Here is a 57218-nt window from a genome sequence, read left to right as displayed (position 1 = left end):
GTCAGTATAGATCTGTGGAAAGGATACAAAAGCTTAGTCTTAGAAATCATGCCAAATGCTCAAGTGGTAGCGGATAGATTTCATGTAATGGTACAAATCAATCAGGAGTTAGATGGGCAAAGAAAACAAGAAAGGCTGAAGGAAGAAAATTTACTAAAAACAGCAAAGTCCGAATCAGAAAAAGCCAATTCCGAAAAAATTTTAGCAGGATTGAAGAAGAGTAAATACGCTCTCTTGAAGAATGAAAAAGATTTGAATGAACAACAAAGCCAGAAACTAGCCGAAGTGAAAGAGGTTTCTCCTACCCTAAAAAGTATGCACGAATTCAAAGAAAAAATCCGTCAAATTTTTGAGGAAAAAAATGATTGGTTAGGGGGATTATGGCAATTGGGGATGTGGTTAGATGAAGCTAGAAAGTATTTCCCGAAAAGTCAAAAGACAATGATTCGATGGCTAGATGAAATTATTGCCTACTTTGATCATAGAACAACCAGTGGGGTAGTTGAGGGAATTAATAACAAGCTGAAACTGATTAAACGTTCGGCTTATGGATTCAGAAATTTTAAAAACTTTCAATCAAGATGTTTACTGAATTGGCATTTTAACTAAATCTTTAGCATACTAGATACTGAAGAACCAAACATTATGGGAATTAAACGGTTTGAGGATATACAAGCTTGGCAGAAAGCTAGAGAATTAGTTCGAGAAATTTACAAGATTTGTAATTTTGGGGAGTTGAGTAAAGATTATGGATTGAAAAACCAGATTTGCCGTGCCTCTGTTTCTTGTATGAGTAATATTGCAGAAGGATTTACCCGAAAAAGTCATAAAGACTTTGCTCATTTTTTAGATATAGCTAGAGGTTCGGCAACAGAAGTTCAGTCTTTACTTTATGTAGCCTTAGATGTCAATTATATCAATCAACATGAATTTGATAAACTGTACAAAAAAGCTGAAGAAACTATCTCCCTCATCGCAGGTTTAACCACTTACCTTCGCAAAGATTCTTCCTAAAAGAGTGGTTTAAGAGTGCGGAGTGCAAAAGAAAGTGCGGAGTGCGTTAAGAGTGCGGAGTGCAAAAGAAAGTGCGGAGTGCGTTAAGAGTGCGAGGTGCGGTGTGAATTCTTTGTTCATCTAATCAATGACCTTTTAACCAGAGTCTCTACTCCTTCCCTATAGTCCACACTTCGCACTTCGTACTTTCTTCGTACTCCGCACTCCGCACTCCGCACTCCGCACTCTTGACGCACTCCGCACTTTCTTTTGCACTCCGCACTCCGCACCTCGCACACCGCACTCTTAACGCACTTTCTTCGAGGGATATTTGATGAATTGGAAACGAGCTTCACTTCCTTGCCAACTTTTAATCGGAGCTAATTTATTCCTGATGGGTATTAGCTTAACATTAATATTAGCGATCGCGAGTGAATTTAATACAGCAGGGATGGCACTCGCTGTTTTTTTTTAATTGCATTTATCCTAGCTCAAATAGTCGGTTGGGTTGGAGATGATGCTTGGGTTAAGATACTGAAAATCGAACTAATGGAACTTTATGGAATTCTTATCTTTACGGGTTTATCTACTGTGATAGGGATTTTGCTCTGGCTGTTGAGTCGGTGGGTTCAAAACTAATTAAAAAAGGAAAGTCGTTTTTAAGTTTAATCTTGGGTTAGGATTTAGGCTGTTATGTTCCAACCTCGACAACTGAATTACCGCAGTCGCTTAATTAATCAAACGCTGGAATCCGCTTATAAAATTAGTGGTCTGTATTTGTTTTTGGGGAGTTTACTATTATTTATTCCTCCGTTTGTTTTACCGAGAAATACCACGGCTTTAAAAGTGCTGCAATTAGCGTTAACGGGCAGTGGTATTGTTTTGTCTGGGGTAAGTTTATCCCATGCCATTCGGATTAGTAAATTAGAACCCTTGGTACGGGCTGAGGAGCAACAGGAAGAGGAGGATTATCAACATCAATTGGCGGTGACTCGCTATTACCAAGAAACTCAACGGGAACGGGTGATGGAAGCGATGCTTGAACAGTCTTCTTATCCAACTGAATCTTTACAACCTGCGGCTTCTAACACTGTTACCTTACCCCCAAATAATCATCCTTTAGCACCTATAGGACAAGCTTTAATTGAAGCGTTACTGCATTACAATTTGCCTTGTGATTGGGTGGAGGGACATCGAGGGCCGACTACTCAACGGTTGGTGCTCAAACCTGTGGTGAATGCTCAAGTGAAGGTGAAGGTGGCTGACCTGAAAAATCGAGAACGAGATCTTCAAATTGCTTTGGGTTTATCGCAACCGCCTTTAATTCATGCTTTGACGCAAGGGGTGGCGTTTGACCTGAATTTGAGTGAACTAGAACGGCAGTTTTGCCCTCTGGAAAACTATATTTCTTATCGAGTTTTACCCGATGAAGAACCTGTGCGGATGGCAATGGGGGTAAATTTATATGGGCAATTGGTGGAAATTGAATTAGCCAACCCGAATACTTGTCATGTTTTGGGGGGTGGGGCAACGGGTTCGGGGAAGTCGGAAGCACAGAAGGCGATGTTAGCCAGCTTGATTTTACGCTATCCTCCTGAACGGGTTCAGGTGTGTTTAATTGATGTTAAACGAGTCACGTTTGCTAAACAGGAATTTGATGCTTTGCCTTGGTTATGGCATCCGGTTTGTCGGGATACGGATAGTGCTTTGAATTTGTTGGAGAATTTAGATGCCGAGCAACAGAAACGATATGAACGGTTTGAGCAGGTGGGGGCGAATGATTTGGAGGATTATAACCCGAAGGTGGAGCCACAGTTGCGGTTGCCGCGGATTGTTTGTTTTATTGATGAAATTCAGTATTTGACGAAGGATAAGGAGGTTAAGCAGCAGTTTGAAGCTTTGGTGGAGGGGTTGGGTGCTTTAGCGAGGGCGGCGGGGATTCATTTGGTGTTGTTTACTCAGTACCCGAAGGCGGATGTGGTGAGTACGAAGATTAAGGTGAATATGGGGGTACGGTTGGGGTTGAGGTTGCAAAGTGCAAAGGCGGGCGCGGTGATTTTGGATGTGGAGGAATGGGGAAAGCTTTGTACGGGGTTATTAGGTAAGGGGGATTTGATTTTTTCGGATGGGGGGACAATGTTGCGTTTGCAAAGTTTGTATGTGCGCTCGATTCAGGAGTTGTTACCGTCTCAATTGAGAGGCGCAGCTTCTCCTTCTCTAAAGCCTGACAATTGTAAACCCTTATCTTCAAATTCTCAAGCTGAAAATAGAGTTAGTTTTCCTCAAGCTCATTTTAAATCTCCTGCTTATTTTATCAATTGGTTGAAGCACACGCTGTATCCAGATTCGTCCAATTATACGGTTTATCAATTTTCAGATTCTATTGAAATTCAAGAGATTCTTCCCCAATTAGAACATCTGGATTCGGGTTTAATACCCAATGATTCAGGAATTTTTATTTTACATGATGCGGATTTGTTGGAGATTTTTGAATTTCATACTCGTGAAACCTTACCAACTGTGATTCCGAAAGGAGTTTGTGTTTCTCTATTTCGGTGTGCTGAGAATGAAATTCAGGCGTTTCTTCAACAGTTTGAGCAACAAATTTTGGGAACATCGACTGAAAGTTTGCCTTCTGTCAGAGATGGGGAGTTGTCCCAAGGGTTGAGTGAGTTGACTCGTAAGGATTGGGCAATTTATAATTATGCGGTGAGGATTTGTTTGAAGAATCAAGCAACTTCAATGGCAGATCGGGATTTTTTATCGGGACGGGTGGCGAGTAATTTAACGGATTTGTATGACAGTTGGCAGCGATTGGAAGCCAATGGATTAGGATTAATTGATGGCAAGAGTTTTATTCCTAATTTGCCTTCGCCACCGAGGAAATAGTTTTTGCGCTTTATTTTTTTTTATTATTAACTAAATCTGTGAGAAAAGATAACGGATTACTCATCTCGGCAGCGAAGCCCAGAATGGCGCGGTCTCGATGCTCATAGAGTAATTCTCCTTGACTATTAAATAAGAAAGTGGCTCCTCGTTGGGTTAGATAAGCTGAATCGGGAACGTAACTTTTCCAGTGACTTAGCACTTCTCCCATATTTCGCAGTCGCAACGTTGCTAACTCAAAGGGGCGCTGAAAGCCTTGACCTCCTGCTAGTTTGAAGAATGAACCTTTGAGTGGGGGTAAAGGAGGAGCTTGAACAATTTCTTCATCCCCAATTAATTGAGGGGCTTTTTTATCACCCCGATAGCCTCGGAATACTTCGGCTAAAGTACCAGGGCTACCCATTCCAGCACACATTAATATTAAGTTAAACCAAGCGTTCGCACCGGGTGATAAACCGGGGAGTTTGAGGGATAAGCCGGAATACAGATTCAGGGTTCGGTGCAGTTCGGCGGTGGGATCGACAAATAAACAATCTGGGGGAAATCCTGTATAGTCACAGAATTGTTGTCCTGAAGTGCGATCGCCAATTCCTACGGCCCAGATTGCGATTCCTTGTGCTTGCAGTTGTTCAGCTTCTTTTTTTAACCACCAAGCATACTCCAAGCTATCGAAATCTCCCAATTGGGGCCAGATTAGCACGAGTTGCCAGGGTGAGGATTCGCAACCGCTCAATAGAGAGGTTACGGCTCCATCACTGACCCGTTGCCGCTGAGTTTGACTTAAGAGCGTATATGTCATTTCTGAGCAAATGTACACTTTAGAGGGGTTCTATAGATTAATTAGATTTTTCTATATTCAACGCCTTGAGTCAATTTAATTGCAGATGTCCAAAATTAGCCACATCATTCGAGCAGAGGTGAACATGGTGGAAAATTTTCCACCATGTCCCTTCCGTCTGCCTCTTTTCCTTTTTTAGACATAGGTGGGTTTAAGCGATGCCGACAGGCTGCGGCTACGCGATCGCAGTTCATTTTCTGGGATTATTGTGGGTTGGGAAGCTCTTCATCTCACCTAACTTCCGCGCTAACGCGCCGATTGAGGGTGAAGATTGTTTTAAAAAATATGACTGACACCTTAACAAAATCTGAACAAATTGCTCGTCTTAATGATCAATTACGGTCTCAAAATTCACAAGTCGGAGCTATTCATTTATCTCGGAGTGTTGGGCTTCTACCTCCCCAACAGCAACAACAACTTCTCCAATTGCTGAAAGAATTTAACTCGTTTTCACCGGATAATGACCCTTACGGGGAACGAGATTTTGTGACTTTAGAATTAGACGGCGATCGCTACTTTTTCAAAATTGATTATTTTGAGAAATCCGCTTGGCTTAAAGGAGAAGAAATTGGCGCCAACACTCCTGAAGATGTTAATACCACTTGGAGAGTTGGGACTTTAATGGAGAGTAGCGAATATTAATTTCTGCAACAAACTGTGCTTAGAAAGCGGAAAGTTGTTGAAATGGAAAATTTTCCATTTCATCCCCATAACGGGGACTCAGAGGGACAAGTTGAGAAAAAATTTTATGCCTGTCCCTCGCACAATTCCGTTTTATGGAACCGTTGATGAAGCTTTAATCCACTGCGCTTACCATCAAGTTAAAAACTTCCTCCAAGCTGGGCCAGAACATCCTACAAAATATGATGCCTTAGCTTATTTAGAACTTGCTTCAACCTTAGCGACGGCTCGAAAACATTTAGTGAATTCGATTTTTTGGCAAAAAGCCAGCTACGAAACTCGCCTTCAGATTTCTCTGAAATTAGATTGCCTAAGCGAACAAATTAAGAAGAATATTGAACAATTTGGAATCCACTGGAACCAGTATATTGAAACCTTAGATTACCAACCTGTAGACATCATTGAACTGCCAGATTATATCGAGCCGAATAATACTGAACAAGTGCAACGCTATCAATCGATTACATTAGGGGAGTTGAGCCACTCAATGTATAATCTTCAAGAATTGACTAAGACTTTCAGCCATCAGATTCTCTCCCGAACTATACAACAAAGCAAACCCACCCCAACCTACCAACAAAAGAGTTTGTTTGAGTAATCCTAGCCAAACAATTCTTGAGGAGGAATCGCAAATTTTGAAACATCTACACCCGCCACCGGACGGGCATAAGTTGCTTGATTACGAATTGCTAAAATCTGTTCTTCATCTCGAATTAAAGCTGGCGTAAATTGGTCACGTTGCTGTCGTAAATCTTCTAAAGTGATCTTTAATTGTTCCGGTTGTTTCCCTTGCTGATAGTTGCGATAGTAAATTTCCTCGGCACATTTTTTAACAGCATTACCAATTTCAGCAGGGGTGCAAAGCCGATAATCGCGTAACAAAATTCGCCATTCCTCATCTGTCCAAAGAGATTGGGAAGGATTGCGAAACTCTGGGAAATACTTTTGCAAATGTAGGTTAAAAATGTCATACATTGCTCCTTCATGGGGTAAATCAACGAAGAAAATATCATCAAAGCGACGAATTAATTCTGGGGGTAACATCCCCAATCGATTAACCGTTGCTACCATGTAAATCGGCTGTTGTACCTCCTGCATCCAAGTCAATAGTTTCCCCGATAAGCGTCTTGAAACTCCACCATCCGTATTAGAATTCCAACCTGCAAACCCTTTATCAAAATCATCCCAGTACAAAATTGTTGGGCTTAAAGCTTGAGCCAATTCTAACAACTCGCGCAGTGCCAAATCTGGCTTTGGGGAACCAATAATTGCGCCCCAATCAGCAGCTAATAAAGGCACTCCCATCTTCTTGGCGGCTAACTTGGCACTCAAACTTTTCCCAGTGCCAGGTGGCCCCCAAAGAATCATCCCCTTGGGAAATCTAAGCCCATATTTCTCGGCTTCTGGATTGAGTAAAGAAGCAACTTTTGAGAGAAACTCGTCTAGCAATTCTAACCCTCCGGCTTGCACAACATCCGGTTCAGAAATTAACTCTAACCCTCGCCCTTGCAATTTGTTAACTTTGTAGTTGAGTACCCAATCAGCTAGGTCTTCAAAACTGTTAGTAAATGCTAGACTCTGTTGTAAAATTAACTCAATTTCTCCTTGTGCCAATCCTAGACAAGCTCGCACTAAACTTTCTTGAATAGCAGTATCTTTTTTCCCGTGCATCGGGGAAGTGTCACGACAAAATGAAGCAACTTTCTGTTGGACCCAAATGCGATCCGCAATAGGAGCTTTCAATACAGGAATTAAAGGTTGTAAATTGGCAGGTAAATTGATATTATTTTCCAATAAAACCCAGAACTGACGATGCTTATTTTCTGATAAGTCATAGTAAGCATTAACCAGTTGAAATTCACGCTGTTTATCCGTCAGATCTGCTCCTGATAACTCTAAAATTCCCTCAAGAATAAAAATTCCTTCGGTTTGATTTTCTAATAAATCTAAAAGCGGATCGGAGTTGGCTTGTAAATTAGTATTCTCTAACCGACACCCGCCTTTATCTTGACAACTAACTTGCTGAAAACATCGGTAGCCACAATTCCAAAATAAAACAGGCAGTTGTAGATTTTGACCCCATTCATAGAAGTGAGTTAAAATCCTGACTCGATCCGTTGTACAGTATTCTAATCCCACTATCTTGATTCCTCGGTTTGCCAAGAAAAGCCAATTTTTAAAAGGATAGATCATAAAATATTAGGAAGTATTAAGCAGACTATTTCCTATTAAGCTTTCTTAATCGGTATTTCCCATCCCTCTCTTGCTCTATATAACTGATTTAGCTTTTATTCCTTAAGTTAGATGAATATTTTAACTCCATCATTTAATGATTAAATCGAAAAGAATTTTAATTAATTTTAAATTAACCATTAATAATAAATTGGGAAATTTGAAAGCGCCTAGCGGCGCAGATTGCCACGAAGTAATTAAATTAAATTGAACTTCATGGTAACTACAACGAATAAAAATAACTCTCGCACATCTAATGGCGCGGGAACTTTCAATGGAAAAACCAACGGTGTGACTCCTAAATCAAAAAGCACCGGATTACCTGTTCCTAGCAATGGGAATGGAATCCGTCGTTCGGCTGTTTCAGTTGAAGAACAAGCTAACGCACTGCTTGAGCGAGTCAGAACGACCATTGTTAAAAAGTTTGGCGTGAAGCTGCAACTTCGCGAAAAACGTCTTCAAACAAAAATCGGTCATGCCATTAAAGAAAAGATCGGTTTGGATATTGCTGCTCAATTGAAAAAACGCGGCAAAACCATGAACTGGCAACGTTGGAATAACGAAGTGTTCCCTACTTTGTTCGGACAACCGGATGCCCTGCGTCATGATATCGAAACTTTAGCTTTGGTTATGGCAAAACTGTACGATGTTTTCGAGTTAGATCCTCAAGAAGCCATTAAAAGCCTCGTTAAATTCAATCAAGAATCCCTTGCCAAACGCAATAGTTATCTTCAGCAAGAGCAATCTAACAATGATGATGATATTGATGATTTGGAAGATGATGATGATGAGGAACCAGAAGATTTGGAAGACGAAGAAGACGATGACTTTGAGGAAGAAGACGAAGAAGATGAAGATGAAGATGATGAAGATGAGGAGGAGGAGGAAGATTTAGAATAACTAATTTTCTGCTCTGATTTAATTCATGAAGCGTACCTATCATTTCATATCCATTTGACTATTACTCTACCTTAAGGTAGGGTAATTTTTTTTAATGATAAATTTTAAATTAATTTTCAACAAATCGAAAATAGCGATCGCTATCATACAAAAAACTTTAATTTTAAAATTGAACATAAGAAGACAGCGATCGCTGCTTTGGGTGTGAACATTATTTGAATGGGAAGATCAAAATGATTGTAACTTCTAAAAATCGTAAGTTCCATTCCGCTAAAACCACAAAGTCTCAAAAAACTTATACCAATGCTTTAGACCAGTGCATCAGCTATAACGAAAAACTACGTTTGATGGTGCTAGAAGTTTTAAGAGAAGAATCTGGCCGTGAGCTTGCGAGTGCTGCCCGTTTTAATAACCACGATTTTGACTGGGAAACCCACAATGCTCAATTTCGTGAAGACTATGGCACAACTTCCTTAAAAGAACTGATGCGGGCTGCACAAGCTCTTTATGGCCTGAATGATATTGATGCCATTCGAGAACGTCGAGCCAAACATCGGGGCATCCGCAACGAACGGATAGCTCGCCAAAACAAGGTCATTGCCCAAAATGCGTTAACACTGGATGACGGGATCGATGATCATGAAATTGAGATGGATTAAGCTCACACACCTACAACAATNGCCACTAAGGACATAGTGGGTAATCCCGACAGGCATTGATGGAAAATTTTCCATTGGCTTCGTTACTTCTGTAGTACAAAAAAATACATTTGAGATTGAGTGGCTTTCTGTTGCGATACACAGTTCAAAAATCTACTTGAAACAGCGAGGAAAAAGTAGGGAACAAATGCACTATTTTCCCTTGGATTTCCTTTTGTAGCCCGTTGTAGTGCGGCTAATTAGGTATCATTTTTGACATTTTTCTGGCTAATCTAAACAAACAAGAGGAAATTTATGCACTGTTTTCCCTTCTGTTTTTCCCACAGCGGAACAGCAAGCCATGTCAAATGTCCGTACATCAATTTTAGTAAGTAAAATTACTCATTTTGTGTAGGTCAGAGCTTTTGTTGTTCTGAGATTGAGGACAAGTGTTCGCCTCATGGTTGCATTCTTCAGTTGATTCATTGACTGAATTCATAGCGATCGCTCGCTAATCCTTCCCATCGAGTTCTTTTCTCACCTGTTGCTCACCACAATTTGCCAAGACGTTCATCAAGACGCTACCGCGTTGTTTTATTTAGATCGCTATTTGAGATCAATTCCCTGCTGTTTAACCCAAAACCAACCGACCTAGCTTCCTAAGCTGTTTTCCGGTTGGTTCTTTATTAACTAAGGAACTAACTTTCATGACGACACAACTTAACACTGCTATCGAAACTAAAATTGCCCGTAGTTACACTGATGGCAACGGGCTCAAAATTGATGTGATTGAGATAGTTTATGCTGATGGGTTGGTTGAGCAACACCTTGGCTGGACTGAAGAAGACCTCGACAGCCAAACTGTTTTCTACATCCAAACTTCTAACGGTACCGTTCTCAAATCTACCTTAAAAACAACGGACAATGATCAATTAATACTGGTTTATCGTGAGCTTTGGATGAAACGATACAGCCAAGAAACCACCCAAACTATTAATCCTGAAGAACAAGACGAAATCGAATTTCTACGGATAGCGGAACTCGCTAAATCTGACTTCGGGTTTGATGAGTAATTGGAGAGACTGAGAACGATGAATCGCATTAACAAATTTAATTGTTCTCAGGTGGCAATGATTCAGCATCTGAGAACAGCTAAAACTCTTGATGCAAGATTGCTTTCACTCGACTTAAACCGAATCATTAAGCCAGAAGACATTATGATTGGTGCTGCTTTTTACAATGGCTTAGTGGCTTGGTTATTGCGAGATGGAGAGCAAGTTTGCATGGCTCAAAGCCAACTTGCACAATACCTTGAGGACTTAGCCGAATTTTAAAACACTTATGGGGGGAAACCAACCCCCCAACACTTCCAAATATCTATTTTGGCATGGCAAGATCCAAACAGTCGCTCTTGGTTTCCCATTGGTCGCTTAACTTTTGACCAAAGATATGGGTTTCAAGCCTCGCCTTTCTAGGGCGACTTTAATTGTGTTAAGCTGCTACGCAGCTTGATTTAATAAATAGCATTTCCTTTGTTTTTAATTTTGCGAGACCAATTAATGATTAAATCTCCTTCGTTTAACAATTTATTCAATAATTCTTCTAACTGCTCTACTGATTCAAATAGCCGATGAGCAATATATTCTTTAGCTGAGTGCCAAACCAATTCAATTAAATTAAAGTCAGGGCTGTAAGGGGGCAAAAACTCTAACCTAATATTCGGCATTTCTGCTTCTATTCTCTCTAAAATCTCTTTCTTTTTATGAAAACTAGCATTGTCTAAAATTATTACTAATTTAGGCCCAGTTTCTAAAAATTCTTCGGCTAATTTTCCCGACTCTATCCATTCTTCAACAATCCAATTATGTAAAGCTTTGATTTGTTGATAAAAGGTCTCCGATTCTCCTTTCTTAATCACAAAATTTATTCTTTTTTTATCGCTATACCTTAACCCTCCCATTAGATTTACTCTTCCTTTCCTTCTTTGTCCTGTTACTTTTTTTCGGCTTCCCTTTTTCCCCCAGGTTTTTCTTCTTATTACTCTCAAACTAAATCCTACTTCATCCCAAAACCATACTTGCAAGCGTTCAGGTGATTCTTTTTCTATTTTTAAATACTCTAACAATTTCTCTTTAAATGCTTTCCTGTGTACCGGATTTTGTTTGTCCTCTAAGCTGTACTTTGCCCAAAGGTAAACGTACTTTTTTCTTTGTAATATTCTCCTGACTTGAGAGCCACTCAACTTAATTCCTGTTGCTTGCTCTAAATATGTTGCTAATCTATTTCCTGTCCATCTCCCAAATTCATATCCGTATTCTGATGGTTCTTTTTCTACTACTTTTAGTAACATTTCTTCATATTCAGCCGTAGCTTTCCGAAAGTTTCCTTGGCTTCTTCCATCTATAAAACTCTCCATTTTATCGGGATCACCATGAACAGCCCAGTACGCTACTGTCGGATAGGAAATTTCTAAAAAATTGGCTATCTTTTGATAGGTTTTTCCCTCATTCATTAATAATAAAATTAAAATCCTTTCTCTAATTTGAGCATTTTGATTTTCTTTCATTTCTTTAAGTAATCTTTCTTTTTGCTCTTTAGACAGATGATTTTTGGCTGGCATTGGGGGTTATATCCCTAAAAATACTTAATCTTCTATTATACAATCAAGCTGCGTAGCAGCTTATGATAATTGCCGTAGGGTTTGTCTACGTCAAATGCTCGTTTTAGAGTTCAAGGCAAAAGGAAAAACAACTCAATATGCTGCGATAGATGATGCAATTCGCACAGCCCAATTTGTTCGCAACAAGTGCATTCGCTTCTGGATGGACAATCGAGGCGTAGGGCAGAAAGAACTGTATCGTCATAACACCGTATTGAGGGCTGAGTTTCCCTTTGTGAAAGCCTTAAATTCTCACGCTTGCCAAGTAGCGGTTGAAAGAGCTTATACCTCAATCGCTCGGTTCTATAGCAATTGCAAAAAGTCGGTTCCGGGCAAGAAAGGCTATCCACAGTTCAAGAAAAACTGTCGCTCAGTTGAGTATAAAGTGAGCGGATGGAAACTTTCCGAAACCCGCAAACAGATTACTTTCACCGACAGCAAGGGCATAGGTAAGTTAAAACTCAAAGGAACCTGGGATTTAAACTTCTACCAAATAGACCAGATCAAACGGGTGAGGATAGTTCGACGTGCAGATGGCTACTACGTTCAGTTTTTAGTTAATGCTGATCGGAAAGTAGAATCTAAACCTACAGGTAAAACGATAGGTTTAGATGTAGGACTGAAAGAGTTCTACACCGACAGCAATGGGCAGACTGAACCGAATCCGAGATTTTATCGAATCGGTGACAAGCGTCTGAAATTTCGACAAAGACGGGTTTCACGCAAAAGCAAAGGCTCGGCTAACCGAAAGAAAGCCGTTAATCGACTTGGGCGAGTCCACCTGAAAATAAGTAGGCAACGTGAAGAACACGCCAAGAGACTGGCGCGTTGCGTGATTCAATCTAACGATTTGATCGCCTATGAAGACTTGAGGATTAAAAATTTAGTCAAAAATCATTGTCTGGCTAAGTCGATTAATGATGCGGGTTGGTATCTATTCAGGAAATGGTTAGAGTATTTTGGGATTAAATTCGGCAAGATCACTGTTTCAGTTAATCCGGCTTATACGTCTCAAGAATGCTCTAATTGTGGCGCCATCGTCAAAAAATCTCTATCGACAAGAACCCACCGTTGTCAGTGTGGATTTGAGGTAGATAGAGACTGGAACGCGGCTATCAACATCCTGAATTTAGCCTTGGGTACTACGGGTCACGTAGGAACCTGGATCTTAGATCCGAACGCTTCGGGAGATTCGACCTCTACTCAGGCTGGAGTCATCCTGTCTGAGCAAGTTGGGTCTGTGAACGAAGAATCCTCGTGTCTTTAGACCGAGGAGTGTCAACCAATTACTTTATTAGCTCGTAGTGGTGGACAGAGGAAAACAGATACACTGACTGTTTTTCCTTGTCCCGTACCAGATGAAGAAGGGCGTTATCATCTTCACTTTTTCCCTCATGGAATGCAACATTTACCACCATCTTCAATTGAACGAATTAACTGCTTTGTTCCAGACGAGAAGTTATGGTTAGCCCATGAATTCCAAAATATTTATGATCATAGGACTTACGCATTGACAAATTAGCCCAAATATGAATGAATGGCTAAAATTACAGCATTCTTTTGGGGGGTAAAGTTTTTTCCACCACAAACAGGTGCAAAAAGCCCTTAAATGTAGAGTTTTTGCTAGTCAATTAATAGGGAACTTGCGGTTAGTTAATATTCAGCTTTCAGACCTACTTTTTGATTTAGGTAATGGAGAATGAAATCACGAGCTACCTCTAAAGATAAATTTCTTTGAATTTCATACCAATTATCAATCAGTGCCTCTGCCCTCATCAATTCTAATTGGACAAAAGCCCGAATTGAACAGAAGAAATGGGTGAAAATAGCCGCAGAACTTCTCACCATAAACCTTTTAATTCCACAAAGTTGTTTGATGGCTCTGTGGTAACATTCAATTCCCCAATGTATCGAATGTGTGGTCATAAAATCACTTCTAGTTATAACTTCAGTCTCCTTGATTTCCGGCAAAAACATGATATAGTATCTCTCTGTGTCGTTTTTGAACTTCTTCTGAAATACTTTCACTTGCCCAAAATTTTTGAGATGAACGACTTGCCCTTCTGGAGAAATTTCGATGTTTTTCACAGCCGTGTATTTTCCCGGAGTAATAGCCACTTGGCGGTTTCTCGCTATTCCCATCATAAAACCTAGTTTTTGGTTTCTCAAAAACTTTAAGTTTTCTTTACTAGAATACCAACTATCTCCCGTCACCATCTCTGGCTGTAATCCCCACACTAATACTTCGGCGATCATTTCCCGAAAATAATCATTTTTGGTTTTTCCCTCCTGTTTGTTATATATCCGATAATTTACGGGGACAGACTTACCATTACTCTCGGTGTAATACAATGTAATCAAATTGATTCCTTTCACCGGACGATGCTGATTACCTGACCAAAAATATCCAATAAATTCAGTTAAATTGGGGTCACTATAAGGCTTTTCAATAACTGTGTCATCCCCACTTAATGTCCCACCTATTGAGTCAATATGTGGTTTGAGTTCGTTAAATAAATCTTTGGGTTCATATCTTTCCCTTAACAAAAAACGGTTAATGCTATCGTGAGATAATTCATCTAAAATTTCGGAGAGCCGACAGCAACCTGAATATTTAGACTCAGCTAAGAGAAAATATGTGTACTTTTCCAGGTTGCACAGTGCAGTAGATGGCTTAGTTCTAGTTCTAATATTTTTTCTCCCCTGATAACTTAAGCAATTTTACCCAATTCTATTTGTTTTGGGAACTGAACTCACCTCTGTTCCCGATACGCACAATCGAGCTATTTTGTCAATGCGTAAGTCCTAGATCAGATGGCTTTGACCCTCAACACAGAAGATCACCATATTGTCGGTTATTGTCCCCGATATTTGAATCCTGAAATTTTTGAACTCATTCGCAGGACTGCTTACGACGTGAATGTACAAGTAGAACGGATTAATCAACCTCCTACACCACGCCAGTTTCGATTGTTGTGCCATCTAACGGCAAAAGGGGATGATGGTTTTTCCCTTTTTTCCAGTAAAGTATATCAACCTCTCTAGGAAAAGTTACTAGGATATTTGAAGAATTCAAGCCATTTTTACTGGCAAAAAATCTTAAAGGATTGTTGGGTTTACAGGTTGCGACTAAGATATTGTTTTCAACACATCCTAATTTCTGGTGACGATTGAGTTTCTATGTTCCCCTGTACCTCTAGGGTTAAGGATTCATGCGATCGCCAAAACTCAAAGTTCTATTTCCCTTGAGTGTTGGGCAAGTTGGGATTCAACAGTATTCAAATCGTCTGCCATTTGAAGCCAAAATTCAACATCTTCAGATCGAATTCCTTGAGCTAGAACTAAATGCTCCCCACACACTCTCAGCAGTTCTCCTCTGCCAGATGCTCTCAAAGAAGATACAGAAACCCCTTCAACATCTGTGACCATTAACTGGTAAATCTCGGCAACGGAAATAATAGTAGAATCATCCGTTTCTTCTACCCCTTCATCTCCTAAGTTCAGCTTGTATTCAAATACCTTTTGGGCAATGGGTAAAATCAATTCAGCTTGTTTAACTTGTTCACGCTCTAAAGTGAACATTAACGGTTCAATAGTTGAGTTGAAATTATTGTGTAAAACTTGAACTTCAGTCAATAGTTCTGGCACTTCCTGAGTGAGTTTTATCTTTAACTTTTCTGCATCTAAATTAGATAAAGGATTTTGAACTTCACCCTCTAAATTGATCTTGAATACCAAGTGATGATCTACTTGAGAAACCACTCGAATTGATTCTCCTTCCTGCCACAATATTGTCCAATCTTCCATAAACTCTAACCGTTCTAATCCCTTGAATTGATGATGCTCTTTTAATAAAAGCTCCACCAATAATCTTTCCATTTCTAATCGTTGCTCTGCTGATCTGCCAACTTCAATCAAATCCTCTCCCTTTTTTGAATCTTTGGGATTATCCTCTAATCTAACTTGTTCGGAGTCTTCAGGACAGTCTGAGTCATTTATTCCCGACTCAATGAGTGCTTCGGAGTTAGTTTCTGGAGAAACTGGACTTACTACTGCTGACTGATAAACAGGTAGGAGAGAACTAAATCTCCTTTGTTTTCGAGGTTGAGTTAAAGACATATCTTGAAGGGTAGGACGAGCTACTTGGCGATCGCTTTGGGAAGATAACTCGATAAAATGGGCGGCATTCGTCTTAAGCAAACTAATCTGAGCATAAGCATATTTTTCTTTAGACAACGATATAGAAAAATCTAAAGCGGCTAGACAACCGTGATAGAAATCTTGAGTTTCAGTATCAGGAACACAAGCTAATATATTTTCATCAAGATCTGTAGAGCGTCCTTTTTGTTGCAGTTGAGCAATAGACGCTGAAGATAGTCGATGAATTGCCGTTGAAGGGTGTGGCTGTTGGCTGGGAGTATGATCTAGGTTGATAAAAGTTGCAACTCTAGCCTCTAAGTCTTTTAGAGTTTCTATCCCCTGCTCTTGATCGATCAGTTTAACACCCCAATCTAACCCAACCAGTAATCCTTGGTAAAAATCTTGAGTTTCTCCAGCCAAATTAGAATCCGTTGCAATTTTTTCAAAAAAGGCTAGTCCAATTTGTTGAAGTTGGTAGATCGATTTCGGAGAAAATCGTTGCATCTGCCTTGTCAGCATAAATCTTATATTTCTCGATAATTGGCTCATTCTTGAACCTATCACGACAGCAATCTTTTCTAGTCCATCTTCAGGACTAAACCTACCCGAGTTGAATTCAGAAATAGGGCAGATGGAATAATTCATTCTCTTCCCCTAGCTTAAAAGGAAAGTTAGAATTTTCTGAATGGCTATAAATCTAAAAATTTCGATTCGCTTCAACATCTTCTCCCAGGATATGAGATATTATTAACACTCATTAACACTCACGGAGAATTTATTATATTTTTCCAGCAAAATATTCTGAAATATTCATCTTAAATCGATATGTGTATAATCCCAACTGTAGCTCCAGGTTCCTGTCTAAATCGCAACATGAGCGTGCTAGTGGAGAATAGCCGATGACCCAAACAAAAGTGATTTCGCTGTTCAACCAAGCTGGCGGTGTGGGCAAAACAACAATTACGCTCAACTTAGGCTACCACCTGGCTCAACGAGGGAATAAAATTTTGCTCATCGATCTCGATCCGCAAGCGTCTTTAACCTTATTTATGGGCTTTGACCCTCAGAGCTTGGAAAAAACCGTATTTGATGCCATTGTTAATGAAGAACCCCTCTTCATCCACAAAGAAGTTCATCGCATGGATCTAGCTCCCACCAACATTAACCTGAGTGTGGCAGAAATCCAATTGGTGAATATGGACTTTCGAGAAGTTCGTCTGAAAGATGCGCTAGAACCCATTCGAGAGAACTATGATTTTATTTTGATTGACTGTCCGCCCAGCTTAGGATTATTAAGCTACATTAGCCTTGTTGCTGCCACCCATGTTTTAGTCCCCATTGAAACTCATTACAAAGCGTTTGAAGGAACCAACCTGCTCTTGCAAACCGTCGCCAGAGTCCGAAAAAAAGGAAACCGCTCTTTGCAGATTGCTGGATTTGTTCCCTCTCGCTATGCTGCCACCAACTCCCAGGATAAACGCACTTTAAACGCAATTCAAGAACAATTTTCCCCCGTGGGAACGGTCTATGAGCCGATTCCTCGCTTAACCGCTTTTGTTGATGCTTCTGAACAGCAGGTTCCCCTAGCTGTCTATGACGCTAGAAATGGAGCGGTAAAAATCTTAGATCGTTTAGCTGCCAAGATGGAGAAACTCAATGTCCAATAAAAGTAATCAGCCGTACAAAGGAAAAGCCAATTTAACAGTCTTGTTTGGTGATGACGAGGCTGAAAGTTTACCTAACAGTTCAGTACCCTTTGATACTATTCAGCTTCCGCCTACTCAACCTCGTCGCTATTTTGATCCTCAAGCGATGCAGTGTTTAGTTGAATCTGTCAAAATTGATGGGATTCTTCAACCGCTATTAGTTCGCCCTTTACCGAATGGAAAGTATGAGTTAGTAGCGGGAGAAAGACGCTTAAGAGCGGCGAAAGAAGTGGGGTTGAAAGAAGTTCCTATTATCATCAGAGAACTGACAGAACAACAAGCTTTACAAATTGCTTTAGTTGAAAACCTACAACGGGAAGATCTGAATCCAATTGAAGAAACCGAAGGGATTTTAGGGCTGCTCGCTAATCGACTAGATTGTTCTGTACCAGAAGCTGAACGCCTTCTGTATCGAATGCAAAATCAAATACTTCGAGATAATGATAACGTTATCATTCAACCTGAATCTGAAGTTGTCGTCCAAGTTTTTCAAGACTTAGGTAAGATGTCTTGGGAATCTTTTATTAGTAATCGGCTTCCTCTGCTGAAGCTCCCTGAAGAAGTTTTAGAAAGTTTACGAGAAGGCAAAATTGAATATACTAAAGCTCGTGCGATCGCTAAAGTCAAAGATGAACAGGCACGAGTTACCTTACTAGAAACGGCAATTACAGAGAATTGGTCTCTGACTCAAATCAAAGCTCAAATTTCAACCTTAAAATCTGAATCTCAATCTGAAAAAAGCGAAGATTCTCTTCAAACCCGAATTAAAGTTGCACTCACCCAAGTCAATAAGTCAAAAGCTTGGAGCGATCCAAAAAAACAAAAACGTCTTCAAAAACTTTTAGTAGACTTAGAATCCCTGTTGTCTAGCTAGGGGAAAAAATTGAAATCAACAACTGTCCTCAGATATAAACTGAGGCAAATTTAATATTTTTTTAAAAATGCTCCATTCATCCCGGAGCATTATTTATTTTTATGGTTTCTATTTAAAAAGCGGAAACAAAAGATAGACACTAGATCGGATTATCGGTTCCTAGATTAACGGCTTTTTTTAAAGTATCCGCTTTTTTAATAAATCAGCTTTAAGGTAGAACTTTCTTAATCTATGCCATTGCTAATTTAGGAATTAGATAGAAAAAAGCAACTTCGATATCAAGGAATCGATAAATTATGGTGTCAATTAAGATCCTCAAACCCAAGCTGCTTTCAGAGACGACTTCTTCCCAGGCTGCTATTGACCATTTCACTCGATTTCAGAAAAAGCTAAAAAGTTTAATTGACCTCTGGAGGCACTACCAGCCCAAGGATGCCCTTTCTACTTTAAGAAAACAAGATTTAGAGTTGCTCATTTCAATGGTAGAACACTATCGGCTTCGTATTCATGCTTCATCTTACTCCCTGGAGTTTTGGCAAGGCTATCGACAGGGGAAAAAGAGTAGACGAACTATTCCGGCTTCTCACACTCCCTCCTTAGCCCCAATCTTAGAAAAAGCCCTAAAACCTAGTCAAAGCGAGCGAATCTATGCACTTGGGGTGCGACTGGGATGGTGCTATGACCGATTAAAAAACTACTTACTGCGGATTACGAAAGAGCAAAAACTGAAGGCAGCGAAACAATTAAAAAATTCTCAACCGATTTTATCTGTCATTCAAGAAATTCAGGCAATGGACAATACAGACTCCCTGGTGAGTTTGGGAAGGTTGCCAGAAAGGAGATTGAATTCATGAAAGATAGACCCAGCCAAATTTTTGCAGCCGATCCGGAAACGGATACCTTATTGATTTTAGAAACCATTTTAACCGAGGAAGGATATTGTGTTAGCACCAGTTCCAATGGAAAAGAAGCGATCGCCTCTATCAACACCCACCCTCCCGATTTAATTCTATGGGACGTGATGATGCCTGATGCGGATGGTTATGAAGTCACTTACAAAATTCGTTCTACCCCTCAATTGCCCTTCATTCCCATTGTCCTTCTCGCATCAGATCCCTCAATTCCTTCTACGAATGGATTAGAACTGGGAGCCGATGATTTTCTCTGGAAACCCATTCAAGTTAACGAATTACTTGCCCGTGTCCGCAACCTTCTCTGTCTTAAGCATAGCCTAGATTCAATGCGAGAGATGGCTTTAGCCCGTGAAGATTTTGTTTCCCGTCTAACCCATGATTTGCGTAACCCTCTGATTGCCGCCCAACAAATGCTGACCTTACTGGGGAAAGGAAAATTTGGAACCTTACCCCCTACCGTAAAAGAGGCTCTTCATACCATCGCTCTTAGCAACGACAACTTAATTACACTGGTCAATACCCTCCTAGAAGTGCATCGATTTGAAGCGGGTTGCAAACCCATGGCTATCACAACTTTTGATCTTTACAAACTCATTAAGGAAGTGGTTAAAGAGCAAGAGGCGTTGGCAGTCAGCAAAAACTTACGCTTAATTTTTGAAATCCAACAACAGCCATTCCGTATTCAAGGCGATCGCTTAGAACTACGCCGAGTTCTGACTAATTTAGTGAGTAATGCGATTAAGTTCACAGAGCGCGGTCAAGTCAAGATCACTGTTGAGTACAATGCTCAAAACGTTTCCATTCAGGTCGAAGATACAGGCCCTGGAATCACAGAATCAGAGCAAAATGCAATCTTTGAACGCTTTCGCACCGGAAATCAAAAAGGAGCCGGGAGTGGTTTGGGGTTACATCTGTCCCAACGTATTGCAGAAGCCCATTCGGGTCGTTTAGAAGTGACGTCACAACTGGGGGTTGGAAGTATTTTTACTTTGTGTCTCCCTCAGAACAAAAATTGCTAAGGTTGAAGTTTCGCTTTCAAAATGTGCTTTTAATCTCAAGTTATTGTTAATGGAGAAAATTATGAATCGCGTGAGTATTGTGTTAATTGAAGATCATCACTTAACTCGGGTTGGAATTAAAGCAGCGTTGGAAGATTGTGAAGAAATCAGGTTTATCGCGGAAGCCAGCAATGGATTACAAGGAATCACACTATTGGAGAAAACGCTACCCGATGTGGCCATTATTGATCTAGGATTACCGGGATTAGTTGATGGGATTGAATTAACTAAACGGTTTAAGGAGTATGTGCAAACCTGTCAGCTTGATTCCTCTATCAGCCAACCTAAAGTTTTAATTTTAACCTCGCAAGCTCAAGAAGAATCCATTTTAGCCGCGTTTGCAGCCGGAGCAGATTCTTACTGTATGAAAGACCTGAAATTTGAAAAACTGCTAGAAGCAATACTGGAAACTCACCGAGGCGCGAACTGGATTGACCCGTCTATTGCACGGATTGTTTTAGCTCGACTTAATAATCCGTTTAAAGCAGTTGTTGGTTCAAGTGTTATTCCGACCGTATCGATTCATGGGTTAAAACCAGAGGATAACGAGTTATTACAATTTAATCCGCTAACTCGGCGAGAAAATGAAATTATTGAACTGATTGTCGAAGGGTATGGCAATGAGGAAATCGCAGAGCAATTATTTATATCAATGGGGACTGTGAAAACTCATGTTCGTAATATTCTCAATAAGTTAGCTTGTGATGATCGCACTCAAGCGGCTGTGCGCGCATTAAGAGCAGGTTTGGTTAGCTAAGTTCCATTCATCCGGCAATCAATTCCTTATCAACACCAGTTACTAAAGCAGTATTACTTTCCTCAACTCATTGTCCTTACAGTCACCAGGAGCAAAGAATGATTGAGCAAGTTTAATGGAATTTGCGATCGCTATCAGTGTAAACATTGCTAATAATAAGGACTATTTATTAGATAATACCAACTGAGGTGATTCAGCCATCTCAATTCTTGAGATGAGTATAAAAGTTGGAGATGATAGAGTGCCAGTTAATGCAGATAAACCCCATTTGTGGAAACCGGATATAGCCAAGTCAGTAGACTTCTACAATCATTGGTTTATGCAGTTTGCTCCTCAAGCTTACCGCGATACTCGCATTGCCACAACTGAACAAGTCGAATCGGCTTTAATTTGGACAGCGAATATTACGAATATTACGCCCGCTATATTGCAACAGTATCCGTCTGTCCTTCCTATCCTTCGCATGGCAACAGCACCGCCTATTGCACGAGATCGCCTGATAGGTTTAGCTGGAGTATCATCCAACCTAGTCAAGAATATGGAAGAAAAACAACGAATTCTACCCAGAATAGACAGGGGAACGTTGGATACTGAACTTGCAAAAATTGGTGAAATTATTGCTCGGCTTGTAGACAAAGATATCTTTTCATGGTTGGATACAGGACGGCAGCCAACGGATACAGAAGTTCACAGAGCAGCGATCATTATCGCAGATCGTCTCTGTGGTGCTATTTCTGACCCAATTATTCGCAACGCTCAGGAGCGCAGACAGTTAGCTACGATTAGACAATAGACATCTCCGAAATAAAAATGGGGAGGGATAGCAAGATGGTAAAATTTGATTTTACCCCAAGGAGAGATGACTAAATTAAGAGGCTATCTGGACAAGAATCCCCAGCAAACAAAAAGGCTATTAGGGATGGAATATGAACAGTTGATAGAACTAATTCAAGCCGCGGAGTTATTAGAACAAGAAAAACGACAAGAACGAGAAAAAGCTAAGATCAGGTTGATTAAAGCAGGTGGGGGTCGTCACCAGAAATTATCTGTGGAGGAACAAATCTTACTAACTCTAATTTATCTGCATCAGATGCCCACATTTCAAATGTTAGGGTTACAGTTTGAAGTGAGTGAATCAACAGCGAATGATATTTTCCATAACGGGATAAAAATATTGAGAGAATTACTGCCAGCCAGTTTACTTGAGCAAGTAAAAAAAAACGAGAGTGATTGGGAGTGGGTAGAAAAAATTCTGCTGGAATATGAGTTAGTAGTAGATAGCTATGAACAGCCCATGCAAAGACCAACAGACAATGAAGAGCAGAAAAAATATTACTCAGGAAAGAAAAAAACACATACCTTTAAAAATCAAGTCATTGTCATGCCGAGCGGGAAAGAAATAGTGGATGTAGCTGTGGGTTATACCGGAGCAACAAGCGATCTGAAATTGTGGAGAGAAAGAAGGGAGGAATTGGGGAATCATCAAAAATACAGGGGGGATAAAGCTTATGTAGGGGAAACAGCAATTAATACACCACATAAGAAACCGAGGAATCAAGAAATATCCCTTGAAAATCGAGAAGAAAATCGGTTAAAAGCCAAACAAAGGATTGTAGTCGAACATTTAATAAGACTGATAAAAATTTATCGAGTTGCTTCAGAAAGATTTCGGTTAAAGAGCCAAAATTATGAAGCAGTAATCTTGACAGTATGTGGACTAATAAGATGGCGAATAGGAGCGATTGTATTATCATCTAAGAATTGCCCAGAATACTTTTGAAAAATGATTGAATATCAGAAATAAAATTCATTAATTATTATTAATGTAACTGAAAAAGCCTATGAATCCGTTACTTTAGGAGAAACCGGCACAGGAGTGCTAGAGACTCAAAAAGTAGCGATAGAGGGCATTTGAGGATTTTCGGAGATGTCTAATGGCTAGAGCAGCACGGCTACTCGTATATTGGGGGAGGAACCCGATTAAGTTTCGAGAGAATGCTGCCAGGAACTTTTTCGTTTCGGCTCAATATTCCCATCCTTTTGCAAGGAGGTACTAAACAAATTAATATTCCAATTGATATCGTAATTAAACCCATTCAGTCCAGCCCGAGCCAGCTACCGCTTTTAATTGAAGCGAAATCTGCTGGAGACTATACTAATCCCAATAAGCGACGGAAAGAAGAAGCAGTAAAAATGGCTCAATTACGCAATAACTATGGTGAGAATGTTCGCTTTATTCTGTTTCTTTGCGGTTATTTCGATAGTGGTTATTTGGGTTATGAAGCTGCTGAAGGAATTGACTGGGTATGGGAACATCGAATAGAAGACTTGGCATTGTTTGGGATATGAACTTAACTACAACAGAATCAATTCGGGTATTGCGACAGTTGCAACTGGATAGTGCAAAAACCCAAACAGAGCGAAATAAGTTGGGCCAATTTGCCACGCATCCAGCACTGGCAACAGAGATGTTGAAGTATGCCAAGACGTTATTACCATCTGCCTCAAAAATTCGCTTTCTTGACCCAGCTTTTGGAACGGGAGCGTTCTACTCCGCATTATTGGAGCAATTTTCCTTACCGCAAATTGTAGAAGCGATCGCATACGAAATTGACCCCCACTATGGCAATGAAGCGATCGAACTTTGGCGCGATACTCCACTTCAGCTAAATATTACAGATTTTACCAACGCTGTACCCCCTAATTGCGATTCGCGAAGCGATCCCTTCGGGAATCGCACTAAAGCTAACTTGCTGATTTGCAATCCTCCATACACCCGACATCATCATTTGAGTCGAGTTGAAAAGCTACGGTTGCAACGGATAACAGAAGAGATAGCGGGGATAAAACTTAGTCAATTGGCTAGTCTTTACTGTTATTTCTTGTGTCTTTCAGATGCTTGGATGGCAACTGATGGGTTAGCAGGATGGCTGATTCCGACCGGATTTATGGATGTGAATTACGGACAACCCATTAAAGATTATCTGCTCAACTGCGTTACTTTACTGCGAATTCATTGTTTTGATCCGGTGGACGTACAATTTGAGGATGCGTTGGTATCGTCCGCAGTCGTTTGGTTTAAGAAAGCTTTGCCACCTGTTAACCATGCTGTTGAATTTACCTACGGAAGAAGTCTGACACAACCTAAGATGTCCCTGATGATGTCGGTGGAATCGCTACGCGGTGCAGCTAAGTGGACTAAGTTCGGGTTGATGTCGGAACGGGTGATTTCTCAGGAGCAGTCTTTGAAGCTGAAGGATTTATTCACAATCAAACGAGGGTTGGCGACAGGAGCGAATGATTTTTTTGTGTTGAAACCAGAACAAATTTCTGAATATCAATTGCCGATGGAATTTCTTAAGCCCGTTTTGCCCAGCCCCCGACTGTTACCAGTGGATGAAATTAAAGCCGATGATTTAGGAAATCCAATTCTTGATCGTCAGCTTTTTCTGCTCTCGTGCGAGTTGCCCCCAGATGAAGTGAAAGCTAAGTATCCTACACTTTGGGAATATTTGCAGATGGGGGTAGAGCAGGGTATTTGCGATCGCTATCTCTGCAAACATCGCTCTCCCTGGTATTCTCAAGAAAAGCGTCCTCCTTCTCCATTTCTATGTACTTATATGGGTCGTCAGAATACTGGTAGAGGTAGACCTTTTCGATTTATCCTCAATCATTCAAGGGCGACGGCTACAAATGTCTATTTGATGTTGTATCCCAAACCTGCTCTTGCCAAAGTGCTTTTAGATCCGTCAGAATTACTGAAGGAGGTATGGCAGGCACTTGATCGTATTTCCGATGAGGCGTTAATGAGTGAGGGGCGCGTTTATGGGGGTGGGTTGCATAAACTGGAACCGAGGGAATTGGGTAATGCTTTAGCTGGGAAGATTGTTGAAGTTTTATCGAAACAGTCGGTTGATTAACTGAAGTTGCACCCCCAAAAATAAGTGCGTTAGCGTAGCGTACCGTAGGCAATCGCTCCTGATGCTATGCTGAACTTATTGGCTCAAACCATTCAGCAAACTGCGGTATTAATCGGTGCTGTAGACGCAAGTATTTCTGAAACCAAACAAAATTGGAATCTGCTGTTTTAATCGGAAATCAGATCTGAGGGACTCAACCAAATCTTATTGGCTATAAGTAGCAAACTCTTTGCTCGTTCCTCAATCTCTGGTACCCGCCAATTCTCCTGCTGAAGAATCCAACGATTTAGCTCAATATGTGTATTTTCGAGTTTAGCTTTCTTCTCGGAAAATGGTAGATTACCTAACTCTGAATTTTAGCCGGTTAGAGTCAAATTTCCAAAAGTATCAAGCCAAGTATTATGAATTTTCTCTGCCTCTGCACCTAACTCATCTTTCCATTCCTGATTCATTGTTTGAGGCATAACGTGTTCTATTGTTACCTTAGAAAGATCCACAGTTTCTTTGTGTTTAAAAGATTGTTCAAGACGGCAAAGGATAAAACGAGTGATTCTACTTCCATATTGTGGTTGTTTTATAAAGGCTATGTCAAACTCAGCATCCTTGGGAAAACGACGAGATGATGATAAAGAACGTTGCAACCATTTGGTATGATCCGCCTCCGGGAAGTTTTTAGCCAATTGAATAAACAGTTTGTTTAACGAGTTAGTTGGTATTTTGCAAACAGCCCGTCGAACTACAAATGACTCAATTAATTTAAGGCATTTCTCCAATTCAACGTCGATTAGATGCCCAGTCTGACAAGCATCAAATAGACGGAGTAATAGGGGATAGGAGGTCGTTACTTGAAGTTCGTTGATATTCTCCAAGCATTCACTAATGCTCGTTGTTTCTTCTTGGTCTGGGAAGAGAAATCTAGCGTAAAATTCGCCGAACCGAAGCATAGACTGAGCCTCTGCTTCGACGGCTTCCGTTGCATCCATGTTTTTCAATTTCGTCTTGATAGCCGCATAAATACCACCCTGTTTGATATTATCACCATCCTTCATTGTGTAGTGGCGCAGAAATTCAGGGAGGTCGGATTTAAGCCTCTTCTCAAGGGGAATCCAATATTTTGAGTGAACTCTTTCTTGCTCTCCACCAGTAGAAATCGAGTGACGGAAGCGCATCAATAAATAATTCCTTACTAAGTCAGCTTGGGTAAGTGGTTCACCCTTAAAATTCAGACTTTCAAAAATTAAATACGGATCGTCATCTTCACCAAGGTTAATCATTACAACTTGAAGACGTTGCTCTAGGGTAGTTAACACTTTGGAAATATCTATGGGATCGTCGTTAAGGTCAGTACCTTTAAGCAATTTGTCCCTGAAAAAGTGATAGGCAGCAGCCATCCGAACATCTTTATTATTTTCTGGAACCTGGCGGTCGAGGGCTATGGCGCGATACACATCTCGATCTACTTGCGTTGGCACAAACTTTAAAGTGTCCTCCGGTTCGCGGAAGCGATTGGTCAGGTAAACTTCCTGTATGCGTGAGGCTGAATTTGCATCAAGACAATCACGCAGAACGCAGAGAAGTAATGACACAGTTGTGAGGCGTTGCTGTCCATCGATAATCAGATACTTACTGACTCCTACGGGCACGCTGCGTGCTGGGACAGAAACGATGGCACCCATAAAGTGGGTTCCTGTGTCCCCCATGTCATATTGCACCATTAGATCGTTCCAGAGTGTCTTCCAATTGTCTTCACCCCAGGTATAGGGACGCTGAAACAGAGGAATGAGATTCTGTTTTTCCCCGTTGAAATACTGAATAACTTTGGCTGGCGCGGCTTCCATTGTGTTTGATTTGTCCTTTAGTTGGTGAAAGTCACCTGTTTATTAGGCAATGATATAGCTACAAATTAAACCTAGCAAAGATTTTACAATAATGCCCCTATCGCTCTTCTGATCTAATTATTTCTCATGTTAACTACTCCTCCTTAGCCCTTTGAATCATAATATTTTTGATTCTCTCACAGAACTCTAAAAAGAACTGAAAAGTTTTAAGGTCTTCAGGTTGATCTCGTACTCTTTTTTGTAGTTCCTCAAAATAGTATTTCTCTTTAGCATCCTTGGGATTTTTCTTGCTATATGTTGAATTTTTTGATCTAAAAACTTCTCTTAAATATTCATAATGGAAGTCAGCATGATTTCTCATTTTATCTTTTCCCATCTCTTCAGGATTGTTCTGAGAGACATCATAGTAGTTTACATAGCTTGCCAATGGCAAATCTAGTGGTTGCCTAGAGTCAAAAATCCTCTTATTGCCCAGCAACCAAGTTTCTATACAGCGATTTTGTACAATAATTTCAACTTTAGTCTTTCCTAAATTGATTTCTTTACCTCTAATAAACTCACGTATATATTGAATCCTTTCCTCTACTGACTCCTCGTCAGCATCAACACATATAACGAGATAATCGTATCTTGGAGCCTCTAAAATCTTATCAACGGCGTTTTCAAGTCCGTCATATAGAATTCTGGGATATCCCTGTCCACTGATTAGATAATAATTGTTATTTTCGACTTGATCGTAATACTGAACCCTTACTAGATTTGGAATTAAATATTCAAGCCATTTGGGATATATCTTTTTCTCTGTACTCTTTCCCTCAACCAAAAAGTAAATATTCATCACTATTCCTCTAGGTCTGCTTCGTCCTCTAAAACATTGATCAAGTCAATGAAAGCTTTCTGTCTGGATTCAGATATATGAAAGTCTTTTGAATTTTTGACAGTCACCAAGCCAGCCTTCCGAGTCACTATTTTCCAGTAAGCAGGACTAACATTGTTTATTATATAAGGGTGATGGCTAGTAATAATAAATTGTAGCTTTTTATTATCAAGTACAAGCTCGGTAACACTGTCTAAGCAATTAACGCCTAAACTATTTTCAAATTCATCGATTAGGATAATGCAATTTTCAGGAGCTAGATATAACTCACTAATATACATCAATGTTTTCAACATCCCTGAAGAGATATTCTCAATCCAATCTTCTATTCCTTTTTCTTTAATGCTAACAGTGGTAGCTTCCTTGAGTAACTTAGACAATGCAATAGGAATATCGTCATCCTTAATGGTCTCAACTTTTATGTCGGAGACGTTTGGGAAAACGGATATAAAAGCTTCTTTAATCTTGTTAAATTCATCAGGAAGCGTTCTGTAAAGAATAGATAATTTTATTGGTACAGGCAAACCACTTTCCTGCAAAGCAGATAGTGAAGCTTTTTCAAACTTCTTAAAAATAGATACTGGCAAGCGCCAAGCTCTATCAACACTCTCAGAATCAGCCAGTACAATTTTATCTAATGATTCTTTCACAGGAGCAATTTGGTCTTCTTGTTTGAGTAGTTCAACGACACTTTCAAAAGGCGATAGTTTAGGGGTTTTGCTTCCATTAAAAATAATTTCTGAGTCTTTTCTCTCGATTAGAACGGTCTCATTGTTACAAACTAATTGCTCATTTATGAGTTTTACTTGCTCGTCATCTTCCGAAGTTTCATTGATAGAAATAGTGTTTTCTCGTGTTTCAAATTCTCCACTCCAAGTATATTCAAGATTATTGTTGGCTATAAAACAAACATTCCATTTAACCCCATTTAGAGATGCACCATTAGCTATAGATTTTAAATTGTAAATAGCTCTGAGTATTCTTGTTTTTCCTACACCAGATACACCAACTAAAAGATTAAGATTTGGCAGAAAATTTACCTCTTCCAGCTTCCATTTGTACTCATCGTCGTAATACTCTAATTTTTTGATTTGCATACTGTTACTATTTTGTTAATCTGTTTGTTTCTATACTTGGTACTCCAAGTCGGTGTGGGTAGTTCACTTCCTAAACCTACGCTTTTCCACAGGCTCCACCCAAATCGTACAAAACCCCGAAGTAGCTGGCCTCCCCGCAACTTCCAGAGTCACCCCCAAGCGCTCAACATCCTTTTTACATTCTAAATCAGTAAGACCATCCGAATTCCACCTCATCAAATTCCGAGCAAACTTCCCCTCAGCGCTAGTCGCCCACCGCAAACCCTCCGCCTGTTCCTGAGTCAGATGAACCGCCTCCCCCGGCGCAAACCCTCCTTGCGACCAAAGCACACCCATCCATCCCATCAACGCACCGACACCCAACGTCGTCAATAGAATACCCGCCGCCACCATCAGCGAACGGGCAGAAGTCGCTACTTTTGTTAATTCGGTCTGACGTACCAGAGAATTCACCGCCTCAGCAATTTGCCCCTCTTGCTTCTCAACGGCTACTCGTTCATAATTCGCCAGTGTCTTATTAATCCGCCCTACCCAACGCTCAAATGCTAACTCAAAATCCTCTGGTTTCGGGCTTTCTTGAATCAATACTTCCAATCGCCCCGTTGCTAATAAAATCAAAAATATGGGGTCAGTTGGCTCAATTTTCCCCTTAAAAGCCAACTCCAAAACCTTACGCCGATATTCCTCAGATTGACCTTCCAGAGCAATATCCAGTAACGATTTAGTATCAACAGCACCATAACTCACGGTAACATCCCCGTCGTTTCAAACGCCTCGTAAGCTGATAACATAAACGACTTAATTCGTTGCCGTCCCAATACCCCAAATTCTTGACTATTCCGAGCTAATTCAAACGTAATTCCCCTCGCATCAATGGCATTTCTTTCTCGTGAATAAAACTTAGGGAAATCAATGACTTTAACATCATATTTTTTAATCACATTTTGGACTTCTTCCATTTCTTCTACAGAACTCCAATCGTCCTCTAACCCAAAATTACGAACTAAAACATGAGCTATCTTTTTGTCAAAATGTTGTACTGATTTCAAAAATAACTGCACACTAAGCTGTTAAGCATCTAAATAGGGTATAATAAAAAACTAAGTTTAGAAAAATCAATAAAAAGATGCCTGCTAAAAATCACTTAAATGAAAAGCAAGTAGAGAAACTACAGAAAAGATTGAAAGAGGAAGAAAATGGACAAATTAGAGAAAGAATCTTGATTCTACTATTGCTAAATGATGGTAAAAAACAAAGTGAAATTGCCAATTTTTTGGGATGTTCAATAAATAAAGTATGTTATTGGTGTGTACATGGAGATCCGGACAAGTTAGAAAGCCTAAAAGATGAAAGAATGAAAGGAAATTATAGAAAAGCCACAGATAAATATATAGAGATATTATTAGAAACTGTAGAAAAAGAACCGGAAGAATTAGGATATGAATTTGGGAGATGGACAGGAGAAAGATTGGCAACTTATTTAGAACAAATCACAGAAATAAAATTAAGTGGTTCACAAGTGAGAAGGATATTAAAGAAAAAAAAGTATGTTTACTTGTGGGCAAAGTATAGCTTGGAAGAGAAAAGAGATCCAGAAAAAAGGAAATTATTTAAAAATAAAATAGAAGAGTATTTAAAAATAACAAAAGAAAGTCCAGAACAATTACAGGTATGGTTTTGGGATGAAAGTGGATTTAATTTAAGAGTAATAAAAAGAAAGAACTGGTGTAAAAAAGGAAAGAGGAGAAAGATTAGAGGAGACAGAAGAAAAGGAAAAGTTAATGTTATGGGAGGATTGAGGTACTCGGACAAAAAAAGATTTGTAGAATTTCTGGATAAAGGGAATGCAAATAATTTTTATCAAGTGTTAAAAAGTTTTTATCAAGAGCTAATTCATGAGTGGGTATTAGCGGGAAATCAAGCAGAAGAATTTGTAGAAAAAGGAGCCAAGATTGTCATTATTCTTGATAATGCAAGTTTTCACAAAAAAGAAGAATACCTAGAAAAAATCAAAGCAGAAATGCCGAATATCTATTTAGAATTTCTTCCAGAATATAGTCCAGATTATAATTTAATTGAATTGGTCTGGCATTCAGCTAAAGAATATATTGCTAATCGACTCTTTAAATCAGTTGATGAGCTAGAGTGTTTATTGCATCAGCTTTTAAATGAGGGACAGTTATCTATTAAATGGGGACGTAAACTTAAAAACAAAGGTAATGCTATAATCACAGTTTAAATGCACAACAGCTTATCGTAACCTCCTGTACAAACAAACCACTTACAAAATGTAATTTGGGATTGTTTGCCTAACTCAATTAAGTTATTTTTTTCAATCCAACTCGTCACCACCGGATAAACCTGAGCCGGTAAATTGACAATAATGCTATTGTCAAAAGCCCACTCAAAAATTTTGTCCGCTTCATAAAATTTCTTCTCATCTTCACTAAATAAAGCTTCCCGACAAACACTTTCGTAAATTCGAGAGACATCGGGGTTAGATCTGTCCGCATCTACGGCTAAAAAAGGATATTTCTTATCCATAAAATACTGGATTAAAACCCTTGCAAATAAACTCTTACCTACACCGCCTTTTTCTCCATCAATCAAATGAATTTTAGTAGGGTATTTCTCAACAGTCTCCAATCCATTTTCGCCTAAATGACTTGGGGATTTTATTGTTACTGTCATTGATACTTCTCCTGATGTTTCAGATTGTTCAGTTGTAGGGTCTACCTGTTCTAATTGAGCTTTGGTTCTTCTACTCCGACCTGCCATTTTGCTACTCCATTACTTGATTTTATAGAAATAAAAATGGGTTTTACTTCTAATCAACTCCTTACTTTTTCAGCTTCTAATCATGAAAAACCTGAATCATTAAACTCATCGCCTCCTACTAATTCTAATAAATTATCAGTTGTCAATTCATTAGAGTGAATCAAACCAGAATCCCAAGTCACTTTTATTCCATCTTCTCGGTAAAGATGTGGCAAATTGGAAGAATAATCAATACCCGCTTGGTCACACAAAAACAAAGCGTGCTTCTCCAACGCATACACGGCTTTTCTAAACATTCGTTCCAAAACAACTGAATTAATTTCCCCTGTTCGTTGATAAGCTAATGGTAGCCAGTAAGCTCGCAATGACTGGAGAATCATTTCTCTAACTGGTAAAATTTCATTCTGTTTAACGTAAGTGAGTAACACGCCATCAGTTGTATTTTTTAAAGGTTGATAAGCTGCTACGCAGCTTGATTGTATAATAGAAGATTAAGTATTTTTAGGGATATAACCCCCAATGCCAGCCAAAAATCATCTGTCTAAAGAGCAAAAAGAAAGATTACTTAAAGAAATGAAAGAAAATCAAAATGCTCAAATTAGAGAAAGGATTTTAATTTTATTATTAATGAATGAGGGAAAAACCTATCAAAAGATAGCCAATTTTTTAGAAATTTCCTATCCGACAGTAGCGTACTGGGCTGTTCATGGTGATCCCGATAAAATGGAGAGTTTTATAGATGGAAGAAGCCAAGGAAACTTTCGGAAAGCTACGGCTGAATATGAAGAAATGTTACTAAAAGTAGTAGAAAAAGAACCATCAGAATACGGATATGAATTTGGGAGATGGACAGGAAATAGATTAGCAACATATTTAGAGCAAGCAACAGGAATTAAGTTGAGTGGCTCTCAAGTCAGGAGAATATTACAAAGAAAAAAGTACGTTTACCTTTGGGCAAAGTACAGCTTAGAGGACAAACAAAATCCGGTACACAGGAAAGCATTTAAAGAGAAATTGTTAGAGTATTTAAAAATAGAAAAAGAATCACCTGAACGCTTGCAAGTATGGTTTTGGGATGAAGTAGGATTTAGTTTGAGAGTAATAAGAAGAAAAACCTGGGGGAAAAAGGGAAGCCGAAAAAAAGTAACAGGACAAAGAAGGAAAGGAAGAGTAAATCTAATGGGAGGGTTAAGGTATAGCGATAAAAAAAGAATAAATTTTGTGATTAAGAAAGGAGAATCGGAGACCTTTTATCAACAAATCAAAGCTTTACATAATTGGATTGTTGAAGAATGGATAGAGTCGGGAAAATTAGCCGAAGAATTTTTAGAAACTGGGCCTAAATTAGTAATAATTTTAGACAATGCTAGTTTTCATAAAAAGAAAGAGATTTTAGAGAGAATAGAAGCAGAAATGCCGAATATTAGGTTAGAGTTTTTGCCCCCTTACAGCCCTGACTTTAATTTAATTGAATTGGTTTGGCACTCAGCTAAAGAATATATTGCTCATCGGCTATTTGAATCAGTAGAGCAGTTAGAAGAATTATTGAATAAATTGTTAAACGAAGGAGATTTAATCATTAATTGGTCTCGCAAAATTAAAAACAAAGGAAATGCTATTTATTAAATCAAGCTGCGTAGCAGCTTATCTCATCCCAAGTTGGATAATTTCCATAGCAAAGCCTACTGCATTGCTGTTCATATTCTCTCTTGAGAGTTTGGCGCAGGCTTCCCGTTGGGAATAGAGCCAAGCTGTTTGAAAATTTCATCGCTTCGGGTGGCTTGTAATCTGGAAAGTATTCTCGACTAATACAATCACAGTCTTCTTTAAGCTGGCTGTATTCCTCGTTTTCAAGTAGTTTCTGCACTTCAGGCTGCTTGGCTAAACAAAACAGGTCATAGTAATGTCTAGCATATGCCCCAATTAATTGCCCCTGTTCCTGACTCTTGATGACCTTTGAGTGGATCGTAAATAACTTCTCGACAAAGGTGCGCCGAAAATCCAGCAATAGCATGGGAAAAGGTGATTCATCTTCTGTATCTAGACTTTGCCCGATGTGGTTTAGAAACTCAGCTATATATGAGGAGAGCAGGACAGTTTGAGTGGGGTAAGTGCCACTGCGGGTTCCCATTTCTAGGAAAATGCGATTGGCGATTGCCTCAATGCCCGAGAATTGTTGAGTATAGATAAAATAACTATTGCGATAAACCCCCCGCTTTCTTCTTCCCAACGTTGGTTCGACTGTCAAACCTAGATGATCTTCCACAGCAGCTTCTATCGCCTCCAGTTCTCGATCAACCCTATTGGCACCTAGAGGAGGAACAAAAGCTTGTCGGTTCAAAAACAAGTCGATATCTTCTGAAAACCGCTCAATTAATTTCCATCCCTTCAAAAGGCTGGTTCCGCCTTTGAAAATCACTTGACTTGGCCATCGAGTTGCTACAATTCTTAGAGCTTCAGTAACATAATAATCTTTCTCAATAAATTGCTCGGTTAGCCCTAGGTGAGCAAAATGTCCTCTAGCTGCTATCACAGCATCATGAAAATCAGGGTGTTCAAATAGTTTCACGGTTTGCTTGCCACTCCTTGGCATAGCGCAGGTTGCTTAACTTCCCAAAATTAAATCGAGAAACTGGATTTAAGCTATTTCGCAGTTTTTCGAGTTCTTGTGGACTTTTCCTTAGTTCTTGACCAATTGCTCCGAGCATGGCTCGAACTCGCGGAGGCTCTGCATCTGCTACGGATACTAATCGTTCAAAGCGATCGCCATCTCGAAAATAATCCAGTAACCGTCGCTTCGTTTCTGCTGGGGACAACTCGCTCAAATTCCCCCTATATCTTAAGAAATCAAGCAGCGCAGCATCAGTGGCTTCCAAGTTATTCCACGTTTGAGGTCGGCGAGTATAAAGTCGGACACGAGAGCCAATCAGGGTGCGAGGGACACTATTGGCAGAAGTCGCAAACTCACCTTGGATTAAATTTTGAGTTGTAAATCCCAGTAAATTAGCAGCACTTAATCCCGCCGGATGCAAATTCTGTTTAGTTAGTAGCTTTTGGATTTCATGTTGAGAAGGACGACTACGACCGAATCGAGTCGGGCGAGAACGGTAATAAAGCCCTTTGCTGACTCGTTCCAAAACTCCATCTGCTACCAGTCTACAGAGAGCTTTGCTAACTGCTGCTGATGGCAGATTAGAGAAATCCGAGTGTCGCCAATAGCTTTCTCCTCCTTCTTCAATTTGTCTACGAATTAACGCTGCGGTATTAACTCGGCTCCTTTTCATTCTCTAAACCTGGATACGCACTAATTCCATTATTCAACCTTTTCAATAGTTGTCAAGTTTTTTTACAAGAAAACTTGACACAAATGAGAATTTTCCTGCAAATATGGGATTTCCAGACTTCACAGATTTGTTGAGCCAGCTATTAAGTTGCAACCGAAAAAAATAAATCAACCGATTGGCTGATTTACGAGTTAGCAAAGGATGACCGTAAGATAGAGCGTTTTCCTTCTTAAAAACCAATAAGCTAAACATGACTAACTTTAGCCACCTGAAACCAAAAATCATAAATCAACAATTAAAAAGCTAGTGACAATAGGAATAAATAAGCTCTTAAATAAGATTAAGACAGTTTCCTTGAGTTACTAAAATTTATCTATTGAATACATTATCTTAACAAATGATTGGTAAACAAATCATCGGGAAAAACTTCACCAAACTGCTCAATTACCTTTTTTCTAAAGAAGGTGCTTCTTTAATTGGAAGCAATATGATGGGAAAAACACCACAAGAATTAGCTGTGGAGTTTCGCTCTTTTCTCCATTTGAACAATCGAGTGCAAAAACCGGTTTATCATGCAGCTTTAAGTATTCCAAAGAGTGAGGCTTTATCCGATGCTCAATGGTTGGAAATTGGTTTAGATTACCTCAAGGGAATGGGATTTGATCAAAATCAATTTGCAATCTTTCGCCATACAGATTGTGATCATGATCATATTCATATTGCCGCAAGTCGGATTAAATTAAATATTAAAGGAACTTGTGTCTCTGATAGTTGGAACTATCGACGCAGTGAGAAATTAATTGAACAATTAGAAGAAAAATATGGGTTAACACCCACCGTCCGCAGTTGGGAAAAAGAACGTCGTTCTCCCACCACAGGCGAATGTAGACAATTAGCTAGAACTGGAGAAACTAGCACTAGAGAACAACTACAAACCGTTCTTGATCAAGCTACAATTGACCAGCCTGAAATGATGGTTTTGGTTGACCGACTTACGCAGCAAGGAATTAGTGTTAGAATTAAACCTACACCTACAAAAGAATTAGGGATTAGTTATAAGTTGGGTGACGTCGCTTTTAGTGGCACTCATTTAGGGAAATCTTACACCTTCAAAGGACTTCAGAAATATCGAGGAGTTAGCTATTATTCTAATTTAAACTCAGAAGAAATTGAAGAAATCTTTAGTGGTTCTGATAACAGTCAAGATTCTCAATGTGTTGATTTAAAAGAAACATCTTTTAATGATTTATTTAATCCAAAAACTGACCCAGATAATTTAGCCTTATCAAATTGGACTGATGAGAATCCAGTCAATCAACCTGTAGAGGATCTCGATAATAGCAACTTTAACTTAATACAATCAGACTCTATCGATGATCCTTCAATTCAACTTACTGAAACAATTCAACCTACTGAAACTTTAGAAAATCATCAGCAGAATTTAGCATCACCTTGGCAACTTTTACGAGAAAGATTGATAGAAAATAGCAGTTTACCCTCTGAATTGATAGATTTGTTACACGACAAGGGATGGATTAATGCAGATGAACACAACCGTGCTGTATTTACCCTTCGCACATTGGCTGGAGAGGACAGGGGAACTTGTACTTTAGAGTCCAATGGAAAATTTTCCATTAATCCTGATCTGAAAATGCCGTTGGCTAAGACTGAGGATGACGAAACAGGCATTTTCTGGATAGCCACTCAACATAATATTGAACGAGCTATTATTACCAGTGATCCGATAGAAACCTTGTCTGCGATCGCTTTAGATCCTGATTTTAATATTAGACCGACATTGTACTTAAGCATTGATGATCCATCTTCATTCCCAATAGATTTTTTAAGGGATATTTCCACTATAATCGTTGGTTTAAAAGGGGATGAATTCGGGGAGCAAGTCTATCAAGAAATTATTGAGATTCTCCCGCAAGCTCAACGAATTAATCCAGGTATGGGAGGCTGGAATCAACTTTTAATCAATTCAGAATCAGAAATAAACAATTCATTACCTGAAACTGATCAAACTCGAAATTTAGTACAGCAAGAATTAGAACAATGGACTCAGGGTATTAACTTAAACTAATAAGCAATAAACTATTTTTATTGTTTAAATAATTTTTCTCTATCTGAGACTCAGTTTAAATAAGACTATCTCTGATAATCAATCGTTAAAAATATTCTTTTAGACAGAGTACATTAACAACATCTTTTTATCTAAAAAATATTGTCTGAAAACATAAAAAATAGCAATAGTTCTCATTGATGGCAGAAATTGTGTCCGCTTTCAAAGATTTATAGTATATTGGAAAAAAGAATTAACTATTCGTCAAAGCTTATGGCCAGTTCTACTAGGGTTTCATCTGAACTCAATATCATTCTTGACCTATTCAAGATGCCAACCGGAAAGTCTAACTCACAACGGTTCGGTGGTTGTATGGTCAATCGGCTGGGTCGATTCTGCAATCAAAACAAAACCGTGTAACTGTTGTAGCAGTTACACGGTCATTTTTAACTATTTCAGAAAAAAGCCCAACCTAAAACCTAATCTCTAACAAGCTGTATTAGTTTCGACGCTTCTCCAGCAAGTTAACCGAAGGCAAAGGTTTGGGACGTTCATCACCCTTGAAGGGTGCATCAAAAACGTAATCGTAACCATTCATAACCGTCACGATCACCATCATCATCATCATCGTCATCGTAACCATCATCATTATATATGCTAACGCCTCTAAACCGCAACAAAGCTCTACAAAAAATTATCCCTATCCAATTCCATCAACGGGATAAAGCACTCACCTCCCTCAACACGACAACCGGAGGTGAAGGCTAATGGCTAAAGCTTACTACGTCAATCGCCTCAATCCCTGTCCCGTCTGTGGAAAAGATCACGGATGTCAGATTTTGTCCGATGTCGCTGTCCTCTGTCTGCGAACCGATAAAAATAATGTCCCATCTGGCTGGGTTTGGAAAAAGGAACTCACAGGAGGTATGGGTTCCCTGGTCGTCGCTTCCAACTCCCAAACCGAACAAGAGCGCCAACAACAACGAGAACAATGGCAACAACAGCGAGAAGAACGGAAAAAACAGGACAGACAGCGCAAAGCAACCGCTTTAACCGATGAACAACGAGACCAAGAAGCTCGAAAACTCCTCAAACAACTGGGTTTAAGTACCCGTCACCGTCAATCTTTACTCAATCGAGGATTAACAGATGCAGATATTGAAGCAATTGGCTTTAAATCTGTCACTCGCTATCAACATTTAATGATTCCTGTTAATCCTAATTTTCCAGGTATCAGTATCGATGGACTAACCTTACAAATTAAAAATGATGGATTTCTCATTCCTTTATTCAGTTTTAAGGGATTAATTATTGGGTTTCAACTCGCATCTGATAATCGAGAAGATGGCAAATATAAACACCTTGTCCGGCCTCATTTAAAAAATGGAGAACTGCCGTTACAGTTCTATCAAACCAGTTCCAGAAACTTAGACCTTATTGAGGGAACGTTAAAACCCTTAATCGCTTCACGGCGGCATCACTTAACCGTAGTCGGTGCGGGGGGAGTGAATTGGCATCATTCTCCTGAACAATTCCAAGCGATTCTTGAAGAAATTCAACCGGAAAGAATCGTCTTAAATTCTGATGCCGGTTCTCTCCTCAATCCCCAAGTTTTGAGGCAATATCGAGAACTTAATCAGTTTATCAAACGATTAGGATATACCCTTGAAATTAGAGATTGGGGTCAAGGAAAGCAACTTAAATCTCAAGGGTTAGATATCGATGAAATTGATATTCAAACCTTTAATCAAGCTACCCTGATTTCCTTTGAAACTTGGGCAGGAATTGCCGAAGCGGGAGATTCTCATTCTTTAACTCTTTCTCAAACAGAATTGTTTGAACAGTTCAAGCTTCCACAACTCCAAGAGGAATTAACCCAAACCTTAAAACAGTTTTATAGCCACCATCTCCGTAAGGGTAAAAAACTTGATCAAACAACAGAATTTGCAGCTAGTTCAATCCCAAAAACGACCTCAATTCCAACTCTCCAATCAACGGCAATTGTTCTTTGGAAACCTCAGATTCTAACTTCCATGCCTTATATTCCAAGACAACTCCCAATGGTTGATGAATGGCAACAATTAGGACATCCTCAATTTATCATTCAACAAGGAGAACGACTAACTTTTTATCAAGAAGCGTATGAAAGAGGATATAAATATCTTAAAGATTCAACTCCTGCTGGACATGGTAAATCTCATGATGCTGGATTAATTAACTTAGAAACCTTTGGAATTAAACCCCATCAAACTGAGAATAAAACTCGTATTTTCTACTTATCTCCTGACCATCGAAACCCCACCAATGCTACCATTGAAGGCAACTATATTGACCTCGAATCGCGCCATAATGGTTTAGTTTATGATTTCAGTCGCCGTACTCCGTTGGGCAAGCCTTACATCATTCGAGCTACAAGTTTAGATCAAAAAAATGGAACTATTACTATCCCTTCTAATTGTCCTGAAAATGACACATTTTTAACAGTTTCTGAACTTGGATTACCGGTTTTTGGGGGGAAAGACTCACCGATTTGTCAATCTTGCCCACTACTGAGTCAGGGCTGTCCTTTTCTACTCAATCGTAGGGAGACTTTAAACTATGAACCGTTAATTAGAGCCGATATTAATTCGATTCCAACTCCTTCAAAAGATGACATTTTAATTGTTGAAGAATCCGATAAAAATATTAAAAATGCTCATCAAATTACTATTAAAATTGATGAGATTATCAAAACAGCATCTAAATTGCAACTTCGAGATGATGAACGCATTTTCAAGGCATTACGTCCCCTTTTAATGGCAGTTTATCAAGCGTTAGAAGAAGTTGATCAAGAAAAATATAAATGGGGTATTTATCATCATCAAGTGATGGAATTGATGCCATCTATTGATGAGTTAAACCAAAAAATCTGGGAACTTTATGCTGATGATTGGTTGAAAGCAGATAATGTTTGGGGTACTCCTATCTGGGATTATGAAATGATTAATGGTGAAGTTACCGCGATTAAAATTAGTGGAACCAATTGGATCGCCCCTTCCCTCAAGGATTTGAAAAAAGAATGTTATAAGATTTTTGAGAATTATGAAAAATACCTTAATTCTCTTGACACCCCTCAACAAAAACAAGCTGCAATTAAAGCAAATATTATTCCATCTTGGCTACCTATTTTAATCGATTGCGTAACGGGAAATAAAAGAATTAATTTGAGAATTAATAATGGTAAATTAATGATAACTAAATTGGCTAAACGCCATCGTAATATTATTAAAAATGCAGGGTTTTCGATTGCGTTAGATGCAACTCAATCTAAAGAAGATTACGCCTTCAGTTTAGGGATTAATCCGAATGAAATTTTAGAAGTAAGAGAGGTTCAACGTTGTACACCCAACTTGCATATTCATCTGATTAAAGGGTTAGGAAATTGCGGTAAACAACGACGAGACACCCAACAGCAACGGATTAGAATTGGCATTGAAGCGATCGCAAAAATTCACAAAGAACAAGGTCACAATATCGGATTAATTGACCATAAATCCGCCATCGATCATTATCAAGACTTAACAGATGATTTGAAATTGGGGTACTGGCATCGGGATACCAGGGGTTCAAACCAATTCCTCAATACTCAAAGCCTGATTAGTATTGGTAGACCTGTCCCTAATTTAGGGGGAATTGGGGCTGAATATCAGATTTTAGGGGGATGGGTTAACTGTCCTGAAAAATTAATCGGGCAATATGGCCAATGGGTCAACCGCAAAATCACCTCAGAACTCATTCAAGACGTTAGCCGACTTCGCGCCCACCTGCGACCGTCCGAACAACTTCACAGTTACTTAGTTGCAGACTTCGATCAGCATACCATCAGTCAAATCCGGTTAGCCTTCCCCGGCGCAACCGTCACCGTTGAGAAGATTGATGATTATGCCCCTGAAGCGGCTTCTAAAGGCGCTCAAACCGAAAGGGGAATTATTGAAGCACTCTGGCATTCCATTCAAAGCGGCACTGTCGCCACTATCGACGAAATCGCGTCCCTACTCGGAATTACTAAAAGTGGGATCACCAATAACCTTAAAGACCGATTGGGTATAGGGTTCAGGCTCCTGAAAAAAAGTTTACTTTTGTTATTAGAAAGTATTAAGTAGGTAGGCAGGAAGAAACCAAAGTATGTAAAGATAAATGAAGATGGAGAAGAAATCTACCGAGGTCATGAAAATATGGGTGCTCGTTTAAGGGTATTTCTGACTCGTGAGCAAGACAAAACCCTGTTCAACCTGAGAACAGCAGATGTACCACAGAAAGTTAAAGACCGAGCCGAAGTGATTCGCTTAAATTCACAGGGTTGGTACGTCGAAAAAATAGCAACTTATTTCAATTGGACGGCACAGACTGTCAGAGAAGTGTTGCACAAATGGGAAAAGTTGGGGCTAGAAGGGTTATGGGAAAAACCCGGTCGCGGGGGGAAAGCCAAGTGGAAAGAAGAGGACTTAGTATTTTTAGAAGAATGTCTCAGAAGAGAACCCCGGACATACAACTCTGAGCAATTAGCCCAAAAATTAGAACAAGAACGGTCGATTAAATTGAGTCCCGATAGATTAAGACGGGTGCTCAAAAAAAGGGGGTGAATTGGAAGCGAGCCAGAAAGAGCCACAAAGGAAAACAAGATCCGATAGTCCGTGCTCAGAAACAGGCAGATTTAGAGATGTTGGAATTATCGGCTGCGGCTGGAGAAATTGACTTAAAGTATTTAGATGAATCGGGTTTTTGTCTGTGGAGTGAACCGGGTTACACCTATTATTTTAGGGGGGAACAAAAACGTTTAGAACAAACACATCGTCGGGGTCGCAGATTAAGTATTATTGGGTTTTGGCAACAGCAAATCAGTTTTGTTTATGGCTTGGTGATTGGAGGTGTGAATCGCAAGTGTTATATCCAAATGATGGAACAAGAAGCAACAGAGGCTGAAAAAGCCGGACGGATGAGAGTTATTGTCCAAGATAATAGCCCGATACATCAATGCCATGAGGTGAAAAAACTCTGGCCAAAATGGGAAAGTATGGGTTTGTATATTTTCTGTTTACCTAAATATTGTTCCGAAATGAATCCGATTGAATTAGAGTGGCAACATCTCAAAAAAGATGAACTATCAGGACAAACATTTGAGGATGAATTAGACCTAGCTTATGCGGTAATTAATGGTATTCAAGCTAGGGCAGAAAGAGGAAACTACACCACACAACGGATGAAATTTCACTCGGAGCAACAACAAAGTTAACTTTTCGTTACATACTTGTTGATTTTCTCGCCCACCTACTTACTGGGTTATTTCCTTATGGTTTAGAAGAAACCCGATGGCGAAAATGGGTTCAAGTTTTCCATGAGCAGCAAGCGGGAGAGCCGGTAAATCCAGAGAAGGTGCTTAAGAATAAAATTGAGAATAAATCAGTTATTGATTCTAGGGTTAATAGATGCAAATACACCCGAATAAAAGCTTCTTATAAAAGCATAAGTAAAACTCCAAAACTTCTAAAATTAGGCACTCAATTATCAATTCCTCTCTTGATCTGTTTAACTCAAGATGATCGAACTCTGATCACCCAAGGCGGTTATCTAGGAAATCGTAATAATCAAGGTTATAAGTTAGCCAGAAATTTACTAGGTACTGCTAGTTTATTAGATGAACAAGGAATAAATTATTTCCCAACTCCTTACAAATTGTTTAACCAGTATAGCAATCGTTGTAACCCTACACTTGATGATAACGAACGAGAGATGATTTGGAAAAGTGCCTGTTCTAAACCCGCTTATCCTAGCCGCGATTATTATTCAATACTAGGCAGTATTAGACAATGGTTAGCCTGATGAAAAAGAGCAAGATTGGTTTTAGTTCCTTCGCTGCTAACGCAGCTACAGAAGTGCTTTTAACACCAATTCTTAAATTCCATGAATCTGCATTTACCTGTTCATCATTTATCAGGATTAAGCAAAATTAATAGCCGCCTGATCAAAAAACTGGGTATTAACACTATTTTTGACTTATTGCTTTACTTTCCCCGTGATTATATCAAGTACCAACGAGTCAAAATATCAAGGTTAAAAATTGGTGATTCCGTTACCATCGTGGGTAAAATTAAGAAACACGAAATTATCAGTCCGCCCAAAAATCCTCGCTTAACCATTCAGACCCTTATCGTTAGGGATAAAACGGGTAACATTGCCTGTAAACGTTTTTTTAACCATCCCTATTATCAATCACAGCAGTGGAGAAACGAGCAAAACTTAATTTATATTCATCAAAGCATTATTGCTGTATCAGGAGTTGTTAAACCGGATTGTTATCGAAAAAATTGGTTTAAAACCTCGTCGTTCTAGGACGGCTTTATATTAGGTTGACCGTTAATATCTGATTGTGCTACCATTTTCGGTGACAGGAAAAGGTAAACAACCTGTATAAAAACCTAGTATGCCTAACGGCAAAACACTGAACCTTGACAATTAAATCTATAGGGTTCTACTGCACAGTTCTAGTTTCACCCAGTAGTAGGTAAAAGATTCATGGGAGCTAGGCAACCAGTTTTTTTGAAACAAATTTGTTTTGAATAAAAAAGAACTCGCATTCGTGCGAATAGGGTAGGGCATACCCGAATTTACGCTTGGGGAGAATCCCACCTCTGGTTAAAGCACTGCAAGGTACTTTGATTAAGTGGTTTCGTTGAACCAAGAATCCCCACGCCTTTAGGCACAGGGAGTGTCAATACGGCAAAGTTTTAACTTCTCCTGAAATTCGATTAATTGACCTTGATGAAGCCAGAGATACGAAAAACTCAATTATCCCGATTTATCCATTAACAAAAGGGGTCAGTCATGAAATTATTCAAGATGCGGTATCCTCAGCTTTAGAAGCTGTCCAACAACTGATTGACCCTCTACCTCCAGATCTCCGACAGAAACCGGGTTTAATGGAATTGCAAGAAGCGATCGCTTTCATTCACCAACCTCCCAATGAACCTCAACTCGAAGCGGCCCGTCGTCGCCTAACATTTGATGAGTTTTTCTATCTCCAACTTTCCTTCCTTCTGCGCCGCCATCGATGGTTGGCAAATTCGGCTTTAACTGAGATTACTCCTACTGGCCTACTACTCAAACAGTTTTACTCCCAACTTCCCTTTCCCCTCACCCAAGCTCAACGTCGGGTTATCAATGAGATTCTCAACGATATGACTTCCAAAACCCCGATGAACCGATTGATACAAGGGGATGTGGGTTCAGGGAAAACCGTTGTTGCGGTTGCTGCGATTCTAGTTGCGATTCAGTCCGGCTATCAAACCGCATTAATGGCTCCTACAGAAGTGCTTGCTGAACAACATTACAGGAAAATTGTCACCTGGTTTGAACCCTTGGGTGTTTCTGTGCAATTGCTGACAGGTTCTGCTAAAGTCGCCAAGCGCAGAGAAATCCACGCTCAACTAGAGACAGGTGAACTTTCTTTATTAGTGGGAACTCACGCCTTGCTGCAAGAGAAAGTGAACTTCAACAAACTCGGTTTGGTCGTCATCGATGAACAACATCGATTTGGAGTGCAGCAGCGACAAGATTTACTGAACAAGGGAAATAAACCTCACGTCCTGACCCTGAGTGCCACTCCGATTCCCCGTACTTTAGCACTGACGTTGCACGGCGATTTGGATGTTAGCCAGATTGACGAATTACCTCCTGGGCGACAGAAAATCCAAACCAAAGTGATTAACCAAGGTACTCCAGCTTATAATTTCATCCGTCATCAGGTACTTCAAGGTCGCCAAGCCTACATCATTCTGCCTCTGGTAGAAGAATCAGACAAACTAGATTTAAGAGCGGCTGTTGCAGAATATCAGCGATTATCAACCCAAATTTTCCCTGAATTTAGGGTGGGATTGCTGCACGGTCGCATGACATCCGCCGAGAAAGATGAAGCTCTCAGGGCGTTTGGTGACAACACAACCCAAATTTTGGTTTCTACTACGGTTGTGGAAGTTGGGGTAGATGTTCCCAATGCTACCGTTATCTTAATCGACCATGCTGAGCGCTTTGGTTTAGCTCAACTGCATCAGTTAAGAGGTCGTGTGGGTCGAGGTTCCCATTGTTCCTATTGTTTGTTGCTCAATACCAGCCAAACCGCACAAGCCAAAGCGCGGCTTCAAGTCTTAGAAAAATCCACTGATGGGTTCTTCATCTCTGAGATGGATTTGCGACTGCGGGGGCCAGGTGTTGTGATGGGCTATCGCCAGTCGGGAATTTCGGAATTTGCACTAGCTAATATACTGGATGATGAGGATTTGCTAAATTTAGCTCGTGAAATGGCAGTAGCGATCGTCAAAAGTAACCCAAATTTAGACCAACATCTTTTGATGGTTGCAGAACTCAAACGACGGGGACTGGCAATTTGGGATTGTACCCTTAATTAATCAGTTAACAGCTATCAGTTTCAATTATTCGCGTATTGAACTGATAACTGATAACTGATAATTTTATAGAGGAGTTTTACAATGACTTATATCCTAGAAACATTTTTAACGCTTGAAACCTTCCTGGCTCAATATGGTGATAATCCTCGCTATGAACTTGCTGACGGAGAATTAATTGAAATGGAACCAACCGGCCCCCACGAAACCGTCAGTGGTAAACTTGCTACTCAAATCGGTATTGCTATTACAACAGAAAAACTCCCTTGGTTTATTCCCCGAACTTGTTTAATTCGTCCTTTTACCGATGTCGCAACCGCCCGTCGTCCTGATATTGTTGTTTTAGATGAAACAGCACTTTCTAGTGAACCATTATGGGAAAGAGAACCTGTTATTACGCTAGGGCGTTCTATTAAATTAGTTGTGGAAGTTGTGAGTACAAACTGGGAAACAGATTATGCCCGAAAAGTTGAAGAATATGCTCTTTTGGGAATTCCTGAATATTGGATTGTAGATTATCGGGGTTTAGGTGGCGTCGCTTTTATTGGTAAACCCAAACAACCAACTGTTACGGTTTGTCAACTGATTGACGAAGATTACACCCAGCAACAATTTCGTCTAGGTGAACCGATTATTTCTCCTCTGTTCAAAAGTTTGCAACTTCGCCTAGATGATGTTCTTCCTCGTTTTAACTAGAGGAAATTCTATCTACATAGAAAATTATTCTTTAAATAAGACTGACGAAACTTTGTCTTAGCCATATAAACAGCTTCCTTAACTTTCCATTGTTTTTGGGGGACTAATTCTTTAACATTTTGTAGTTTAATTAAACCTCTATAATCACCTGTAATTTGAAAAATAACTTGAGCGATCGCTTTACAACACCCCTCTGGACATTTAACAACCTGATACTCGGAAAACCGAATTACAACCCAATTTCGTTCTAAAAAAAATCGATTGCGTTGCTGATCTTTATTTTGATCCACGCAATGATGAGGCTTTCCTGTTTTTCCATCATAAGGTTCGTCAATTTCAATATCTATTGCTAAACCTGTTGCTTGATGAATTAGAATAAAATCAGCCGTGTAACAGAAAGAGGTATTAGGTATAGGAAACTCAACACCCATACAGAAGTCATAAACACCAGAAAAATAACGACATAAGTAAATAAAAAATTGTTTTTCACTGACTCCTTGCTGTACTCCTGTATTCCCTTGATTAGATGGAGGTTGAACAATCTTACTCAATAAAAATAAAAGCTTCTTAGAACGCTCTTCTAACAAATTATTATATTGCTGTATTTCCTGAGTTTGACACTGCAAACGGTGTAATGAATTACTTTCGGATTTAGATCGCTGTTGTTGAGTTTGAGTAAGTTTAGGCTGATATTGCTTGCACAATTTAAAATTAATAAACCACACATAAAAACAAGCTGTTACTGCACTCACTGACGCACATATCAGCGATAACCAAAAAGCTAGAATACTCATGCCAAATAGTTGATTAACTAACACGACTATTACAACACTCACGACCCAAATTACAATGATCCAATATAAATAAAAATTAGAATAAATATGCTGTTTTTTGGGAGTTAATTGCGGTTCAAAAGATAATCCTACCACTGAATTAGGACTGCTATTCAATACTGGTATCGGGTTATTAATACAGAAATAACGAATTGAATCAGGAATCACAATAACGGGATAAAAACCTCTGGGTGAATTCATAATGTTAAGAATTGCTAAATTGATAAAATTTATAGGTTTTAGAGCTTAATCAATTCCTACGCTATAACCTATTAGCACCTAACTTGATCATCCTTGAGAATTAAATAGAACTCGACTTCCTGTTGATTTTAATAAATGATTAATGGGCTAACGCCCAAGCCCAGAGGTGAAAATAACATTTTCTGAGTTATTAATTATGTTTACCAATCCAACCCATAGTACCCAAAGAACAACCCCTGATCCTTTGAAATCTACACGAGAAAAACTAGCCCGAAAAATTAAAACCGCATTGAAAACAACAAGCCCAGAAGAAACACTTCAAATCTGGATGTTAATCAAACAGCAAGAACTTAAGAGAACAACTCCTGGGTTATCTCAACAGCAAATAGAAAGCGTTCTGCAATCTTTAATTTTAGAGTTAGGCTATGATGTCATTGCTATGCCAACTCTACCATTGGCTGCCTCCCTAACATCAGAAGATACAAGAAACTCCAATCCCTTAGAATTAGATGAAGAACAGGAGGATAATCAAACGGATTTCGATAACTCTGATCTTGAGGATGATGAAGATAGTTACTCAGAAGTTTATAGAGAAAAAACTTCCTCTCGGAAACAACGAGTTCCTGCTTTGAAAAAAGTTGAGTCCTTAAGGGCTTCTAACCGAAATGGAAAACACTCCTAACAACCCCAAAATCGATGATGTTCCAAATTATCCTGGTGTTGTAATCACTAATTTCTGTGATGATTCATTGGCTTTGGAACCTTTTTTAGAAAGTTGTGAAGCTGATAATCATGAACTCACACCAGGAACTTTAGCGATTTTTGTCCAATTTGAAACGTTTGATGAGTATTTTCATTGTTGTGGAAAGTGGTAATTTATGTACTTAGCTAAAAATTCGTTAGCCCGATATTCAATCCAAGCGGTTGAACTCTGGACTCGATTGGAAATGGCTGAAACTCCTGAACAAGAGGAGGCGATTCTTAAAGCAATTTGGGACAATCAAACAGACCAAGAAACGACTGTTGATAGTCACGCTGAATTAGCTGATCAATTAGATGCTGAAATTTGTGCAATTAAAGCTCGTTTAAAACATTTAGTTACACTGCATAATCAGGCAATTGAACGACTAGAACGATGGCGTAGTAACCTTGATAAAACCTTACTTTATATTCACCAAATGGGGGTTATTTCTACTAATGTTGTTGGGCGATCGCGTCACATCCAACTAAAAGAAAATCCCCCAAGTTGCGAAGTTTTAATCGATCCTTCTGACTTACCCAGCGAGTATCGCACAGAAAAGCTTGTTGTTGCGCCCAACAAACGTAAAATCATTGAAGACTGGAAACAAGGCATTCCCGTTGATGGCACTCGTATTGAACGGAAACTTAGAGTAGAATATGCCCTAGTCCCGTCTAATCTAACTGGTACAATTGAAGTTATTTCTAATCGTAGCACGTCGTCAACTGCTCAGAATTCTGATTCAATGTCAATACCTAAAACCAAGCGAAAGGGAAAGACATTCTCTAAAAAAACTACTGAGAAGTCTAATCAGGGAATAAAAGCATGATGGTTTGATTTAAACTACGGCAAGACCACAAATTATTGTGCGTAACTGACAGCAGATAGCTCTATTATTATAAAAGCTATCTGTTATTTTTTTATTTTCCATTTTTTCTGTAAAGAAGGGCTAACGCCCATCAACATGATGATAATTAATTCATATACCAAAAATGAAATGGTTAACCCCACAACGTGCCGTTGCTTCTGCTGATTTATCACTAACGAATGAGGAGATAATTGAATATACTCTTCAATCAGAAGAGCAAGAAACAATAGAAGAAAGATTTCAAAAAGTTGGCTTGCTATTTGATCGCGATCGCTGGCAAGCTAACAAACCTTATTTAGCTCTACTTTCTCCAGCCAATATCCAAAAAAAAGTAGCCAAACAACCCTCTAATTCTGCTACTGATTCAGATTTAATGGATGATGAAAGTTTAGCAGAAGAAGATGAAGAAAATACTGTAACTGAACCAGAAGAACTTAATAATGCACAATCTCAGCAACAGGAAGAACCTTACAATTTTGAACAATGTACCATCGAACTACATCTAACATTTAAACCTGATGATGGTCATTCAGATGGGCGGATTGTGATTATTTCAGCCAGCAGTCACGGCGACTTCCCAATGGGTGAAAAAATTAGAGCGTCAGCCTTGGGAGAATTACCTCCTCCTGTTCAAACATTATTCAAGGAACTTGTCGCTGATTTTCCGAATCGCCAAGCACGACGACAAATGGCTAATATTCGCAACCCAAAGAAACCAACTTCTAATCCCAATCAACCACCTACAAATGAAGCCAGTCAAACGGTTAAATCCGAAACTTCTACCCAACCCAAAACCACTGGAAATCAACTGAGTTTATTTTAAAATTGAACCCCCTACCTAACTTTAGGAGAACCCCATGAATTCAAAAAAGAAAGTGCTAGTTTTCTTTGAAGGACAACAGCATCCTGTTGATGAAGACATAGCAAATGATGATCAGGAACTTCGTAAATTGTTAACAACTTACTACCCAGATTGTGCTAACGCAGACATTATCAGAAAGCCCGGACAACTGATTACAATTGCTAAACGCAATGGCTCTAAAGGATGAAAATGACAATAAAAATTAGTCCCCTAGAATTTCTGATTAATGCTCCCGAAGAAGTAAATCCAGCCCTTTCTATGTGCCGAAAGCTTCAACGATTAGAGCTTGCTGGAGAACTCGATAGTACCACCATGAAACAAATGGTAAAAACGATTGAGTTAGCAATTTCCCAAGCAACAGACGATATAAAAGCAGTTGAACAAACGAAAGAACGGCTGTTTAATAGTCCCTCTGTTGCTACAGCTATTCCAACAGGGTTTTAATATGGCTATAATTAGGAATGCTAAATTGGCTCTGCAACTATTAAACCAATGCCAACCCATCATCGATATTGAATCAGCAATTGACTATTTATGGTCTAAACTGAACACCTATCAGCTTCTAAATCTTTACCAAGAATTGTTTCCTATTGAATGGGAAAAAAGCCAATCTGAAATTTACTCTGAAAATAACGGTCATAGTCCAAAAGAGTTGGAGTTTATTTCACTGGTGAACGAACGTTTATTTCCCATAGATGACTTGATTATCGAGACTGCTTATGAAGAACGGCTGTATCAAATTCCGGTCTCTCCTAAAGGAATAGATTGGCAAGATGAAGAAGAAGGAATTGAAGCCTTGCGAACAGGGTGGCAACTCCTTTTTCCCCTCTCAAAGTCGGGTCGATGGTGGTTGGAAACTGTTGAAGGTACTCAAGGAGAAGCTTGGTATAAAGGCAGGTTTGGATATAGCTTAAAAGACATTACTCATCCTGAAAAAATTAACTTTAAACTTCTCAAAAATTTAGCTTTTCGGGCGATGTTTCCTATTAATGCTTTTCCCATTGCACTAAGCTGTTAAGCATCTAAATAGGGTATAATGAAAAACTAAGTTTAGAAAAATCAATAAAAATATGCCTGCTAAAAATCACTTAAATGAAAAGCAAGTAGAGAAACTACAGAAAAGATTGAAAGAGGAAGAAAATGGACAAATTAGAGAAAGAATCTTGATTCTACTATTGCTAAATGATGGTAAAAAACAAAGTGAAATTGCCAATTTTTTGGGATGTTCAATAAATAAAGTATGTTATTGGTGTGTACATGGAGATCCGGACAAGTTAGAAAGCCTAAAAGATGAAAGAATGAAAGGAAATTATAGAAAAGCCACAGATAAATATATAGAGATATTATTAGAAACTGTAGAAAAAGAACCGGAAGAATTAGGATATGAATTTGGGAGATGGACAGGAGAAAGATTGGCAACTTATTTAGAACAAATCACAGAAATAAAATTAAGTGGTTCACAAGTGAGAAGGATATTAAAGAAAAAAAAGTATGTTTACTTGTGGGCAAAGTATAGCTTGGAAGAGAAAAGAGATCCAGAAAAAAGGAAATTATTTAAAAATAAAATAGAAGAGTATTTAAAAATAACAAAAGAAAGTCCAGAACAATTACAGGTATGGTTTTGGGATGAAAGTGGATTTAATTTAAGAGTAATAAAAAGAAAGAACTGGTGTAAAAAAGGAAAGAGGAGAAAGATTAGAGGAGACAGAAGAAAAGGAAAAGTTAATGTTATGGGAGGATTGAGGTACTCGGACAAAAAAAGATTTGTAGAATTTCTGGATAAAGGGAATGCAAATAATTTTTATCAAGTGTTAAAAAGTTTTTATCAAGAGCTAATTCATGAGTGGGTATTAGCGGGAAATCAAGCAGAAGAATTTGTAGAAAAAGGAGCCAAGATTGTCATTATTCTTGATAATGCAAGTTTTCACAAAAAAGAAGAATACCTAGAAAAAATCAAAGCAGAAATGCCGAATATCTATTTAGAATTTCTTCCAGAATATAGTCCAGATTATAATTTAATTGAATTGGTCTGGCATTCAGCTAAAGAATATATTGCTAATCGACTCTTTAAATCAGTTGATGAGCTAGAGTGTTTATTGCATCAGCTTTTAAATGAGGGACAGTTATCTATTAAATGGGGACGTAAACTTAAAAACAAAGGTAATGCTATAATCACAGTTTAAATGCACAACAGCTTAGCACTTCTTGACTTAGAAACCGATAATATTTGGTTAGATCAGATTGCTTGTTCTGAAAGTTACTGGAGTCGTAATATTGAATTAAGACCTTGGAAGCTTGAAGAAGTTAAATTTCTCACTCATCAATGGAATCAAGCAACTGAACTCCTCAATCAAGCTTACGAATTAATTGAATGGATTGAAGCTGACCCAAACACTAATTTTTCACACCTTTTAGCATTATGGAATCTGACATTGGATCTGAAATAATTCAGGAAATTCTGGCAGTTTCCCCTCGGAAATTGTCTGCGATTCAAGCTGAACTTCTTTTTCTTGAGGGTGAGACTTACATTTTCCATTATCAATCCAAAAATGGTTCTAAGTACAAATGTTTGTCTCCAGCAACGCTGAGAACTGCTTTTGCAAATACACCGATTGATTCGGGTTGGATGAACCCAGAATTAGGAATAGTACGTTGGGGAACAGGTAGTAGTGGAGAATGGACAATTAAATTCATTCCCCCACAAAAACATGAAATTAATGTATTGGAATCAAAGTTATTTATTCCTTTACCCGCATTGGTATTCTTAGGTTTAAAATCAGATTACTGGATTTGGGCAATTAAAGGCTCAAATTTTAACCCAGATGCAGAAGCTTTTCATGTTCCGTTACCCAACGTTTATTTACAGTCTTATCAATCCTGTGGACGCATCTGTTGGGGAGATCATAAACCGCCTATCGCTTCGCCGAATACCATTACAAATGCTTGGGAATTATTCATCTCTAGTTCCTTCAATGAGCATTTGAGCAATGGTAAATCTAAGGCGAAACCTAATGATGTTTGTCAACAACTTGAAAAAGCAGTTAACCGTTCATCTTACCCCGTTAAAGATTTAATCAGTACCCACCAAACCATTACAAAATTAGTCTCAACAATAATTAATGATTGAATTACCCTGTTTTATTACAGATATCACCGAGGAAAAAAACAGGGATCAATTTGTAATTTTTACTCGAATTCTGTCTCACCGCTTTTGTTTGATAAACCGATGCAATTGTAAATTAAAATAGGAGATTTAGCTAATGTTTAATTATGATTATTTAGAAGCTTCGCCACTAATCATCAGACAAGCTGATTCGATTGATTTTTGGTTAATTGGAGCCGGAGGAACGGGTTCTTGGCTGTCTTACCATATTGCGCGACTGGCACGGGGTTTGGGCAAGTCGGGGAAGAAGGTGCAATTGGCGATCGCAGATCCCGATATAGTTGAAGAAGCCAACATCAGCAGGCAGGCGTTCTGTGACAAGGAAATCGGACTGCCCAAGGCGCAGGCTCTAGCATTACGATACTCTATAGCTTGGGGAGTGGACGCGACGGCTTTCGTGCAGGAATTTGACCCCAAGCTGATCCGAAGAGCTTACGACAAGCTGACCATCCTGGTAGGGTGTGTGGACACGGCTGCCGGAAGATCGGCTATTAACTAGGCCCTTGAGTTAAACCAATACTACAGCCGCTCTGAAATCCCCCGTGTGTGGTATTTGGATTGCGGAAATCATGCCGCAGCCGGACAAATCTTGCTGGGCAGTAGTTTGGAAACTGACCCTGAGTTTTATAATTTTGGGGGACTCGGATGTGCGAGGTTGCCATCTCCGATGCTTCAGGCTCCTGACCTTTTGAAACCGAAGCCTGAAGAGTTGACAAATAACTTATCTTGTGCTGAGATGGCAATGCTAAACTTGCAGAGCGAGAGCGTAAATGTCCGGGTGGCGGCTGAGGCGGCAGATTACCTGTACCGGATGGCTGCGGGAAATCTCAAGCGGTTTGCGACTTATTTTGATTTGGAGAGTGGGACAGCGCGATCGCTCTATATTACCCAGCAGTCGGTATGGGCAGCGTTGAAATCTACGGCAAGTGAAACAACACCATGCTAACCTGATATTAAGCTTCAAAAAAAATGTAGCTTTAACAATTGAATTTACTATGAGTTTAACGACTGGCTTGCTAAACCGAATTACCCAAACGCCTGGTCAGTGTAGTGGTCGTCCTTGTATTCGAGGGATGCGAATTAGAGTCACCGATATTTTAGAAATGTTGGCTGAAAATGTTAGTGTTACTGAAATTTTAGAAGACTTTCCTGATTTGGAATTAGCAGATATTCAAGCTTGTTTGATCTTTGCAGCACGACGCACGGATTTCCCTAGACTGACAGCATGAAGATTTGGGTTGATGGGGGGAAAGCCTTTTAACGGTGCGTCTAGGGATTTGTCCGTTAGCCATTTGAGGGTGAGGGGTGTACTTTCTGTGGATTTGGAGCATATATTCAAAGGATTAATAAGGACTATGGCAAGCATTACGATTCAAGTTGATGAAGATATTAAGATGGCGTTTGAAGGGGCTACTTCTGAGACTCACAAACAGTTAAGCCACATTGTTCAATTGTTTTTGAGAGGAAATTTACAAAATAAAAGTTTAACTGAAGTTATGGCAGAAATTTCTGATAAGGTACAACAGCGAGGCTTAACGCCAGAAATTTTACAAGAAATTTTGGCGGATGATAATGACGAATAGATTTGTCGTAGATACGAATGTTTTAATCAGTGCTTTACTGTTTAAAAATTCAATCCCATTTCGGGCTATTGAATTAGCAGAAAAGCAAGGAATAATTTTATATTCTGAAGCGACTTTAAATGAATTAGAGCAAGTTTTGAATCGTAAAAAGTTTAACAAGTATCTTTCTTTAGAAGACAGACAAATATTTTTGCTTAAATTTATCAGTGCCTCCGAGTTAGTCTCTATTAAAGAAACAATTGCCGTTTGTCGAGATGAAAAAGATAATAAGTTTTTCGAGTTAGCTGTTAGTGGTAATGCCAATATAATTGTTACGGGAGATTTGGATTTATTGGTATTAAATCCTTTTCAAGCAGTAGAAATTGTTACTCCCGATATATTTATTGATAGATTTAGTTAATTGTAAGTTTTGCTACCGTCGATGCAGAGGAGTTGGAGGATGGGGTAAAATCTTTGGAGTAGTGGTAAGATAGAAAAATGAATTTAAGGTTGTTTTATGTCAAATCCCGAATTATTGGCGCAACTGCGACAGTTATCCCCTGCTGAGAAGGTTGAAATGATGCAGTTTTTAACGACCGAATTGGCGAAAGAAGAAGGTTTAAAATCATTAGATAATGACGTGGTTTATCGTCTTTGGTCGCCTTATGATTATGCTGACGCGGCTCAGAAATTAATGAGCTTATTAGAACAAGAAGAAGCGAAAGAAAATGCGAAATGCTAAACGATTTCCTTTTATCGAACGGAGGAATCAAGCAGGAGAGGCTAATGTTTTTCCTTGTGTGCCCATAACTTTAAGCTATCACGATTGTGTTTTAGAAGTTGTTGGTTTGTTAGATACGGGAGCGAGTCTTAATATTTTACCGTACCATGTTGGTTTAGCGTTAGGAGCCGTTTGGGAGGAGCAAACACTTTCAATTCCGTTAGCAGGTAATCTTGCGCCAGTGGAAGCAAGGGGTTTAGCCGTTGTGGGACAGGTTAGCGATTTTCCACCTGTTCGTTTAGCTTTTGCTTGGGCGAAGTCTAACGATCCGCCTATTATTTTAGGTCAGTTAAACTTTTTTATGGAGTTTGATGTTTGTTTTTATCGTTCACAGTTGGCATTTGAAGTATGTCCTAAATTTAGAGAAAATTGAGATTATCAAGATTCTAAAATAGTCCTTTGTAACCAAGTAATAATAGTTTGAATTAAGTGCGGGTCTTGGGGTGAGAAAGTGGGAATGGTGGGATGGGGTGAGTCGGCGATAACGCAGATTGTAGCGTCGAAGCGAGTGAGAGAATCGAGAAAAGTTTGGCTAAAACCTTGGGGGTTTACCTCTTCGTAGAAAATGAGAATGGGGTGTTTTTCCCAGTCTAGGAGTTGCCAGTAGATTTTGAGTTCTGTGAGGGTGCGGGGTCTGCCTTCTGTGGATTTGGGGCAGTGATGTTTTTTGATGAGTTGCAGGTAGATATCGGTGGCGGGGGCACCTCGACTGGTGAATGGGCAAAAAAGAGAAGTTATGTTAGCATACATCAAACTTAGTTTTACAAACTTGTACAGGAGAATGATCAAGTATGGCTCCAAAATACACGAACAAAAATGGCAAAACAGTTGCTGGTTCTGCTGCGTGGGCACATGAAATTTCCCAAAATGGGGGATGGGATGCCCATCATGAGAAAATTTTAACAGAAGGAATTAATAATTATGTTGTGGATGTGGTTCTTCCTAAACTATCTCGGCTCTCTGTAAATCAAGATTTACCTGTAGAGTAGCTAATAAAAATAGCCAAAGCTATATTATCCTTTTTTTTCACTCTACAAAAGCTCTTTCCATGTCTGAACCTAGAGCTTTTGTAGAAGTTTCTAGCTTGTTTTTTTTAATAACAAGTACAAGAACAAAATTTTTCTACTTGGATAACTTTTATTGATTGATAAAGCTTCTAGATATTGGCTTCTTGAAGTCTGAAAAAGAGGGATACTTTAGGGCAGACAAACGGCTATTTTTTTTTCTAGGATAATGTCTGTCTTTTTTCTAGTAGGATATAATTTTTTACTAAACTGAATAATCATTAAATCAACTATACCAAGCTTGATAAAAGTCTAGATAGTTTATATTACTTGCCATATAGCGCACTAAACCGTAAGAGTATCTATGGAAATAACAGTCAGATGAATACCCAGATTCAAACTTTATATATTTTTTTATGATAGAGATAATTTCTACAAAAAAATGCTTTTTTATAATTAAATATAAGCTTTCAAAAGTGGCTGAATGAACCAGTATATCTTGGCTATTTTCCAACACATAAATTAAAGTTTTAATCAACTCTAATTTAGGAGTTTGTATTTCCCCAATAAACCAAGCTATTAGGCAGTAAATATCTTTATCATAGCTACGATAGATTTGTTCATTTAAATAGTAGATACAATCAGGGTTATTAATATAAATTTCTTTCATTTTTTCTATAGCTAAATGCCTAAATTTTTCATTTTTAGCTAGTTTTAAAATAGTATCTATATCGCTTGTATTTTTAAGCTCTTCTGAAGGCATACAGGAGCTAGGATATAGCCAATTATATAACTCAAGCCAAAGCTTGTTTTTCCGCCTAGCCCAGTGAATAGTCTCAAAAGGGTTGGGAAACGCTGATGATAGCTTATCGATTGGTAATACTTTATCAAAATCAAACTTTGGAAATTCTTCAATCCCCGCTTCTGCTAAAAGAT

At 39.1% G+C, this 57218-nt stretch carries 63 protein-coding genes and 2 pseudogenes (2 of these 65 cut by a window edge); 48 read left to right on the top strand and 17 right to left on the bottom strand.

Annotated features, from left to right (window positions below):
• The 4 genes from PL11201_RS16715 to PL11201_RS16705 all read left to right on the top strand — a co-directional run.
• Positions 1 to 609: the 3' portion of an ISL3 family transposase gene (locus PL11201_RS16715; protein WP_144017774.1), read on the top strand. Its footprint begins 612 nt before the window's first position; 609 of the gene's 1221 nt are visible here — the last part of the coding sequence; its start codon lies off the left edge, out of view; its stop codon occupies positions 607 to 609.
• 36 nt (positions 610 to 645) lie between these two features.
• Positions 646 to 1014: a four helix bundle protein gene (locus PL11201_RS16710; protein ID WP_079680041.1), complete on the top strand. Its 369-nt coding sequence runs from the start codon at positions 646 to 648 to the stop codon at positions 1012 to 1014.
• Positions 1015 to 1327: 313 nt separating this feature from the next.
• Positions 1328 to 1468 carry a hypothetical protein gene (locus PL11201_RS26520; RefSeq protein WP_159451550.1) on the top strand — a complete coding sequence of 47 codons (141 nt, stop codon included), beginning with the start codon at positions 1328 to 1330 and terminating at the stop codon, positions 1466 to 1468.
• A 218-nt stretch (positions 1469 to 1686) separates the two neighbouring features.
• A complete protein-coding gene (locus PL11201_RS16705) occupies positions 1687 to 3882 on the top strand; it encodes an FtsK/SpoIIIE domain-containing protein (RefSeq protein ID WP_079680040.1) in 2196 nt (731 codons plus the stop codon).
• Positions 3883 to 3892: 10 nt separating this feature from the next.
• Here the strand turns inward: PL11201_RS16705 and PL11201_RS16700 are convergent, their stop codons facing one another.
• Positions 3893 to 4678: a peroxiredoxin-like family protein gene (locus PL11201_RS16700; RefSeq protein WP_079680039.1), complete on the bottom strand. Its 786-nt coding sequence runs from the start codon at positions 4676 to 4678 to the stop codon at positions 3893 to 3895.
• A gap of 324 nt (positions 4679 to 5002) precedes the next feature.
• Here PL11201_RS16700 and PL11201_RS16695 point away from each other — a divergent pair, with 324 nt between their 5' ends.
• Positions 5003 to 5359 (top strand): DUF3768 domain-containing protein, encoded by a 357-nt coding sequence (locus PL11201_RS16695; RefSeq protein WP_079680038.1) that lies wholly within the window; start codon positions 5003 to 5005, stop codon positions 5357 to 5359.
• A gap of 106 nt (positions 5360 to 5465) precedes the next feature.
• Positions 5466 to 5996: a hypothetical protein gene (locus PL11201_RS16690; protein WP_079680037.1), complete on the top strand. Its 531-nt coding sequence runs from the start codon at positions 5466 to 5468 to the stop codon at positions 5994 to 5996.
• 2 nt (positions 5997 to 5998) lie between these two features.
• Here PL11201_RS16690 and PL11201_RS16685 read toward each other — a convergent pair whose 3' ends face one another.
• Entirely contained in the window at positions 5999 to 7591 is a 1593-nt protein-coding gene (locus PL11201_RS16685) for an AAA family ATPase (protein WP_079680036.1), read from the bottom strand.
• A gap of 255 nt (positions 7592 to 7846) precedes the next feature.
• Here PL11201_RS16685 and PL11201_RS16680 point away from each other — a divergent pair, with 255 nt between their 5' ends.
• The 4 genes from PL11201_RS16680 (at position 7847) to PL11201_RS16665 (ending at position 10502) form a co-directional block, all read left to right on the top strand.
• Complete coding sequence (locus PL11201_RS16680) at positions 7847 to 8530, top strand: hypothetical protein (protein ID WP_079680035.1); 684 nt, start codon at positions 7847 to 7849, stop codon at positions 8528 to 8530.
• A 233-nt stretch (positions 8531 to 8763) separates the two neighbouring features.
• Positions 8764 to 9189: an aminoacyl-histidine dipeptidase gene (locus PL11201_RS16675; protein WP_079680034.1), complete on the top strand. Its 426-nt coding sequence runs from the start codon at positions 8764 to 8766 to the stop codon at positions 9187 to 9189.
• A gap of 686 nt (positions 9190 to 9875) precedes the next feature.
• Entirely contained in the window at positions 9876 to 10241 is a 366-nt protein-coding gene (locus tag PL11201_RS16670; protein WP_079680033.1) for a hypothetical protein, read from the top strand.
• A gap of 18 nt (positions 10242 to 10259) precedes the next feature.
• Complete coding sequence (locus tag PL11201_RS16665) at positions 10260 to 10502, top strand: hypothetical protein (protein WP_079680032.1); 243 nt, start codon at positions 10260 to 10262, stop codon at positions 10500 to 10502.
• Positions 10503 to 10681: 179 nt separating this feature from the next.
• Here the strand turns inward: PL11201_RS16665 and PL11201_RS16660 are convergent, their stop codons facing one another.
• Positions 10682 to 11788, bottom strand: coding sequence for an IS630 family transposase (locus PL11201_RS16660; protein ID WP_079678947.1), 1107 nt, complete (start codon positions 11786 to 11788; stop codon positions 10682 to 10684).
• Between the two features lie 94 nt (positions 11789 to 11882).
• Between PL11201_RS16660 and PL11201_RS16655 the strand changes: the two genes are divergently transcribed.
• On the top strand, positions 11883 to 13094 hold the full coding sequence (locus tag PL11201_RS16655; RefSeq protein ID WP_079680031.1) for an RNA-guided endonuclease InsQ/TnpB family protein: 1212 nt from the start codon (positions 11883 to 11885) through the stop codon (positions 13092 to 13094).
• 386 nt (positions 13095 to 13480) lie between these two features.
• Here PL11201_RS16655 and PL11201_RS16645 read toward each other — a convergent pair whose 3' ends face one another.
• Positions 13481 to 14518 (bottom strand): IS701 family transposase, encoded by a 1038-nt coding sequence (locus PL11201_RS16645; protein WP_079680030.1) that lies wholly within the window; start codon positions 14516 to 14518, stop codon positions 13481 to 13483.
• Between the two features lie 123 nt (positions 14519 to 14641).
• On the opposite strand from PL11201_RS16645, the gene PL11201_RS16640 reads away from it, so the two are divergent.
• Positions 14642 to 14872 (top strand): hypothetical protein, encoded by a 231-nt coding sequence (locus PL11201_RS16640; protein ID WP_079680029.1) that lies wholly within the window; start codon positions 14642 to 14644, stop codon positions 14870 to 14872.
• 183 nt (positions 14873 to 15055) lie between these two features.
• Here the strand turns inward: PL11201_RS16640 and PL11201_RS16635 are convergent, their stop codons facing one another.
• A complete protein-coding gene (locus PL11201_RS16635) occupies positions 15056 to 16471 on the bottom strand; it encodes a hypothetical protein (RefSeq protein WP_079680028.1) in 1416 nt (471 codons plus the stop codon).
• A gap of 395 nt (positions 16472 to 16866) precedes the next feature.
• Between PL11201_RS16635 and PL11201_RS16630 the strand changes: the two genes are divergently transcribed.
• The 9 genes from PL11201_RS16630 (at position 16867) to PL11201_RS16590 (ending at position 25196) form a co-directional block, all read left to right on the top strand.
• On the top strand, positions 16867 to 17634 hold the full coding sequence (locus PL11201_RS16630) for a ParA family protein (protein WP_079680027.1): 768 nt from the start codon (positions 16867 to 16869) through the stop codon (positions 17632 to 17634).
• Positions 17624 to 18547 (top strand): ParB/RepB/Spo0J family partition protein, encoded by a 924-nt coding sequence (locus tag PL11201_RS16625; protein WP_079680026.1) that lies wholly within the window; start codon positions 17624 to 17626, stop codon positions 18545 to 18547. The genes PL11201_RS16630 and PL11201_RS16625 overlap by 11 nt, the downstream gene beginning before the upstream one ends.
• A 296-nt stretch (positions 18548 to 18843) precedes the next feature.
• Positions 18844 to 19401: a hypothetical protein gene (locus PL11201_RS16620; protein WP_079680025.1), complete on the top strand. Its 558-nt coding sequence runs from the start codon at positions 18844 to 18846 to the stop codon at positions 19399 to 19401.
• Entirely contained in the window at positions 19398 to 20480 is a 1083-nt protein-coding gene (locus PL11201_RS16615) for an ATP-binding response regulator (protein ID WP_079680024.1), read from the top strand. The genes PL11201_RS16620 and PL11201_RS16615 overlap by 4 nt, the downstream gene beginning before the upstream one ends.
• A gap of 61 nt (positions 20481 to 20541) precedes the next feature.
• Positions 20542 to 21276, top strand: coding sequence for a LuxR C-terminal-related transcriptional regulator (locus PL11201_RS16610; protein WP_079680023.1), 735 nt, complete (start codon positions 20542 to 20544; stop codon positions 21274 to 21276).
• Positions 21277 to 21490: 214 nt separating this feature from the next.
• Positions 21491 to 22069, top strand: coding sequence for a XamI family restriction endonuclease (locus PL11201_RS16605; protein WP_234996740.1), 579 nt, complete (start codon positions 21491 to 21493; stop codon positions 22067 to 22069).
• Between the two features lie 66 nt (positions 22070 to 22135).
• Positions 22136 to 23056 carry a transposase family protein gene (locus tag PL11201_RS16600; protein ID WP_079676644.1) on the top strand — a complete coding sequence of 307 codons (921 nt, stop codon included), beginning with the start codon at positions 22136 to 22138 and terminating at the stop codon, positions 23054 to 23056.
• Between the two features lie 215 nt (positions 23057 to 23271).
• Positions 23272 to 23625: a XamI family restriction endonuclease gene (locus tag PL11201_RS16595; protein WP_234996739.1), complete on the top strand. Its 354-nt coding sequence runs from the start codon at positions 23272 to 23274 to the stop codon at positions 23623 to 23625.
• The gene (locus tag PL11201_RS16590; RefSeq protein ID WP_234996738.1) at positions 23583 to 25196 is read left to right on the top strand and encodes an Eco57I restriction-modification methylase domain-containing protein; all 1614 of its coding nucleotides are present in this window, start codon (positions 23583 to 23585) and stop codon (positions 25194 to 25196) included. The genes PL11201_RS16595 and PL11201_RS16590 overlap by 43 nt, the downstream gene beginning before the upstream one ends.
• A gap of 167 nt (positions 25197 to 25363) precedes the next feature.
• Here the strand turns inward: PL11201_RS16590 and PL11201_RS16580 are convergent.
• The 5 genes and pseudogenes from PL11201_RS16580 to PL11201_RS16560 all read right to left on the bottom strand — a co-directional run bounded on the left by PL11201_RS16580 (position 25364) and on the right by PL11201_RS16560 (position 30057).
• A pseudogene (locus PL11201_RS16580) lies at positions 25364 to 27034 on the bottom strand (DUF262 domain-containing protein).
• 133 nt (positions 27035 to 27167) lie between these two features.
• Complete coding sequence (locus PL11201_RS16575; RefSeq protein WP_042158477.1) at positions 27168 to 27872, bottom strand: hypothetical protein; 705 nt, start codon at positions 27870 to 27872, stop codon at positions 27168 to 27170.
• A gap of 2 nt (positions 27873 to 27874) precedes the next feature.
• On the bottom strand, positions 27875 to 29008 hold the full coding sequence (locus tag PL11201_RS16570) for an AAA family ATPase (RefSeq protein ID WP_042158475.1): 1134 nt from the start codon (positions 29006 to 29008) through the stop codon (positions 27875 to 27877).
• Positions 29009 to 29071: 63 nt separating this feature from the next.
• Positions 29072 to 29755, bottom strand: a complete 684-nt coding sequence (locus PL11201_RS16565; RefSeq protein ID WP_042158473.1) for a DUF6753 family protein — start codon at positions 29753 to 29755, stop codon at positions 29072 to 29074.
• Positions 29752 to 30057, bottom strand: coding sequence for a hypothetical protein (locus tag PL11201_RS16560; protein WP_200816796.1), 306 nt, complete (start codon positions 30055 to 30057; stop codon positions 29752 to 29754). Before PL11201_RS16560 ends, PL11201_RS16565 begins: the two co-directional genes overlap by 4 nt.
• Positions 30058 to 30134: 77 nt before the next feature.
• Between PL11201_RS16560 and PL11201_RS16555 the strand changes: the two genes are divergently transcribed.
• Complete coding sequence (locus PL11201_RS16555; protein WP_079678737.1) at positions 30135 to 31247, top strand: IS630 family transposase; 1113 nt, start codon at positions 30135 to 30137, stop codon at positions 31245 to 31247.
• On the opposite strand, the gene PL11201_RS16550 is transcribed toward PL11201_RS16555, so the two are convergent.
• Together PL11201_RS16550 and PL11201_RS16545 are read right to left on the bottom strand one after the other, a co-directional pair.
• Positions 31244 to 31786, bottom strand: a complete 543-nt coding sequence (locus PL11201_RS16550) for a P-loop NTPase family protein (RefSeq protein ID WP_200816795.1) — start codon at positions 31784 to 31786, stop codon at positions 31244 to 31246. The genes PL11201_RS16555 and PL11201_RS16550 overlap by 4 nt on opposite strands.
• Before the next feature lie 80 nt (positions 31787 to 31866).
• Positions 31867 to 32214: a hypothetical protein gene (locus PL11201_RS16545; protein WP_234996737.1), complete on the bottom strand. Its 348-nt coding sequence runs from the start codon at positions 32212 to 32214 to the stop codon at positions 31867 to 31869.
• Between the two features lie 91 nt (positions 32215 to 32305).
• On the opposite strand from PL11201_RS16545, the gene PL11201_RS16540 reads away from it, so the two are divergent.
• Positions 32306 to 33412 carry an IS630 family transposase gene (locus PL11201_RS16540; RefSeq protein WP_079678947.1) on the top strand — a complete coding sequence of 369 codons (1107 nt, stop codon included), beginning with the start codon at positions 32306 to 32308 and terminating at the stop codon, positions 33410 to 33412.
• A gap of 1 nt (position 33413) precedes the next feature.
• Here the strand turns inward: PL11201_RS16540 and PL11201_RS16535 are convergent, their stop codons facing one another.
• Positions 33414 to 34355, bottom strand: coding sequence for a nucleotidyl transferase AbiEii/AbiGii toxin family protein (locus PL11201_RS16535; RefSeq protein ID WP_079680019.1), 942 nt, complete (start codon positions 34353 to 34355; stop codon positions 33414 to 33416).
• A complete protein-coding gene (locus PL11201_RS16530; protein WP_079680018.1) occupies positions 34342 to 35070 on the bottom strand; it encodes a DUF6088 family protein in 729 nt (242 codons plus the stop codon). Before PL11201_RS16530 ends, PL11201_RS16535 begins: the two co-directional genes overlap by 14 nt.
• 397 nt (positions 35071 to 35467) lie before the next feature.
• Between PL11201_RS16530 and PL11201_RS16525 the strand changes: the two genes are divergently transcribed.
• The 7 genes and pseudogenes from PL11201_RS16525 (at position 35468) to PL11201_RS16495 (ending at position 46269) form a co-directional block, all read left to right on the top strand.
• On the top strand, positions 35468 to 37156 hold the full coding sequence (locus tag PL11201_RS16525; RefSeq protein WP_079680017.1) for a relaxase/mobilization nuclease domain-containing protein: 1689 nt from the start codon (positions 35468 to 35470) through the stop codon (positions 37154 to 37156).
• A gap of 746 nt (positions 37157 to 37902) precedes the next feature.
• The gene (locus PL11201_RS16520; RefSeq protein WP_079680016.1) at positions 37903 to 41277 is read left to right on the top strand and encodes a hypothetical protein; all 3375 of its coding nucleotides are present in this window, start codon (positions 37903 to 37905) and stop codon (positions 41275 to 41277) included.
• 72 nt (positions 41278 to 41349) lie between these two features.
• Positions 41350 to 42407, top strand: a protein-coding gene (locus PL11201_RS16515) for an IS630 family transposase (protein WP_234996736.1) whose coding sequence is annotated in 2 segments (ribosomal slippage) — positions 41350 to 41742 and positions 41745 to 42407 — 1056 coding nt in all. Because the reading frame shifts where the segments join, the coding sequence is not laid out codon by codon here.
• A 140-nt stretch (positions 42408 to 42547) separates the two neighbouring features.
• Positions 42548 to 42994: a hypothetical protein gene (locus tag PL11201_RS16510; protein WP_079680015.1), complete on the top strand. Its 447-nt coding sequence runs from the start codon at positions 42548 to 42550 to the stop codon at positions 42992 to 42994.
• A gap of 81 nt (positions 42995 to 43075) precedes the next feature.
• Positions 43076 to 43504, top strand: coding sequence for a hypothetical protein (locus tag PL11201_RS16505; RefSeq protein ID WP_079680014.1), 429 nt, complete (start codon positions 43076 to 43078; stop codon positions 43502 to 43504).
• Between the two features lie 380 nt (positions 43505 to 43884).
• Positions 43885 to 45576: pseudogene (recG, locus tag PL11201_RS16500) on the top strand (ATP-dependent DNA helicase RecG); the annotation flags it as partial.
• An 81-nt stretch (positions 45577 to 45657) separates the two neighbouring features.
• Positions 45658 to 46269 carry a Uma2 family endonuclease gene (locus tag PL11201_RS16495; protein WP_079680013.1) on the top strand — a complete coding sequence of 204 codons (612 nt, stop codon included), beginning with the start codon at positions 45658 to 45660 and terminating at the stop codon, positions 46267 to 46269.
• Positions 46270 to 46277: 8 nt separating this feature from the next.
• Here the strand turns inward: PL11201_RS16495 and PL11201_RS16490 are convergent, their stop codons facing one another.
• Positions 46278 to 47303, bottom strand: coding sequence for a PDDEXK family nuclease (locus PL11201_RS16490; protein WP_079680012.1), 1026 nt, complete (start codon positions 47301 to 47303; stop codon positions 46278 to 46280).
• 196 nt (positions 47304 to 47499) lie between these two features.
• Here PL11201_RS16490 and PL11201_RS16485 point away from each other — a divergent pair, with 196 nt between their 5' ends.
• The 17 genes from PL11201_RS16485 to PL11201_RS16410 all read left to right on the top strand — a co-directional run bounded on the left by PL11201_RS16485 (position 47500) and on the right by PL11201_RS16410 (position 55651).
• Entirely contained in the window at positions 47500 to 47985 is a 486-nt protein-coding gene (locus tag PL11201_RS16485; RefSeq protein ID WP_079680011.1) for a hypothetical protein, read from the top strand.
• Positions 47969 to 48178, top strand: coding sequence for a hypothetical protein (locus tag PL11201_RS16480; RefSeq protein ID WP_079680010.1), 210 nt, complete (start codon positions 47969 to 47971; stop codon positions 48176 to 48178). The genes PL11201_RS16485 and PL11201_RS16480 overlap by 17 nt, the downstream gene beginning before the upstream one ends.
• Positions 48179 to 48181: 3 nt before the next feature.
• Positions 48182 to 48871: a siphovirus Gp157 family protein gene (locus PL11201_RS16475; protein ID WP_079680009.1), complete on the top strand. Its 690-nt coding sequence runs from the start codon at positions 48182 to 48184 to the stop codon at positions 48869 to 48871.
• A 163-nt stretch (positions 48872 to 49034) separates the two neighbouring features.
• Positions 49035 to 49733: a hypothetical protein gene (locus tag PL11201_RS16470; protein ID WP_079680008.1), complete on the top strand. Its 699-nt coding sequence runs from the start codon at positions 49035 to 49037 to the stop codon at positions 49731 to 49733.
• 34 nt (positions 49734 to 49767) lie between these two features.
• Positions 49768 to 49959: a hypothetical protein gene (locus PL11201_RS16465; protein WP_079680007.1), complete on the top strand. Its 192-nt coding sequence runs from the start codon at positions 49768 to 49770 to the stop codon at positions 49957 to 49959.
• A gap of 2 nt (positions 49960 to 49961) precedes the next feature.
• Positions 49962 to 50216 (top strand): hypothetical protein, encoded by a 255-nt coding sequence (locus PL11201_RS16460; protein WP_234996735.1) that lies wholly within the window; start codon positions 49962 to 49964, stop codon positions 50214 to 50216.
• Position 50217: 1 nt separating this feature from the next.
• Positions 50218 to 50790, top strand: a complete 573-nt coding sequence (locus tag PL11201_RS16455; RefSeq protein WP_234996734.1) for a hypothetical protein — start codon at positions 50218 to 50220, stop codon at positions 50788 to 50790.
• Between the two features lie 52 nt (positions 50791 to 50842).
• Positions 50843 to 51955, top strand: coding sequence for an IS630 family transposase (locus tag PL11201_RS16450; protein ID WP_079678737.1), 1113 nt, complete (start codon positions 50843 to 50845; stop codon positions 51953 to 51955).
• Positions 51956 to 52219, top strand: coding sequence for a hypothetical protein (locus tag PL11201_RS16445; RefSeq protein WP_079680006.1), 264 nt, complete (start codon positions 51956 to 51958; stop codon positions 52217 to 52219).
• A complete protein-coding gene (locus PL11201_RS16440; protein ID WP_079680005.1) occupies positions 52192 to 52899 on the top strand; it encodes a hypothetical protein in 708 nt (235 codons plus the stop codon). The genes PL11201_RS16445 and PL11201_RS16440 overlap by 28 nt, the downstream gene beginning before the upstream one ends.
• Before the next feature lie 133 nt (positions 52900 to 53032).
• Entirely contained in the window at positions 53033 to 53434 is a 402-nt protein-coding gene (locus PL11201_RS27120) for a ThiF family adenylyltransferase (protein ID WP_234996733.1), read from the top strand.
• 252 nt (positions 53435 to 53686) lie between these two features.
• Positions 53687 to 53881, top strand: a complete 195-nt coding sequence (locus PL11201_RS27115) for a hypothetical protein (RefSeq protein WP_234996732.1) — start codon at positions 53687 to 53689, stop codon at positions 53879 to 53881.
• Positions 53882 to 53930: 49 nt separating this feature from the next.
• The gene (locus PL11201_RS16430) at positions 53931 to 54164 is read left to right on the top strand and encodes a DUF433 domain-containing protein (RefSeq protein ID WP_079680109.1); all 234 of its coding nucleotides are present in this window, start codon (positions 53931 to 53933) and stop codon (positions 54162 to 54164) included.
• A gap of 126 nt (positions 54165 to 54290) precedes the next feature.
• Positions 54291 to 54518, top strand: a complete 228-nt coding sequence (locus tag PL11201_RS16425) for a hypothetical protein (protein ID WP_079680004.1) — start codon at positions 54291 to 54293, stop codon at positions 54516 to 54518.
• Positions 54508 to 54918, top strand: a complete 411-nt coding sequence (locus PL11201_RS16420; protein ID WP_079680003.1) for a putative toxin-antitoxin system toxin component, PIN family — start codon at positions 54508 to 54510, stop codon at positions 54916 to 54918. The genes PL11201_RS16425 and PL11201_RS16420 overlap by 11 nt, the downstream gene beginning before the upstream one ends.
• Before the next feature lie 96 nt (positions 54919 to 55014).
• Positions 55015 to 55239 (top strand): hypothetical protein, encoded by a 225-nt coding sequence (locus PL11201_RS16415; protein WP_079680002.1) that lies wholly within the window; start codon positions 55015 to 55017, stop codon positions 55237 to 55239.
• Positions 55226 to 55651 carry a hypothetical protein gene (locus tag PL11201_RS16410; protein WP_079680001.1) on the top strand — a complete coding sequence of 142 codons (426 nt, stop codon included), beginning with the start codon at positions 55226 to 55228 and terminating at the stop codon, positions 55649 to 55651. The genes PL11201_RS16415 and PL11201_RS16410 overlap by 14 nt, the downstream gene beginning before the upstream one ends.
• Positions 55652 to 55656: 5 nt before the next feature.
• On the opposite strand, the gene PL11201_RS27110 is transcribed toward PL11201_RS16410, so the two are convergent.
• On the bottom strand, positions 55657 to 56028 hold the full coding sequence (locus tag PL11201_RS27110; RefSeq protein WP_234996731.1) for an NACHT C-terminal alpha/beta 1 domain-containing protein: 372 nt from the start codon (positions 56026 to 56028) through the stop codon (positions 55657 to 55659).
• Positions 56029 to 56069: 41 nt separating this feature from the next.
• Here PL11201_RS27110 and PL11201_RS16400 point away from each other — a divergent pair, with 41 nt between their 5' ends.
• A complete protein-coding gene (locus PL11201_RS16400; RefSeq protein WP_079680000.1) occupies positions 56070 to 56267 on the top strand; it encodes a hypothetical protein in 198 nt (65 codons plus the stop codon).
• 301 nt (positions 56268 to 56568) lie between these two features.
• Here PL11201_RS16400 and PL11201_RS16395 read toward each other — a convergent pair whose 3' ends face one another.
• Positions 56569 to 57218, bottom strand: the 3' portion of a protein-coding gene (locus tag PL11201_RS16395) for an NACHT domain-containing protein (RefSeq protein WP_079679999.1). The gene runs 1918 nt beyond the window's last position; only the last 650 of its 2568 coding nucleotides appear in the window; the start codon falls outside the window, past its right edge; the stop codon is at positions 56569 to 56571.

Source organism: Planktothrix sp. PCC 11201, assembly GCF_900009135.1.
In the GTDB taxonomy this organism is placed as follows: domain Bacteria; phylum Cyanobacteriota; class Cyanobacteriia; order Cyanobacteriales; family Microcoleaceae; genus Planktothrix.
This window is presented reverse-complemented; position numbering and strand designations above follow the sequence as displayed.

Bases quoted from the DNA above. Each gene is read 5' to 3' on its own strand.
- PL11201_RS16710 (WP_079680041.1), top strand. From the start codon at position 646: ATGGGAATTAAACGGTTTGAGGATATACAAGCTTGGCAGAAAGCTAGA.
- PL11201_RS26520 (WP_159451550.1), top strand. From the start codon at position 1,328: ATGAATTGGAAACGAGCTTCACTTCCTTGCCAACTTTTAATCGGAGCT.
- PL11201_RS16705 (WP_079680040.1), top strand. From the start codon at position 1,687: ATGTTCCAACCTCGACAACTGAATTACCGCAGTCGCTTAATTAATCAA.
- PL11201_RS16700 (WP_079680039.1), bottom strand. From the start codon at position 4,678: ATGACATATACGCTCTTAAGTCAAACTCAGCGGCAACGGGTCAGTGAT.
- PL11201_RS16695 (WP_079680038.1), top strand. From the start codon at position 5,003: ATGACTGACACCTTAACAAAATCTGAACAAATTGCTCGTCTTAATGAT.
- PL11201_RS16690 (WP_079680037.1), top strand. From the start codon at position 5,466: ATGCCTGTCCCTCGCACAATTCCGTTTTATGGAACCGTTGATGAAGCT.
- PL11201_RS16685 (WP_079680036.1), bottom strand. From the start codon at position 7,591: ATGATCTATCCTTTTAAAAATTGGCTTTTCTTGGCAAACCGAGGAATC.
- PL11201_RS16680 (WP_079680035.1), top strand. From the start codon at position 7,847: ATGGTAACTACAACGAATAAAAATAACTCTCGCACATCTAATGGCGCG.
- PL11201_RS16675 (WP_079680034.1), top strand. From the start codon at position 8,764: ATGATTGTAACTTCTAAAAATCGTAAGTTCCATTCCGCTAAAACCACA.
- PL11201_RS16670 (WP_079680033.1), top strand. From the start codon at position 9,876: ATGACGACACAACTTAACACTGCTATCGAAACTAAAATTGCCCGTAGT.
- PL11201_RS16665 (WP_079680032.1), top strand. From the start codon at position 10,260: ATGAATCGCATTAACAAATTTAATTGTTCTCAGGTGGCAATGATTCAG.
- PL11201_RS16660 (WP_079678947.1), bottom strand. From the start codon at position 11,788: ATGCCAGCCAAAAATCATCTGTCTAAAGAGCAAAAAGAAAGATTACTT.
- PL11201_RS16655 (WP_079680031.1), top strand. From the start codon at position 11,883: ATGCTCGTTTTAGAGTTCAAGGCAAAAGGAAAAACAACTCAATATGCT.
- PL11201_RS16640 (WP_079680029.1), top strand. From the start codon at position 14,642: ATGGCTTTGACCCTCAACACAGAAGATCACCATATTGTCGGTTATTGT.
- PL11201_RS16635 (WP_079680028.1), bottom strand. From the start codon at position 16,471: ATGCAACGATTTTCTCCGAAATCGATCTACCAACTTCAACAAATTGGA.
- PL11201_RS16630 (WP_079680027.1), top strand. From the start codon at position 16,867: ATGACCCAAACAAAAGTGATTTCGCTGTTCAACCAAGCTGGCGGTGTG.
- PL11201_RS16625 (WP_079680026.1), top strand. From the start codon at position 17,624: ATGTCCAATAAAAGTAATCAGCCGTACAAAGGAAAAGCCAATTTAACA.
- PL11201_RS16620 (WP_079680025.1), top strand. From the start codon at position 18,844: ATGGTGTCAATTAAGATCCTCAAACCCAAGCTGCTTTCAGAGACGACT.
- PL11201_RS16615 (WP_079680024.1), top strand. From the start codon at position 19,398: ATGAAAGATAGACCCAGCCAAATTTTTGCAGCCGATCCGGAAACGGAT.
- PL11201_RS16610 (WP_079680023.1), top strand. From the start codon at position 20,542: ATGAATCGCGTGAGTATTGTGTTAATTGAAGATCATCACTTAACTCGG.
- PL11201_RS16605 (WP_234996740.1), top strand. From the start codon at position 21,491: ATGAGTATAAAAGTTGGAGATGATAGAGTGCCAGTTAATGCAGATAAA.
- PL11201_RS16600 (WP_079676644.1), top strand. From the start codon at position 22,136: ATGACTAAATTAAGAGGCTATCTGGACAAGAATCCCCAGCAAACAAAA.
- PL11201_RS16595 (WP_234996739.1), top strand. From the start codon at position 23,272: ATGCTGCCAGGAACTTTTTCGTTTCGGCTCAATATTCCCATCCTTTTG.
- PL11201_RS16590 (WP_234996738.1), top strand. From the start codon at position 23,583: ATGGGAACATCGAATAGAAGACTTGGCATTGTTTGGGATATGAACTTA.
- PL11201_RS16575 (WP_042158477.1), bottom strand. From the start codon at position 27,872: ATGAATATTTACTTTTTGGTTGAGGGAAAGAGTACAGAGAAAAAGATA.
- PL11201_RS16570 (WP_042158475.1), bottom strand. From the start codon at position 29,008: ATGCAAATCAAAAAATTAGAGTATTACGACGATGAGTACAAATGGAAG.
- PL11201_RS16555 (WP_079678737.1), top strand. From the start codon at position 30,135: ATGCCTGCTAAAAATCACTTAAATGAAAAGCAAGTAGAGAAACTACAG.
- PL11201_RS16550 (WP_200816795.1), bottom strand. From the start codon at position 31,786: ATGGCAGGTCGGAGTAGAAGAACCAAAGCTCAATTAGAACAGGTAGAC.
- PL11201_RS16540 (WP_079678947.1), top strand. From the start codon at position 32,306: ATGCCAGCCAAAAATCATCTGTCTAAAGAGCAAAAAGAAAGATTACTT.
- PL11201_RS16530 (WP_079680018.1), bottom strand. From the start codon at position 35,070: ATGAAAAGGAGCCGAGTTAATACCGCAGCGTTAATTCGTAGACAAATT.
- PL11201_RS16525 (WP_079680017.1), top strand. From the start codon at position 35,468: ATGATTGGTAAACAAATCATCGGGAAAAACTTCACCAAACTGCTCAAT.
- PL11201_RS16520 (WP_079680016.1), top strand. From the start codon at position 37,903: ATGGCTAAAGCTTACTACGTCAATCGCCTCAATCCCTGTCCCGTCTGT.
- PL11201_RS16505 (WP_079680014.1), top strand. From the start codon at position 43,076: ATGAATCTGCATTTACCTGTTCATCATTTATCAGGATTAAGCAAAATT.
- PL11201_RS16495 (WP_079680013.1), top strand. From the start codon at position 45,658: ATGACTTATATCCTAGAAACATTTTTAACGCTTGAAACCTTCCTGGCT.
- PL11201_RS16490 (WP_079680012.1), bottom strand. From the start codon at position 47,303: ATGAATTCACCCAGAGGTTTTTATCCCGTTATTGTGATTCCTGATTCA.
- PL11201_RS16485 (WP_079680011.1), top strand. From the start codon at position 47,500: ATGTTTACCAATCCAACCCATAGTACCCAAAGAACAACCCCTGATCCT.
- PL11201_RS16480 (WP_079680010.1), top strand. From the start codon at position 47,969: ATGGAAAACACTCCTAACAACCCCAAAATCGATGATGTTCCAAATTAT.
- PL11201_RS16475 (WP_079680009.1), top strand. From the start codon at position 48,182: ATGTACTTAGCTAAAAATTCGTTAGCCCGATATTCAATCCAAGCGGTT.
- PL11201_RS16470 (WP_079680008.1), top strand. From the start codon at position 49,035: ATGAAATGGTTAACCCCACAACGTGCCGTTGCTTCTGCTGATTTATCA.
- PL11201_RS16465 (WP_079680007.1), top strand. From the start codon at position 49,768: ATGAATTCAAAAAAGAAAGTGCTAGTTTTCTTTGAAGGACAACAGCAT.
- PL11201_RS16460 (WP_234996735.1), top strand. From the start codon at position 49,962: ATGACAATAAAAATTAGTCCCCTAGAATTTCTGATTAATGCTCCCGAA.
- PL11201_RS16455 (WP_234996734.1), top strand. From the start codon at position 50,218: ATGGCTATAATTAGGAATGCTAAATTGGCTCTGCAACTATTAAACCAA.
- PL11201_RS16450 (WP_079678737.1), top strand. From the start codon at position 50,843: ATGCCTGCTAAAAATCACTTAAATGAAAAGCAAGTAGAGAAACTACAG.
- PL11201_RS16445 (WP_079680006.1), top strand. From the start codon at position 51,956: ATGCACAACAGCTTAGCACTTCTTGACTTAGAAACCGATAATATTTGG.
- PL11201_RS16440 (WP_079680005.1), top strand. From the start codon at position 52,192: ATGGAATCTGACATTGGATCTGAAATAATTCAGGAAATTCTGGCAGTT.
- PL11201_RS27120 (WP_234996733.1), top strand. From the start codon at position 53,033: ATGTTTAATTATGATTATTTAGAAGCTTCGCCACTAATCATCAGACAA.
- PL11201_RS16430 (WP_079680109.1), top strand. From the start codon at position 53,931: ATGAGTTTAACGACTGGCTTGCTAAACCGAATTACCCAAACGCCTGGT.
- PL11201_RS16425 (WP_079680004.1), top strand. From the start codon at position 54,291: ATGGCAAGCATTACGATTCAAGTTGATGAAGATATTAAGATGGCGTTT.
- PL11201_RS16420 (WP_079680003.1), top strand. From the start codon at position 54,508: ATGACGAATAGATTTGTCGTAGATACGAATGTTTTAATCAGTGCTTTA.
- PL11201_RS16415 (WP_079680002.1), top strand. From the start codon at position 55,015: ATGTCAAATCCCGAATTATTGGCGCAACTGCGACAGTTATCCCCTGCT.
- PL11201_RS16410 (WP_079680001.1), top strand. From the start codon at position 55,226: ATGCGAAATGCTAAACGATTTCCTTTTATCGAACGGAGGAATCAAGCA.
- PL11201_RS27110 (WP_234996731.1), bottom strand. From the start codon at position 56,028: ATGTATGCTAACATAACTTCTCTTTTTTGCCCATTCACCAGTCGAGGT.
- PL11201_RS16400 (WP_079680000.1), top strand. From the start codon at position 56,070: ATGGCTCCAAAATACACGAACAAAAATGGCAAAACAGTTGCTGGTTCT.